Genomic DNA, 56,779 nt, shown 5'->3' with positions numbered 1-56,779 from the left:
CCCTGAAATGGGGAATGCCTCGGCCGTACGAGACTCGCTTGGCCGCCTGCTCGAGCGGCCGAGTGCCTTCTCGGCGCTGCCGGACGGGGCTCAAAAACCGCAGGAAGGGCAAACCCCCGGTTCGATATGATAACGGTGGCTTGTCGACCCGACCCGTCACCGTGTGTGACGTATGCGTACGATCCGCGTGGTCGCGTCGGTTGCAGCCTCGCGACTTGGGCCCGCCGCGGCATCATTCACCGTCCCCGGCACCGTACGCACGAAATGGAGCATCCCAGGATGGCTCGACACCTGGTCACCAGCGCGCTTCCCTACATCAACGGGATCAAGCACCTGGGCAACATGGTCGGGTCGATGCTTCCGGCGGATGTGTACTCCCGGTACCGCCGCCAGCGCGGTCATGACGTCCTCTACATCTGTGCCACCGACGAGCACGGCACGCCGGCCGAGCTGGCCGCGAAGGAGGCCGGACTGTCGGTCGCGGAATTCTGCGCCCAGGCCCATGACGCGCAGAAGGCCGTGTACGACGGGTTCGAGCTGGCCTTCGACTACTTCGGACGCAGCTCGTCGCAGCAGAACGTCGAGATCACCCAGCACTTCGCGCGCAAGCTGAACGAGAACGGCTTCATCGAGGAGCGCGCGATCCGCCAGGTGTACTCGCCCGTCGACGGCCGCTTCCTGCCCGACCGGTACGTCGAGGGCACCTGCCCGCACTGCGGCTACGACAAGGCCCGCGGCGACCAGTGCGAGAACTGCACCCGCGTCCTCGACCCGACCGACCTGATCAACCCGCGCTCGGCGATCAGCGGCTCCACAGAGCTGGAGGTCCGCGAGACCAAGCACCTCTTCCTGCTGCAGTCCAAGCTCCAGCACGAGGTCGAAGCGTGGATCGACGCGGTCGGCGAGGAGTGGCCTCACCTGTCGACGGCGATCGCCCGCAAGTGGCTGACCGAGGGCCTGCACGACCGCGCGATCACCCGCGACCTGGACTGGGGCGTTCCGGTCCCGGCCGACACCTGGCCGGACCTCGCCGCTGAAGGCAAGGTCTTCTACGTCTGGTTCGACGCCCCGATCGAGTACATCGGCGCGACGAAGGAGTGGGCGGACGCCGCCCCGGACGGGGAGGCCCGCGACTGGAAGTCGTGGTGGTACGAGGCCGACGACACCGTCCGCTACACCCAGTTCATGGCCAAGGACAACGTCCCCTTCCACACGGTGATGTTCCCCGCGACCGAACTCGGTGTGCGTGAACCGTGGAAGAAGGTCGACCTCGTCAAGGGCTTCAACTGGCTGACCTACTACGGCGGAAAGTTCTCCACGTCCCAGAAGCGCGGCGTCTTCACGGACGCCGCCCTGGAGATCCTGCCCGCCGACTACTGGCGCTACTTCCTGATCGCCAACGCCCCCGAGTCCGACGACTCGTCCTTCACCTGGGAGCACTTCACCGCCACGGTCAACAAGGACTTGGCCGACACCCTCGGCAACTTCGTCAACCGTGTGCTGTCCTTCTCCCGGAAGCGGTTCGGCGAAGAAGTCCCGGCGGGCCACGCTGCCGGCGCGGCGGAAGCCAAGCTGGGCGAGGAGATCGCGCAGCTGCTCGCCGAGTACGAGGAGCACATGGAGGCCCTCCAGTTCCGCAAGGCCGCCGCCGCGCTGCGCGCCCTGTGGTCCGCCGGCAACTCCTACCTGGAGGAGAAGGCCCCCTGGCTGGAGATCAAGACCGACCCGGACGGCGCCGCGCTGACCCTGCGTACGGCGATGAACCTGATCCACCTGTACGCGGTTGTCTCCGAGCCGTTCATCCCGTCCTCCGCCGCTGCCATGCGCGGAGCCTTCGCGCTGGAGGGCGACACCGCGACCTGGGTCACCGCCGAGCAGGCCAAGGCCCTGGGCACGGTCCCGGCCGGCACTGCGTTCACCGTCCCGCCGGTGCTCTTCGCGAAGATCACGGAGGAGGACCAGGAGTCCTACCGTGCGCGCTTCGGCGGTGCCGAGGACGCCTGACTGCACTGCTCGCCGCCCGTACCGCCGCGTTCTCGTCGGGCGGTACGGGGGGTGCGGCGACTGGGCCGGCCAGACCGGCGCTTGGCACGTTCATCAGCCGGTTTTGACGGGCGTCCCCGCGCCTCGAACCAGCCAGGGGCTGCAACTGACGGGAGCAAGCTGCTGCGAACCTGGTGCCCGCATGTCTTGGGAAAGGACACGGACCTGATGGTCGCCGCGGGGATCGCCCTCGATACCTGGCTGCATCGCGAGCGGTTACGTCGCGAACTCGCCTTGCTCTCTGATCATGACGGCCGTGACTGACTCAACGAGGAAAACCCCGCAACTCGTATACCGGGTAGGGAACGATCACCCCGTCAGCAGCATGGAGGTCCGATGTGCCGATGCGTCGGAACCCAGCCTTGGCCAGGACGTGTCCAGAGGCCGGATTGTCGGGGTGGTGCTTGGCCTCCAGTCGCGCCAAGCCTGCGATGGTGAAGGCGAATACGACGACCCTCCTCGCGGCTTCGGTGGCGTACCCGTTGCCCCATGTGTCCTCGCGCAGGATGTAGCTCAGGGCGCCGAGGCCCGGCTCGCGGACGCGCAGGGACATCACGCCGATGAGCCGGTCGTCCACCACGATGCCGAAGTCCCACCGTAGGCGCGGAATCTCGCGTGCCAGTTCCAGGGACTTGGCGACACGTTCGCGGGCTTCCTCGGACGAATACGGCCGGTCACGGGTGAACCGAACGGAAGCGCCGCTGTAGATCCGCTGGACGGCGGGGGCGTCGTCCATAGTCAGATCCCGCAGGCGGATCACCGGACGTCCTCCGCGAGCATGTCGGCCAAGTCGGCGGCCGAGGGCCGCTCGTCAGGGGACGGCGCCATGCACAGGTTGATCACGTGCTCGAAGTCGGGGAAGGCCCACGGACGGACCTCTTCCAGCGGCACGGTGCGCCCCCGGGCGATCATCCGGAGCTTCACGGTGCGATCCACGGCGTCCTCGTAGAACACGGGCCGCTGCCCGGTCCAGCACCAGAAGAGGGAGGCGCCCAGACCCCACACGTCGGCCGGAGACCGGGCCTGAATGTGGGTGTCATCGCTGGTGGAAAGGATCGCGTCTGCGATCTCGGGAGCGGTGGTGTGGGTGAGGGCGCCCCGGTACGGCAGACGCTCGGCATCATCGGGGCCGCACGCCAAGGCGTAGTCGATCAGGTGCACGGTTCCGGCATCGACAAGCGTGTTGGTGGGTTGGACATCTGCGTGGGCCCATCCAGCGGCGTGCAGGGCGGCGAGACGTTGCGCCCAGGTACGGGCGAGGCCGTGGAGCCATCGCCGTACGGAGGGGCGGTCTCCTGTCGGTCTGCGGGCCGGGGCAAGAGCGCGCCACAGCGGGATGCCGTCGAGCCACTGCACGGCGAGCCACCTCCCGTCCTCCCACGGACCAGCGTCAACCCGGTACGCGCGATCGACAGCGTGTGCCTTCGCCAGGTGGAGAAGGTGGCGGTCCTCCTGCTCCAGCTCCGTTGCCTTGTCCCTGGAGCCTTCGTGGTCCGGCACGTTGGCCTTCAGCGCCAGGGACATATGCGGGATGGTCACTTTCCAAGCCCGGGAGCCGCGCCGGTCGCTGAGGAGAACCACGGTCGCCGGGACCCCGAACCGTTCAGTCAGGACGTCCGTCGCCTCACGTGGAGGCATTGTCATGACAGAAGTCCCTTCGCCCACGTCCGCACCGCCTTCCAGTCCTCCGGTAGGTCCTTGAACACATCACGTCCGTCATCCACCGCAACGGCCACGGCGTCGGCGAGGTCCGGTGTTGCGGTCAGAAACCGGGGATCGCGGGAACGTACGGCCACCCGCACCGGAAGGAACGAGACTGGCGGCCGCGGAACACTGCGACCGCCTCGGCCAGCACGTTGCTCACCCGCCCGGAACTTCCCGAACATCAGCCCTACCGGGCCGTACAGGTTCTTGAGCGCCCAATGCGGCCACGTCATCACCTCCCCGCGAGCGCCAAGGATGACGATGTTCTCGCAGACGAGCGCGCCATGCCGTCGCGTCGCCAGGGGCCGTACCCATTCAGCGGCCTGCACCCCGGCATGGAACAACTCCGCTTCGACGTCCTCGCCGCGCCCGGCCACCTCGTACACCGTCCAGCCCGTCAGCCCGTGCGCCACCGAGGGCGCGAGGTAGGGGCAGTGGGAGGACACCGCTTCCACGTATGGTGCGATGTCCACGGTCATCGGGCTGGGCGTACGAGCTTCAACGAGGCGGAGCGCCCCAGCAGTGGCCCGGAGCGCTCCGTCACCATGCGCCGTGATCACCCGGCTACGGTCTCCCTCGGCTTCGGAACGACATCATCGCCGTCCCCGGTGGTAGGCCCGCAGTCCCATTCGGCGACCACGGTTCCGGTCTCCCGGTAGCGGTTCAGCGCCTCCTGGTTGATCTGGTCGTCCTCGGCGGTGAACCAGATCTCGGGCAGCGGGCCGAACATCTCCTCGTATGCGCGGACCCAGGAGATTTCGCCCACGCCCTTGAGGGGCGCGTGGCGGAGCGGCATGCCGGCGGCCGTCATGCAGAACTTCGCGTACTCCTCCGGAGTCTTGAGCATCTGGTGCCATTCGGCGTCGATCGCCCCGGAGAACATCTCCGGCGGACGCTCGTCACCGCAGCGGAATCTGTCACCGGTGATGGCGAAGAACCGTCCCAGCTCAGTCCGCTGCGGGGTAAGGGTGGTGCTCATGGTGATGCTCCTCTCGATTGTTTCGAGCGCTGCTCCGGGTGGCGCGCTGCGCGGCCTGCGAGTACCGAAGGAGAAACGTCACGGCCTTCGCGAGCAGCCTCAGCATCGCTGCCGGGTCGCCTCCGGTGTTCTGCGCCAGATCGCGGGCGTGCCGGATGGTGGCTTGGGCGATGTCGCGCGCCCGGTCGTCTCCCAAGGTTGCCGCGTATCGCTCTGCCGGTCCTGCCAGTGCGCGGAGGTGGTCCTTCAGCCGCTCGCGCACGGCCTCCGCGGCGGGTCCGGTAGGACGGGCCTCGGACAGGGCCAGGGCCATCTCGGTGTCGCGGTGCATTTCTGCTGGGGGTGCGGTGTCGTGAGTTGCCGTCTGCATGGCGTCGGCTTCCTGTCGGCTATAGGACGCCTCGCCCATGACGGGGGCATGGGCGAGACTCTCCTCCGCTGCCGCTGAGCGGGGGGCATGTGGCAGTCGGGCCCGCCTGGCGACGTCAACGACGGTAAGGACAGCCACAGATCGGCCTCAACGAAGTTGCGGGTTATTGCGCGGATTCACCCGAGGGCGTCGACCGCTGATGTGATGAGTGCACGTGCGCGGTCGCCGTAGACGGACATCTTCGAGAGTTCCTTGAACGCCATGCGATAGTCGGCGACTTCCCGAGGCTGCCTGATGTTGATCTCAGCTGTCAGGGTTTCCACCACAGCGTGCTCGTCGCCGAAGACGTAGAACGCCTCCAATGGCCAGATGACCCGCTGAGCGGTGAAGGGAATGACCCCGAGCGAGACGGAGACGAGCGGCATGACGTCGAGGAGGTGCCGGAGCTGGCCGGCCATCGTCTCGCTGTCGCCGATCCGTGAGCGCAGCACCCACTCCTCCAGCAGCACCACGAAGCGGTGGCCGCCTTCGTACAGGAACCGCGACCGGGCGACCCGGGTGGCCACAGCGTCGGCGACGTCGTTGGGAGTGCCTTGGAAATCAGTGATTGCCTGCATGAGAGCCGAGGCGTAGGCAGGCGTCTGGAAGAACCCGGGAACGGCGTTGGAGCAGTACACGCGGCAGATGGCTGCGCGCTCGTGGAGGGTGTAGAAGTCCTCCTGGACCTTCCGCATGCCGTTCCTGTGGAGCCTGCGCCACTCCAGGTACATCGAATCGACCGCGCGGGCGGTGGCGATGAGATCCTCCGCCTGATCGGCGGCCCCGCACGCCGCGCACCAAACCCGGATGTCCGCGTCTGACGGTGCGGACTCTCCCTTCTGGATGCGCGTTGTCTTCGCCGGATGCCAGCCGCACCGGGTGGAGAGCTCCTTTCCGGTGAGGCCGGCGTCCATACGGAGATGCTGCAAACGCACTGCGAGTGCTTCACGCGCCGCCTGGGCGCTGGATGAGGGGGAGGCGGGCACGGGGGGTGGTGCTCGGATCAGACGGTGTACTGCTCGTGGTCGATGCCGCGCTCCCACACGGCCTCGAAGGCCGAGCTGCACAGCTTCACCACGGCGGGGTCCTCGCTGAACTCGTGTCCGGCCCAGTCACCGTCACCGGTGAAGAAGTGGAAGAGGACCAGACGGTCGTCGATGACCCAGAAGTCGTTGCCAGGCAGCGCGATGTCCGAAGCCACCCGCCGAGGCAGCCAACGGACCCGCTCGCCGACGGCGACGTTGACCGGAGTCAGGGCGTGCTCCCAGCGGATGTAGTCCGTCACCGGCTCCGAGACGATTCGCGCCCGGCGCATCGCCACACCGCGGCCGACCGCCTCACGCACCAGCGGGGTCCATCCCTGCCAGAACACCGAGTCGGGGTCGAGATCCGTCTGGCCGGACTGCAGGAACTCAGCGAAGCTGTCCGCCTCGTCCCCGACGCTGTAGACATCCCGCATCTCCAGGTGCAGGGCCGTGTGGTGGGCTCCGCGCAGCAGCTCAGCGAAGTCCGGCACGCCGCTCTGCGACATCGCACGCCTCCCTCAGAATCGGCACCATGCGGGCCGGAATACGGATCACCGTCTCATGACCGGGGATGCCCCTCTCGTGCCCGGTGACCCACTCCGTACCGCTGATCAGCGCCTCCACTGAATCCTCGGCCTTGATGCCCTGGAGGACCAGGTCGGCCGTCTCTTCCTCCACCCACACCGTCGGCGAGCCGCCCCCGGTGGTGTTCGGGTCGATCCCGATGAACTGAAGGTCCACGATCCCCTCCCGTATCAAGCCGGTTGCATTTTTTTGCGTGTGACGCTTCCCCAGGGTCTGGAGTCCGTCAAGGGCGCGAAACGAACCGGTGCGCCACCGATCGACCACCCATGTCGTGTACGGCGGGAGAATCCGTGCCTGTGGCATCGTGCCGCCCTTCGCCCGGCGCGGTATCGGCTACGAGGAATGCAGCCCGCGTCAGCTGATCCGTCCCGACCGAACGGCACCCTCGAAGTCGAGCCAGACTTGCGCGGTGAACGTGAGCCGTGGCCCCAGCGGATCCTTGCTGTCCCGTACGGCTGTGCCCCCGGCCACGCGCGCTGCCTCCACGCACTCCGTGCCGCTGCCACCGCTGTACGAGGACTTGAACCACTGGATGTCGTCGCGATCCATCACAGCTCCCTACGTGCCAGGTCGAGGGTTACCCCGGATTACTGGTCGATGGGCCAACGTGTAGGGACCCCAGGAAATGACTCCATGACGTCGCCGCGAAGCGGAGTCGTGGTCCGAGAGGCATCTTGGAGTCACGCACGAGTACGGGCCGCGCGTCGACGGCTATTTCGACGCACTCGCCGCCCATGCCATTGCTGTAGCTGCTCTTTCGCCACCTGGTGGTGGGGGCTGTCATGAGAACTGCTCCTCCAAAACTCTCTTGATCAACAGTGTCGATCGTTGAGGGCTGAGGGCAAGCGCCCTGAGGTGGTCGAAGGCCCTCGCGTACAGAGTCACGTCCGTGGGTTGTTCGAGGTATACGGAGTCGGTCAGCCCTTCCCGGTAGACGACGTCGGGGTCCTCCTGCTCCGGGAAGCCGAGAACGGTGAACGGGCCGGTGGTGGGGTAGGCGCCGGCGTCGAAGGGCAAGACCTGTACCGTCACGTTGCTCAACTTCACTATTTCCAGCATACGTTCGAGCTGCCCGGACATGACCGGACGATTTCCGACGACGTGCATCAACGCACTCTGATGCACGACGACCCAGAGGTCCGGAGCGGTGTCACCTGTCAGCAACTCCTGGCGCCTCATCCGCACATCGACCATGAGCGCAATGCTCTCCATGGAGTGATCGACCCAGGCGCGGCTCAGCTCCGTCGCGTACTCCGGGGTCTGCAACAGGCCCGGAATGAACTCGCCCTGGTAGCTACGCAGAGTCGAAGCAGCCTGCTCCAGGCCGACGTACACGGAGAACCAGGCGGGGACCGCATCCCCATGGCCATGCCACCAACCCTTCGTCTTCGACTCCTTGGCCAGGGACTTGAGGAGATTGCGGAGTTCGTCCGAGGTGCCGTAGAAGCGACACAAGGCATCGACGTCGGACGGCTGAACGCGCCCCTGACCGGTCTCCATGCGGTTGACCTTGGAGCTGCTCCAGTCCAGTTCCTTGCCCACCTGGATGCAGGTGAGGTTGTGGTCCTCTCGGAGCTTCTTGAGCTCGATCGCCAGTCGGCGGCGCCGAGCGGTAGGGGAGCCTGCCATGCCAACTCCTTGGTCTGTAACGGGTGTTCCATCTCACCGGAAGTCCCGGGAAAGGCCAATCACCCGATGGAGGGAATCCCCTCGTGCACGTTGCATGAAGGGATAGGCGCTGCAATCCTCTCACTAGGGGTGACGGAAAGTCACGCAATGCATTGGAGAGGGTGCGGGATGTCCATCGAAGTGATCTATGACGAGGCTTGCGTCAAGCGGAAGCCGTGGCATCTGCCGTTCTGCGCCGAGTTCGGCGAAATCGCAGGCCTGCGCCGTGTGTTGAAGCTGCACCTGAGGCTCTGGGGCTTGCCGGATCTGGTCCATGCGGCACAGATCTGCGTGACCGAGCTGGCGTCGAACGTCGTTGAGCACGTGGGCGCCGGTACGCCCGCCACGCTCGCTGTCTCAATGAGCGGCACGTACCTTCGCATCGAGCTCCACGACCCGGACGCGCGGGCGCTGCCCACCCTGCTCGACGCAGAGCGTGAGGCGGAGTCGGGCCGCGGAATGGTGCTCGTCGACGCGGTTGCCGAAAGATGGGGAGTGATCCTCCGAGCCGACTCCAAGGTCGTCTGGTGCGAATTGGCCACCGACCTCACCGACCCGAACGGGCACGCCGGCGGCCCGCGAGTGGCGCGCGTTGAGGAGTACCTGACGCTCTACCGCACGGCTTCCCATCCGCACGCAGCCGGTCCAGGTCGCCTGAGCGCGGCGATCGCAGAGGAGGCGGCGATCGACATGATCACGGACCTCCTTCACTGGCTGCGGGCGCACGGCTGTGACCCGGATGACGCATTGGACCGGGCCCAGGTGCACTTCGAAGCGGAGGCCGGGGCGAAAGGCTAAGGGAACGCGGCAGTACGCGCACGGCTGGCCGACAGACACTCAGCAGGTGGTCCACTCCGGGCAGGCATCCTCATGCATTGTTCCTGTGATCGGATCCCGGTTCATCTCACGGCCTTGACCGGGCTCGGTCGAGGACGTTATGTGATCTGCATGCTGTGATCAACCGTTCGCAGTACGTTGTCGGCAGGCGCTGGCGTCACGAAGTCGGGGATCGGGGTTCTTCTTGTCGGCACTGCGCTACAAGTCCTTGGAGATCTGTGCAGGCGCCGGAGGCCTGGCCATGGGCCTGGAGGCTGCCGGGTTCGATCCCGTTGCGCTGATCGAGCAGAACCGACACGCGTGCGACACCTTGCGCGCCAACAGGCTCGGATGGAAAGTCCTGGAGATGGATTTCCGGGACTTCGTCGCTCAGGAGCATCCGTACGCCCACGACGTGGACCTGATCTCAGCGGGCCTGCCACGGGTGAAGTCACCGGCGGCCGTAAAACGCGCCGAGGATCGCTACGAGCGCGAGCTGCTCGAAGCCACAATGTGGCTGGTCGCGGAGGTCCAGCCGCGAGCACTGCTCATCGAGAACGTGCCTGCCCTCGTCAGCGACGACGCGTTTGCGGACATACGTGAGTTCGTTCGTCTGGAGCTGGAGCACCTGGGCTACACGCTGCAATGGCGCGTCCTGGACGCAAGCGGCTTCGGGCTCGCGCAGGACCGGAAGCTCGGTCTCTTGGTCGCTCTGCGGGGCGACGCGGCGGCGGGCTTCCGGTGGCCCGAACCGTTGTCCACCCCGGCCCCGACCGTGGGAGCCGTGTTGTGGAAGTCGATGGGGGCGCGGGGTTGGCGCGGCGCGTCCGCGTGGGCCGCCCAGGCCGATCGCACGGCTCCAGCCATTGTGGGTGGCTCCGAGCGCCGCGGAGGCGCCGACCTCGGGCCGACCGGTACCAAGCGGGCCTGGGCGCGGATGGAGATCAACGGTAGTTCCATCGGCGACGAGGTGCCCGGTCCGGACTTCCTGTGGGAGCCGGGCGGAGACGTGAAACAGATGCCGAAACTCACCGTCGAACAGGTAGCGCTGCTGCAGGGCTTTCCGCCTCACTGGCGGCTACTCGGCGGGAAGACCGCCCGCTACCGGCAGCTCGGGCATGCCTCGCCCCCGCCCGTGGCACGGGCGCTGGGCGAGCGGCTCGTGGCAGCGCTCGCACCGAAGGGAGGGCACGGCGCATGAGTGATCGGGTCGGTACGCCTCCGCCGGACGTCGCGCTGGGCCGGCGCGATTCCGCCCCTACAGCACCGGTAAAATGCGCCGAGCCAGTGCCTGATCACCTCTTCCCCCTGCAGCCGAGAGAGCACGTGCCCGACATCAACATTGTGGATCTGTTCGCCGGACCTGGTGGACTGGACGTGGCTGCCAAACATCTCGACCTGACGGGTACGGGCATTGAATGGGACGAAGGGGCGTGTGCCACACGCCAAGCGGCGAGTTTGCTCACAGAGCCAGGCGATGTGCGCGACTTCGGACCCGAGAAGTTCTCGGACGCCACTGTTCTTGCCGGTGGACCGCCGTGCCAGACTTACACCGTCGCCGGGTCGGGTTCCGGCCGCCGTGCTTTGGAGGACGTGCTCGGCTTCGCCGAACGGATGGCCAAGGGTGAGGACGTCAGGAGCGACCTGACTCGGTTGGACGACGTGCGCACGGGCCTGGTGCTGGAGCCCCTGAGATGGGCACTCGCGGCGATCGCACAGGGCCAGCCCTACGACGCCATCATCCTCGAACAGGTACCCGCGGTGCTTCCGGTATGGGTGGCCATGGGCAAGATCCTTGAAGACGTCGCCGATTACTCGGTGGACCACGGCGTTCTGCGTGCTGAGCAGTTCGGGGTGCCACAGACCCGCCGTCGTGCCATCTTGATCGCCCGCCGTAAGGGGACGGGGGTGGCCAAGATGCCGAAGCCCACCCATCGTCCGTTCAGGAAGGGTGTCGCCCGTGAGGCAGGCGATCAGCGGCTGAAGCCGTGGGTGCCCATGAAGGAAGTGGTGCAGCGTCCGCAAGCCTATGAAGTGGTCTCCAATTACGGCACCGGGGGCGATCCCAAGGCACGAGGGCGTCGGTCCTGCTTCGAACCGTCCGCGACCGTCACAGGGAAGATCTCGCGGAACCGTGTGGTGGCCTTGGACGGGCGGGAGCTTGACCGATTCAGCCCTGCCGAAGCAGGTCAGCTGCAGACCTTCCCGGAGGACCACCCTTGGCGGGGACGCGACGTGGCGCAGCAGATCGGCAACGCCATTCCGCCTGTCCTGGCCGCCCATGTTCTGGCTGCCGCACTGGGTCTCCAGCACGAACGACTTGCCGCTGCCGTGGATGAGCTGTCCGGGGGCCGTATCACCGTCTGATCACCGTAGGGCCATCGCAGGGATGGCCCTACAAGGGCTGCCCAGGACGTTCGGGTGTCAGTCAGTGGCGTCCGACGGCATGTCCGGAGCCTGCTGTTCCTTCCCTCGTACCGGCGCCTCGGCAAACAGCTTCTCGAACTGCCTGACCATGGTGTCCACCGATCCCCGAGGCACGGCGCCGTCGCCCGGGCCGTCCGGGAGCGAGTCCCCATGCACGGGCGGAGCCATGTCTCCCTCGTTCACCCAGTAGCGGAAGGCATCAGCGTCCGAACCCTCGTCCGGGGCGAGGACGTCGTACATCAAGGTGCCGCCCGCAGTGTTGACGACAGTGGCCAGTGCGTTGACGTCGCGGCCCGTCCGGACGATCCCCTCCTCCAACAACCGGGTGATCGCACGGGCCGTGGGTCGGTGATCTATGACGTCCAGCCGCAGGACGGTGTTGAGGACGTCCTGGTTACGGCAGGCAGTCACTACGGGGCTGTAGTCCTCGCCGTCGCGGAAGAGCTCGGCCGCCCACCACAGGCGAGCGAAGGCGTGCTTGTAGTGAGGGCCGCAGAACCGGTCCGCCGTGACTGCCGGTCGCTTGCCGTCCTTCCCCTTCTTCGGCAAGTGGCGCCAGATCACATAATCAGGACCGACGACCATGGCGAGGAAGTTCCACAGCGCCGGGTCCGCGGCCTCCGACCTCGTGAGCCGGAGTGTGGAGTGGAGCCGGGGGGCGAGCCAGCTGTCAGCCTGGGTTCGACCCGCCTCCTCGTGATGGAGTCGTGCATCCTCGAACAATTCGCGCAGTGGGCGTGTGTTCCATCGTGAGCCGTTGGCTGTGATCGTCTCGGCTGCTTGTATCAGCGCGACCAGCGGAGGATTCTCCTGGCCCGTGAGAACGCTACGCGTCAGATTCTTGGCCGCGATCGCGTCGCGCAATAGACCGAGACGCTCGGGGAGGTAGTTGATGTCGCGGCCCATCAGTTGCCTCCTTCGTCGGAGCGGTCGAGCATCCGGATCGTGGTTCCGAGGTTCTTGGCGACGCGGGCACGTCGGGACGCGGCGTACTGGATGCGCGGCTGCAGCTCGTTCCAGCCGGAGCCCTCGGTTCGGCGTGAGTGGATCTCCGACAGCGCATCCCCAGGCGAGAGGTCGGGCAGAACATCCGGAAGCATGGCGCGCAGGACCCCGTCTCTCCAGCCGCTCGGCCACTGAGGGACGTCGCCGTCCTCGACCTCGACGTCGCTGACAGCCGAGTGGAACATAGCGATCCATGCCTCGGCGGCGATCTGCGCAGCGAGCATCCCGCGCACGGCCTTTTCCAGCGGGTTGCCACCGGAGCCGAGCAGGTCCGTCACACCCTCGAACCCGGTGTTGAGGTGGACGGTCGGCATGTCGCCCGACGTTTCCACGAGCCATGGCGCGTCCTTGAAGGGGCGTAGCCACTCCTGTGGTCCGGTGCGGAAGTCGACCTCGTTGATGCGGAGTTCGCGCTGACGCACCGGCTCGCGTGCCGTCAGGTCGATCACCCAGTCGTCGTCGGAGGTGCCGATGGTGCGGCCGGCCACACCGTCCACGGTCGCGACGACGCTGATCGACAGCGTGGCTCGGTCACGGCAGGCACCGCGGGCCAAGATGAGGCTGCCCGTCCAACCGGCGCCCGATGAGAGACGAAGCGGCGTCACCGCACGGTGGTTGGTGACACCCTCGGTGAGCACGGCGACGCAGACGACGTCGGACCACGACCCGTTGGACAGCTCCGCGTCGGGCAGCTGCGCCCTTATCTCAAGTCGAGCCTCCTCCCACCCCTCGCGTTCGACCTGGTGTACGGCGACAACCCGATCTTGTTGAGAGATCATCTCCAGAGGCAGGTCACGGCCGTCGAGCTTGGCGGCGGCGACCTTGAAGGTCACCTCGCCGGCGAGTGTGGGATAGGGCATCAGGGTCCTCATGCGCTGATGTCCCTCGCCTTCTGCAGATCGATCACGAGCCGAGCCATGTTCCCTGCTACCGGGTGACTGCCGACGGCGGTGACTCCGCTGAACGAGGCCGACCGCGCCCCGGGTTCGAAGCGCAGGCATCCGTTCTCCACCCTGCAGTTGTCGCCGGGGACGAGCTCCGCCCACTGGAGTGTCGGCCTGCTGCCGGACCTCACATCGAACTTCGCCACCGGTACCATCGACCAGGGGTCGTCGCGGGGCGGAAGCTTGACCTCGACGCGCACGTGCCAGGCACCGGACGGATCCAGTTCACCGTCCAGGTTGCGCACGGTGGGATGGCTGTCCAGGCGACGCCCGACAGCGGAGCCGCCGGAGTCGAGCCGGAGCAGCTCTCGAAGAACCGCCGGGCCTCGCTGGGGCTTCTCGTCCTCGTGCCGGGCGACGAGTTGGCGCACGGCGGCGTTCATGTCGCGACGAAAGTCCCTGATGCGGCTCAGTGCTCCTCGCGCATAGCGAGTGGTGAGCTCCTCGGTGCGGTTCCAGTCGTCGTGCTCAGGCGGCTCGGAAGCTCGCAGGAACGCCTCGGCGGCGTCGGCGTCCTCGGCCTCGCTGCCCGTGGCATGGCCGGCAAGGAGGACGGCTTGGAAGGGGTTCGTCCCCAACTGCATGTCGGGCACACGACGGACGCTGACCGTCATGCGATTGCCACGCATGCAGACGAGCTGATTCGGCTTTGTGTCGTCTTCGTCGGCCGGGGTCACCAGCACGACGGCCCGGTGCTCTGCGCCGGTGCCCCGTTCGCCACGCAGTGGCGGCACGACGAGCGGGACATGGGACATGGCGACCTGGTCGAGTCCCGCGAGCTGTTCCACGGTCGTGCCGTCGAGGTACGCCTTGAGGGCACGGCAGCGAGCCGGCTCGTGCAGATGAGGATCGACCTTCTCCTCCTTGATCAACACCTGTCCGTTGCGCAGGGTGGTGACCGAGGCCTCCATGGGCGGGGCCGTCGTCTCTCCGTGGGTCATCGCTGCCCAGAAATTCTCCGCCAAGGAACGGACGATCTTCTCGTGCATCTCCTGCACGGTACCGGCGTCGCCGGCGGCGTCGTGAGCGCCGACCACCAGGAACGAGGTGCCAGAGTCAGAGCCTGCGCGAGTGAGATGCAGCTGCTCCACGGTCCGCTCATCGGCCCACCATGACCGGGAGATGCCCTTGTACTCGGGAAGGGCGTCCTCCTCGCCCAACCAGGCAGGGCCGGCGTAGGCCTGACCCTCGACCTCGCGCCAAGGCAGTTCGAGACGTCCGATCAGGCGTCGCTCGGTCCGGCCCTCGTGGGACACGGACAGCGTGCTGTTGATCAGGACGAGCCCCAGTCGGCTGGTGGCCCACAGGGTGGCCTTGCCCAGGCCGTACGACCCGCCGGCGTGGCCGCTCGCCTTGTGGCTGTCCAGCTGGCGGCGGACCACGGCGGCGAACCGTCCGTCACCGTAGTCAGGGCCGGTGAGGCCGGAGGCGTTGTAGTCGTCGATGCGCAGGAGGAGGAGGGTGTCTGTCTCGCGCAGCTCGCGCAGCCCTTCGGCGATGACCCGGCCGACCTTCTGCTTCTGGGCTGCGGCGATCTCGTAGTGGGGCAGCAGGCTGTCCCACTGGAGTGCGTGGAGGAAGCTCCGCAGGTGCTCCCCGCTGAGTTCGTGGAGGACGTAGCGGACTCGTACGGGACGGGTATCGTCCTTGCGCTCGTCGAGGCTGTTCTGGGTCGCCTCGCGCGCGAGGACCGACAGGTCGGCGTCGAAGGCGAAGGCAGCGGCGTTGCCGAACTCGCGGCCACCGTCGGCGTGTGCCGGGCGGTGGTACCAGGACACGGGACGTGACGAGGGGGCGTCGGTGGTACGGAGCAGCACCGTCGCCTCGTCCGTCCCGAGGATGGCGGCGATGGCGCGCTTTTTGTCCTCGCGGGGCTCGGCACGTCCCGTGATCCAGGCGGAGACGCCGGCTCTGGTGATGCCAAGAGCGTCGGCGAGATCTGACTGCGTCATCTCCTTGCGGTGCAGCTGACGCGCCAGCCACACACCGAATTCCTCCGGCTGATCGTTGTTCGTCCCCACCCCGTACCTCCTTCACGAACGCCGTCATGCTACAGCAGAATTTGACAGACCACGATCACGACAATTTCGTTGTCCTTGCGCCTCGTGAACCGCCCCTATGGGTGATTGACGAATCGCACCAACACCCTTGCGTGGAGCGAAAGATGGTCGATAGCGTCATGGAGCCGCAGTTGGCAGCTGATTTTCTGACGTCTGTCAACTGAAGGGGACAAGTGTGTCCAAATCCCGATGCATCGTGTCCTTGGTGTGGTTTCGACCCCGGTTGCCGTCCTGATGATCCTCAGTACGCGCCGAGCGGTTCCGAGCCACCGCGAGTGACCATGGGTGATCAAGGTCAGGGGAGACCTGCTCGCCGACGGTCCGTGCTTGTCACCGCTCCACAAGCATGCGTTTCTCTCGACCTTGGGGGGTCAACACCGCATGAGCAATGCCCTCACCGGTGCAGCAGACGTCATCGGGACAATCGTCGCCCAGTCCCGTCGCATCCTCGATGTCTATCGAGCCGACCCGGGCCACGTGCAGGAGCACGCGAACAACGAACGCCGCATCACCCAAGGGGGATACGGCGAGCGGCAGATCTACGAGCTCGTGCAGAACGGCGCCGACGAGAATCAGGAACAGCCTGGCGGCGGGCGCATCCATGTCCTACTGACCGGCACCCATTTGTACTGTGCTAACACCGGCAACGCGGTGACCGCCGAGGGGGCCGACACCATCCTGCGCATGGCGGTCTCGCGCAAGCGCGGTGGGCAGATCGGTCGCTTCGGCGTCGGGGTGAAGTCGGTGCTGAGCGTCTCCGACACGCCTCGCTTCTACAGTACGTCGGGCTGCTTCGGTTTCGACAAGTCATGGTCGGCGGAGCGCATTCGCGAGGTGGTGCCGACGCTCTCGGAGTCCGACGAGACCCCCGTGCTCCGGATGGCACAGCTGCTCGACCTGGCCACGGACAGGGGCGCGGACCCCGTACTCGACGAGCTGATGCGCTGGGCCTCCACGACGGTGGTGCTCCCGCTGCACCGGGGTGCCGAGCGTCGACTGGGGCAGGATCTCTTGAACTTCCCTGCCCACTTCATGCTCTTCTCGTCGCACGTGGCGACGGTCGTACTGGAGGACCGCCGGGAGGGGCACCAGCTCAAGCGCGTTCTGCGACAGACGACGAACGACACCGAGCACCGGGTCATCGAGGAGCGAGGCGGTCGGGAGATCCGTAACGAGCGCTGGGACGTGTTCGATGTCGACCACGTGCCCAGCGCCGAGGCACAGAGGACGGCCGGCGAACTCCACGAACGGGCCGTCATCAAGTTGTCTTGGGCGGTGCCCGGGACAAAGGTTGAGGCCCGCAAGAAGCGGGGCAGTTTCTGGGCGTTCTTCCCGACCCACTACGACACGACCCTGACCGGGATCCTCAACGCCCCGTGGAAGACGCCCGAGGACCGGCAGAACCTCACGAAGAGCGACTTCAACGCGGAGCTCGTGCGCGCTGCCGCCCAGTTGATCATCCGCTCGTTGCCCCGTCTGATCGAGGCCGACGACCCGGGTTCCTACCTCACGCTGCTCACGGCCCGAGGCCGAGAAGCGTCCCAGTGGGGCGACGACACCCTAAGCAAGCAGGTGCTCGAGGTCGCGGCCGTCGAGCCCTCCCTGCCAGACCAGCGTGGCGTGTTGCGCAAGCCGAAGGAGCTTCGTCTCCACCCCGAGGGCCTGAACGAGAAGTGGCTCGCTCTGTGGGCCTCGCACCCGGGCCGACCCGTCAACTGGTCTCACCATTCGGTGGAGAACAGAGAACGGCGGTCCCGGGCCAGGGACATCCTGGTGAAGGCCGGCGTGACCGAGACCGTCGACGTCACCGAATGGCTGGAGGCCCTGGTGGGCGACCGGTCGATCGCCGCCTCGGCGCTGGCGCTGCGCATAGCCGCCGACATGGAGGCCGCCGGGGCGAAGGAGCATGCCGTGGCGGCGACCAAGGCCAAGATCCTGCTCACGGAGCGGGGGGAACTGGTTCCCCCCGTGCGCGGCAAGATCTACCGGCGCAGTCCCGTCGGCGGCCACAACCTCCAGGACGACCTCACCTACGTCCACCCCGACATCGCCGCCGACGACGACGCCCGGCGGGCGCTGGAGACGCTCGGCATTCCGGAGGCCGATGCGGAGGGGCGGCTCAAGGCGGTCCTCGACGTCGGCTTCACGCGCTACGGCAATGCGGACTGGAGGGACTTCTGGCAGCTGACCCGCCAGGCCGGCAGCGGCAGGTCCGTCGTGATCATCCGGTCCAAGGTCGAGGACCCGCTGCTCAGCATCAAGATCCGCACGAGCGACGGGGTGTTCCGTCCGATGCGCGACGCCTTTCTCGCGGGACCGGTAGTTCCGGCCGAGCTGCCGGCTGCCCGTGCCGGCGACAATGAGCTGCTGATCGACCCGGACTTCCACCGGGCCGACGTGTCGGTGTTGCGCGACCTGGGTGCCGTGGACCGGCCCGTACCCGACCGGAACCCTCGGGCGGACGCCTGGTTCGGGACCTACACCGACCAGTTCTACAAGGCATACGCCCAGACCCTCGTGAAGGAGGGGCGGCGCCCCCCCACGGCCCAGAGCATGCGCTGGATCGGCGCCGACCCCGCCGGGCCGCTCCATCTGCTGCCGAGGCTGTCCCAGGAGGGACGCGCCGCCTTCGTGAAGCTGCTGCCCGCCCATGGGCTCGTGGAGAACTGGACCATGCAGGGCGGTGGCAACCGGAACAACGAGAAGCAGGTCCGTTCCCCCATCGCCTGGATGCTGAAGCGTCACGGTGCGGTGCCCACGTCGCTCGGTGTCCGTAGGCCCGCGGAATGTGTGGGCGCCGCGGCTGGGGTGGACGAAGATCTTCTGCCCGTCGCGGAGGTGAGCGTGGACGTCGCGCGGCTGATGAGGCTGAACACGGATCTTGAAGAGGTGCCCGAGACGCTCTGGCACGAGCTCGCCGGCAGGGTTCTCGCCGGCGAGAACGCCGATTTCGTCGGGCGCGCGTACGCGCTGCTGACGCGGGTCCCCCTCGGCGAGGAATTCTGGACGCGCTATCCGCTCACCCGCTGCCAGGTGGGTGACGAGTGGACGCAGCGATCGGACGACGAGATCGCGGTCACCTCGGACCGTGAGCAGTACCGGATCCTGCAGAGGGAACACGTACCGGCCTTGCTGGTGCTCGATCCTGACGAGGCGACACGCATGATCGAGGAGAGCGATCTGCATGCCCCCGACGAGCTGCTGCAGGAGGAGCTCGAATTCGTGACCCTCGGCAGCCCCGCCCGGCTCACCGATCTCTATCCGCGGCTGCGCCAGCGGCTGCCTCGGGGCACCGACTGGCAGATGTCCCACTGCTCCCACCTGGCCAGGGTGATCCGTAACCCGGACGGCCGACGGGAAGACCCTCTGTCCGAGACGCGGGACGGCGACACCGTGCTCCTGTGCGGCCCCGACGGCGAGTTGGACGTCCTGTGCGCCGTCGACCGCGTGCTCGGACTTCGTCTGGGTGAGGCCGGTTGTCGTGCCCTGCTGCAGCAGCAGGAGAAGGACCGGGAGGGCGAACGCTTCCTGAAGGTACGCCGTGAGCCCGACCCTGCGCGGAAGCTCCTGCTGGCGATCGGCGCCGACGCGCTCCGGGAGGAGCTGCCGCCCGGACTGTTGCTCGCGGACGAGGAGTTGAACGGTGAGGAGCCGAGCGATCTGCGCATCGCTCAGCTCGTCATCGCGACGCACGGAGAAGAGACGCTGCGGCAACTCGCCCCCGCACTGGTGAAGGAGGGCTTCGATGCCCCGCGCCAGTGGACCGGCAGCCACACCGCGCGCTCCTTCGCGAAGACGTACGGCTTCCCGATGGAATGGGCGGGGGACCAGGAGACCAGCCAGGCGCCGCCGTTGTTCGAGACCGTTCCGGGGCCGCGCAAGCCGCTGCCGCTGCACCCGTATCAGATGCGGCTTGTCGCCAACATGTACCAGCACCTGGTGCAGCGCGAGGAGAAGCGCGCGATGCTGCAGATTCCCACGGGAGCGGGCAAGACGCGGATCGCGGTCGAGTCGCTGGTCCAGGCGATCGCGGACGGCGTCGTCACCGGCCCCGTCCTGTGGATCGCACAGAGCGCCGAGCTGTGTGAACAGGCTGTCGAGACCTGGAAGTTCGTATGGCAGACGGTGGGACCTGACCGAAGCCTGCGGATCAGTCGCATGTGGGGTGGCATGGCCGCGGAACCCGTCCCCACCGGCCAGCAGGTGGTCGTCGCGGTCGACGACACGTTGTCCCGGCACCTCGGGGACGAGCAGTACGCCTGGCTGCGCGAGGCGTACGTCGTCGTGGTCGACGAGGCGCACTTCGCAGTGCCGAAGACCTACACGCGCATCCTCGACTCCCTGGGCATCGACCAATACCGGACTTCGCGGCATCTGATCGGCCTCACCGCTACGGCATTCCGAGGAGGAAGCACAGAGGAGACCCAGCGACTGGCGGCCCGATTCGGGCACAAGCGCCTCGACCGCAACGTGTTCGGCGACGAAACCCCCTTCGCGCACCTGCAGGAGCTCGGAGTGCTGTCCAAGGTGGAACACAGGGAGCTTCCTGGCGGTACGTACACGCTCACGCCGGACCAGATCAAGCAGGTGATCAGCAGCAACAGCATGACGCTGCCCTCCGATGTGGTCTCGAAGCTGGCCCAGGACGTGAACCGCACGAAGCGCATCATCGAGGAGATCGAACGACTGCCGCAGGGCTGGCCCGTGCTGGTCTTCGCGACGTCGGTCGAACACGCGCAGGTCGTCTCCGCCCTGCTCAACGAGAGCGGGATCTCCGCTGCTTCGGTGGACGCGAGGACGCCCACCGGCGTACGTAACCGGCGCATCGATGCGTTCCGCAAGGGACGCATCCAGGTCCTCACCAACTACAACGTCTTGACCCAGGGATTCGACGCCCCCGCAGTGCGCGCCGTTGTGGTGGCACGCCCCACGTACAGCCCGAACACCTACATCCAGATGATCGGGCGTGGCCTGCGCGGCCCACTCAACGGAGGCAAGGAGAGCTGCCTGATCCTCAACGTGAAGGACAACATCCAGAACTTCGGCCGTGAACTCGCATACACCGCGCTCGAGTACCTCTGGGAGGGCAAGGCATGACGACCGGCGCCGATGAGGGCAGACCGGCTCTGACCGCCGAGCAGCAAGCGATCGTGGCCCAGCCTGCCGAAGCCAAGCTCCTCGTCACGGCCGGCGCCGGCGCCGGCAAGACGCACACCCTGGTCCGTCGCGTCGAGACCCTGGTGGAGGACGAGGGGCTGGCGACCGGAGATCTGTTGCTCCTGACGTTCACCAACGCCGCTGTGCGCGAGCTGAGGGAACGCCTGGCGATCAGTGAAGGGCGGGCCCGCCACGTGCGGGTGACGACCTTCGACTCCTGGGCCTTGGAGATCCTGACCGAGGTCGCGGCCGACGTCGACTGGCGGACCCGTTCCTTCGACGAGCGGATCCGCGAGGCCACCAAGAGGGTGGAGGACGAGACGACCGCACCCGAATGGCTGGACGAACTCAGGCACGTCGTGATCGACGAGGTGCAGGACCTGGTCGGGGAACGAAGAGAGCTGGTAGAGGTGCTGCTGGAGGCCTACGACTGCGGATTCACTGTCGTGGGCGACCCGGCGCAGGCCATCTACGGTTTCCAGGTCCGCGACGACGCGGAGCGGGCCATCGAGACCAATCGCTTCTTCGACTGGCTACGACGCTACTTCCACGACGAGCTGATGGAGGTGCAGCTGACGGACAACTTCCGTGCCCGCACCGAAGAGGCGCGGTGCGCGCTGCACCTCGCGCACTCCGCGCGGCAATGCGCGACGGTCGCCGAGGCCGAACGTCTCCACGAGGAGTTGCGTGTCGAACTCGCTCAATGCATGGACTTCGGAGACCTGAGTGTGCAGTACGTCCAGGACGACCTGCGGGACACCACCGTTTCCAGTGCGGTCCTGTGCCGTACGAATGGTGAGGCATTGCTCATCTCCGAGTGGCTGCACGGGGAGGGGGTCGAGCACCAGCTGCGCCGGGCCGCGCAGGACCGTGCCACTCCGGCCTGGCTTGCCGACCTCGTGCACGCCTGTCAGGGGTCGCTCGGCATCACCCGGCAGCAGTTCGACGAGATGCTTCCGGAGCTCGAGGAAGCCTCGGACACGAGGCACGGCGAGCGGCTCTGGCGACTGCTGCGCGCATGCGCGGGGGACCGGGCCGGCCGGTCGATCGACCTGGCCCGACTCCGTACCGCGATCGCCGTCGGCCGGCTGCCGGACGCATTGACCGCCCAGCCGTCGCACCCTCTGGTGATCTCCACCTTCCACCGAGCCAAGGGTCTTGAGTTCGACCGCGTCTTCGTGGTCGATCCGGGCCGGCTGGACGCGGAGGAGGAGGCCCTCGGAGTGGACCTTGCGGACCGGGCCCGCGCGCTGTACGTCGCGATGACCCGGCCGCGCGAATACCTTTACCGCCTCGACGTGCCGCTGCAGGCCCGCCCGCACGACAGCGGCGGCTTCCGACTGGTGCGCAAGGACAAGCGGTCGAAGCGTTGGGCACGCTTCGGCTACCAGCACTGGAAGCGCCAAGGGATCGAGCTCACCGCAGGAGATGTCCACCCGCACCACCCGGCCGGCACCCATCAGTACGTGGACGACGCGACCGAACTGCAGAAGTACTTGCGCACGCTGCGCACAGGGGACGCGGTGGAGATGGTCCGCACGGACGCGATACCCGAGAACCACGACGACCGGACGGGTCCCGGCTACACCCTCGTTCACGAGGAGCGGACCATAGGGGTCGCCTCCGAAGCGTTCCGCCGTGACCTGTACCGGTTCATGCAGCAGTCCCAGCGGTTCCAGCCGCGGAACTGGCCCCGCCGTATCAGCGGCCTACGCGTCGACACCGTCGAGACGGTCGCGGGCGAGCCGGCAGCGGGCCTTCAGGCCGGGATCGGCGACCTCGGCGTCTGGCTCGCTCCCCGTCTCACCGGCCTCGGCCGGTTCCACTACGACACCACGGACAAGGACTGACCATGCCCGATCTCAAGGAGCACTATCGCTTCCGTGGCGAGATGGTGGAACGGCTCAAAGCCGACCTACTCGGGCCCACCGGCGTCCACGTCGACTCCGTGGAGATGCTGCACGACTGGCCCGTCACCACGTACGCCATCGGGGTCCTCTTTCCCCGTACCGACGAGGAACTCGCGTACGAGGAGGCGGACGAGAGCGACTACGACGACGCCGACTCCACCCTCGGCGTCGACGAGGTCCCCGACACCGGCGTGACGTTGGCGAACGTGCAGAAGCCCGCCGCGGTCGGGATCACCTTCACCGTGGACCCCGAGCTGGCGTCCACGATACGCATCAGCGTCATCGCAGCCGTCTACGATCCGGTGGACGAACAGGGACTGCCGACGGTGCCCAAGCGTGCGGAACGACGCGCCACCGACAAGCAGGACCTCCAATGGCGTCGCCGTCCCCTCGACCTGCCGACCACCACGGTCGACATCACGCAACTGGACCAGGACCCCGTACCGCTCGCCGCGGGGCTTGAACTTCGGCTCCGGGTGCGCCGGCGGAGCAAGCGGCGCGGCACTGTGGCCGTCACCGCGACGCTGGTGAACACGCACGTCGTGGATCGGAAGGACATCAAGGACACCCACTGCTTCTTCCAGGTCGGTCTGCGTATCGACGTTCCGGACGGCGCCCCCGCCTTGGTGGAACGCCATTCCGAGGGCGGTATCGACGACGAGGTGAGGCTGAACCGGTTGCTGCACCGACATGCCCCCTCTTTCGCCACCGGTCACGGTTGCGCGGCGGACTGGGACTGGACGGCGCCGGAGATCGGTGACACGACGTCCTGGAACCGTTACGCCGGTGTCGCGTCTGTGTGGACGGAGTTCGTTCCGACGTACAACGTGTTGCTGATGGACTCCCGCCGGGTCCGCAATCCTCAGAGCCTGGCCATGCAGGCGTTGGCGACGGGCACCCCCGAGACTGTGGTCGCCGCACTGCGGTATCTCGTCGAGGGTTACGGAGAGTGGATCGAGGCGCGGGCCGCCGACGCCGACGCATTGCGGGGAGGACCGTACGGCGATACCGAGTATCTACGCCTTGCCGCAGAACAGCTGGACCTCTGCCGCGTCGCGCTGGGCCGGATGGCAGCGGGTATCAGGCTCCTGGAACGCGACGAGCGGGCCATGGAAGCATTTCAGAAGGCCAATGAGGCGATGGCGCTCCAGCGCGGCCGTGGTCTGTGGATCAAGGGCGGTCGCCAGGGGATACCCGAACCGCAGGGTGTCTGGCGCCCGTTCCAGATCGGCTTCGTGCTCCTCTGCCTCAACGGCATCGTGGATCCGGAGCACGAAGAACGCGGCACGGTCGACCTGCTCTGGTTCCCCACGGGCGGTGGCAAGACCGAGGCGTATCTCGGACTGATCGCCTTCACCGTCTTCCACCGCAGACTGCTCAGGGGCGTCGGAGGCGGCGGCGTCTCCGTGATCATGCGTTACACCCTGCGTCTGCTCACGCTTCAGCAGTTCGAGCGCGCAGCCCTTCTGATGTGCGCCATGGACAGGTTGCGTGACGAACGCCCCGACCGGCTCGGTGACCAGCCGATTTCGATCGGCATGTGGGTAGGGCGGGCTGCCACGCCGAACACCCTGGACGAGGCCAGGACGTCACTGCGCCGGCTCGCCAAGGGCGAGACGCTGCAGGAGGAGAATCCCGTACAGCTCCGCGCCTGCCCCTGGTGCGGCACGACGCTGGAGGCGGCGAACTACACGGTCGACCTCGACGCGGGAACGATGGCCATCTCGTGTCCCGACGCCGACTGCGCCTACCATGACGGCCTCCCCGTGCACGTCGTGGACTCCGAGCTCTACCGGGTGCGTCCCACCCTGGTCATCGCGACCGCGGACAAGTTCGCCCGGGTCGCCTGGCGCGAGGACGTGGCCGCGCTGTTCAACCGCGACACCGACGGCTGCGGGACCCCGCCACCGGAATTGATCGTCCAGGACGAGCTCCACCTCATCTCCGGCCCGCTCGGCACCCTCGCCGGACTGTACGAGGCTGCGATCGACATCGCCTGCGACCGACCCAAGATCATCGCCTCCACCGCGACCATCCGCCGGGCCAAGGCCCAGGGCCAAGCCCTGTTCCACCGGGACGTCGCACAGTTCCCACCGGCGGGGCTCGACGCCCGCGACTCATGGTTCGCCGTGCAAGCCCCCGCGGAACAGAAGGCCGCCCGACAGTACGTAGGCCTTCTTGCGCCCGGCATCTCGCAGGCGACCCTGCTGATCCGGGCGTACGCCTCACTGCTGCACCATGCCAAGCAGATCGACGGGGACGAGGCGCGGGACGCGTACTGGACCCTGATCGGGTACTTCAACAGCCTGCGCCTGCTCGCGGCCGCCGAGTTGCAGATCCATGCCGACGTCAACGAACGTCTGAAGAATCACGCCGAGTGGGGCGGGTGCGCCGAGTCCCGACAGGTGGTCCCTGGCGAACTGACGAGCCGGGTGCCGTCGAGCGAGATCCCGGCCCGCCTTGCCGCGCTGGGGCAGACGCTGGGGTCCGGAGCCGCGCAGGACGTCGTCCTCGCCACGAACATGATCTCGGTGGGCGTCGACGTGGACCGGCTCGGCCTCATGGCCGTGATGGGCCAGCCGCAGACCACGGCCGAGTACATCCAGGCCACCAGCCGGGTGGGCCGGCAGTACCCCGGTCTCGTCGTCACCCTGTTCAACGCGGCGCGTTCCCGAGACCTTTCGCACTACGAGGACTTCGTCGCCTACCACTCGGCCCTCTACAAGCAGGTGGAATCGACGAGCGTCACGCCGTTCGCGGCCCGTGCCCGTGACCGCGCTCTGCACGCGGTCTTCGTAGGACTTGCCCGACTGATGTTCCCGATCGCCCGCAGTAACCGCTCGGCAGCGCACGTCGCCGCGTTCGAGGAAGACCTGCACGACATCCGCACCTGCCTCGTGGCGCGGGCCAGGGACATCAAGAAGGACGAGGCCGAGGCGACCGACCGGCAACTCCGGGCATTCATCGACCATTGGAAGCGTCTGGCCGAGGGCAACGACAAACTCGTGTACGAGGCACCCTTCTCCTTCAGCCGCAACCCAGACCGTCACCCCGACACCTCGCTGCTGCGCACCCACGCCGACCAGGATCTGGAAGAGGCGAGCGCCACCTTGTGGAGCCTGCGCGACGTCGATGTCGAGTCCGACCTCTACCTGGAGTACTGACATGGCACGTCGAACCTCTGCCAACGGCAGCACCGCGTCCTCGACGACGTCGGAGGCCACGCGTAAGCCTCTTGGGTCCGTACGTCGCGCCCAGCAGATCACCACCTACGGCGTCGGTTCGATGATCGCGATCGGTGATCAGTCGTACATAGTCAGCGGCTTGGACACCTGGGGCGTGTACGGCGAACCGGATCTGCACGAACCTCGCCTCGAGGAGCGGCTTCGCGTCTCCGGCTTCCGCTTCCCCCCTGCCGCTTCGGCACCCGCCGGAAACGGTGTGAAGGTCCGGCGCTTTCCGCAGACGTACTCCTGCCCGCAGTGCCAGGACCTCAAGGCATTTCGCGACTTCGGGACACGACGCAACGACAGCACCTGCGGTGCGTGCAAGTCCCCGCTCACGCCTTCCCGGTTCGTGGTCGCCTGTGCCCAGGGCCATCTGGACGAGTACCCGTACTGGGGTTGGCTGCACTCCCGCCGCGGGGAGGAGCGTCGAGCTCACCGCAGCTGCGACCCGAGAAAGGCCGAACTGAAGCTGAAGACCGAGGGACGGACTGCGAGTCTCATGGGCATCGTGGTCACATGCGACTGCGGTGAGTCCGCCTCACTGGAAGGCGCATTCGGCCGGGACGCCATGGCTTCCGTGGGCATCGCCTGTCGGGGCGGGCGTCCGTGGCTCGGTCGGGACGCCCGTGAGGCCAACTGCACCAGCCCGTTGCGGGCTTTGCAGCGTGGATCCTCCGCCGCCTGGTTCCCCAACGTACGGTCGGCGTTGTCTATCCCGCCGTGGCACGACGAACTGATGCAACTGGTCATGGGCCAGAAGAAGAATCTGCTCAGTGAGGACGAAGAGTGGATCACCAGGATCGCCACCAAGCAAGGATGGCTGGATCACGGAAGGTACACCGTTGCGGATGTGATCAAGGCCGTGCGGGCTCTGGAGAGCGTCGGCAACGAATCTCCGGAGGAGGAACCCGAGGAGGTCACAGAACTCGAGGCGAGCAGCAAGATCCGGCAGGAGGAGTACCACCAGCTGTGCACGCAGACGGCGGAGCGACCGGAGAACCGTCACTTCGTGTGCGTTCCTCCGACCGACGGCGAAGGGGTCATTGTCCCGGGGATCGACCGGACCATGCTGGTGAAACGGTTGCGCGAAGTGCGTGCCTTGCAGAGTTTTTCCCGCATCGAGCCGCTGATGCGGACCGACGTGGACAAGAAGCGTGCTGTAGGGCTCGCGTCGAGCGACGAAATCGACTGGCTTCCCGCGATCGAAGTCATCGGTGAGGGGGTCTTCCTCACGTTGGATCAAGAGAAGTTGGCCCAGTGGGAAGCCCACACAGGTCCCCACTCGCCGACGGGACGCACGGAACGGATTCGTCGCAACCACGAGCGTGAGCTGCGCCGGCGGGCAGAGGACAAGCGGGCCCCGGTGCACTCGCCGGTGACCACCCGTTTCGTGCTCCTTCACACCCTTGCTCATGCGCTGATCAACGAGTGGTCGCTGGACTGTGGCTATCCCGCTTCGGCCCTCCGTGAGCGCCTTTATGTGAACGACGAAATGGCCGGCGTCCTCCTGTACACCGCTACGAGCGACTCGGCGGGAAGCTTGGGCGGCATCATCGCCCAAGGGGAGCCGAAGCGCCTGGCCGGATCGTTGAAGTCCGCGCTCGAACGGATCGCATGGTGCTCGGCGGACCCGCTGTGCATGGAAGCCGACGCGAGTGGGGTGAACAGCCTCAACCTGGCCGCCTGCCACGCCTGCGTACTGCTTCCCGAGACGAGTTGCGAGATGAACAACATCTTCCTCGATCGTGCGCTGCTGGTCGGAAGTCCCGACGAGGCCACGACCGGTTTCTTCTCCTGAGCGATCCTGCGCCATCCTGGGTGTCGTGACACGCCCACCCATGGTTCCTTCCTCCCCTGGCGTCTCTGCCCGTATGAGTCGCCAGGGCAGGCGGGACACGGAGCCGGAGCTTGCGGTACGGCGGCTGCTTCACGCCGCAGGGATGCGCTACCGGTTGCACCGACGTGTTCCGGGGATGGCACGTCGGACGATCGACATCGCGTTCCCCGGACTGCGTATCGCAGTCTTCCTGGACGGCTGCTTCTGGCACGGCTGTCCCGAGCACGCCACGAGTCCCAGGGCCAACGCTCTGTGGTGGCGCACGAAGCTGGACAAGAACATGTCCCGGGACGCCGAGACGACCGAGCATCTCGAATCCGAGGGATGGGTGGTCCTACGTTTCTGGGAGCACGAGCCACCGGTGAAGATCGCTGGACGGATCACCGAAGAGGTCAGCAGAGCGCGGGAAGGTTCCGGTCACCGCACGAGGACCTCGGGCCGCTGACCGGCCTGTCGTTCTGTGTCGGAGGCCGGTCCGTCGACCCCAGCCCTCAGTCCCGGCCCACCCCGTGACACTCGCGGTACGGCTGCCCCGACCCGCACCAGCACCCCGCCCCCCTCGCCGGAGGCCACGGCACCGCACGCCCCCGCGCCGCAAGCGTCGTCGCGTACTGCGGCAGAAGGTTCGGGTCGGCAGGGGAGGCGGCCTCGGAGGCCGCGAAGGCCTCGTAGGACGGGACCGTGGCCGTGACGATGCCGAGGTTGCCCGTGCCTGTGGTGGAGAGGTCGCGGAGGGCCGACTCGATGGAGGTGAGGTGGGCCTCGTGGGTGGGGTACTCCGCGGCCAGGGAGGGGTACGCGGCGAGGAGTTCGGCGAGTTCGCCGGCCGGCCAGTGGAGCATCGCGACCGGGAAGGGCCGGGAGAGGGCCGCGCGGTAGGTGCCGAGCTCGGTGCGGAGGCGGGCGATTTCGGCGCGGAGCTCGATGGGGTCGGAGGAGCCCAGGGACCAGAGGCGCTTGGGGTCGTGGAGCTCGTCCAGGGGGACGGCCGCGGTGTGGAGGCGGTCCGCCAGGGAGTCCCAGGAGTCGTGGGGGAGGGCCAGCAGACGGCGGACGCGGTGGCGGCCGGTGAGGAGGGACAGGGAGGAGTACGGGATCTCGTCGTCAGGGTCGACGAGACGGGTCACAGCCGTCGTGAAGGTGTCGTGGGCCGCGTCGAGCTCGTCGTGGGCCTCCAGGGTCTCGGCGACGATCTCCCATGGGGCCGCGTCGTCCGGGGCGGCCGCGCGGATGCCTTCGATGATGGCGCGGGCCTCGGCCTCGTGGCCGTACTCCCACAGGTTCGCCGCCTGCAACGCCTTGATCAGATGGGGGCTCTCAGGCCCGGCGGCGACGAGGCCGTCGTACAGGCCGCTCGCGCGGGCGCGCTCGCCCGCGAGCTCGAGATGGGCCGCGGCTTGGAGCATCAGCGGCTCACGATCCTCCGGGTACTGCTCCGCGGTGCGCAGCAGGCGCTCGGCTTCGGCGGTGTGGTCGGCAGGCGTGTCGGGGCGCATGGAGCACACCGTACTGCTGTACGGGCCCGCGCAGGGCCCTGGTGAGTTGGAGGGGCTGCCCTTATCGTGCGGGCCGTGCGGGAGCGGATGCCTGTAGTCGTGCAGCGGGGGCGGACCCGGGGGTGGGTGGCGCTCGCCCGTGGGCTGTGGGCTGCTGCCGAGGTCGCCGTGACCCTCGGCGTGGTCGTCCTGCTCCTCGTCGTACACCAGCTGTGGTGGACCAACCGGGAGGCCAGGGAAGGCGCCGAGCGTCAGGTCCAGGCGCTGGAGCGGGAATGGGAGGGGGAGGAGCCCGCCCCCGAGGGTTCCGACGCTCCCGTGGCCCCCGACGCCTCCGAGGGTGAGGCTCGCGAGGAGGGCGGAGGCGGCACGGGCCGCCGGGCCCCGGCCGCCCGGCAGTCCGCACCGCGCTGGGACCAGGCCTACGCCGTGCTGCGCATCCCGAAGCTCGGGGTCGTCGCCCCCGTCGCGCAGGGGATCGCGAAACGGGGCGTCCTGGACAAGGGCTACGTCGGGCACTATCCGCAGACCGCCCAGCCCGGGCTGGCCGGGAACTTCGCGGTCGCCGGACATCGCAATACGCACGGCGAGCCGTTCCGGTACATCAACAGGCTGCGGAGCGGGGACAAGGTCGTGATCGAGACGCGGGACGCCGTTTTCACCTATCAGGTGGACAAACGGCTCCCGCAGACGTCCGCCCGCGACGGTGGGGTGATCGCGTCCGTGCCGCGGAGTGTGGTGAAGCCGGGATACGGGTACAGCGAGCCCGGCTATTACGTGACGCTGACGACCTGCACGCCCGAGTACACCTCCAAGTACCGGCTCGTGGTGTGGGGGAAGCTCACCTCGATGCGGCCCCGCTAGGCCACGTCAGCCACGAGGGGCCGGCGTGGTCGCTCGTCCCGGCCGGAACGCCAGCACCGACACCGCACCCAGCAGCGACAGCCCCGCCGAGACGATCAGCGCCGCATTCGTACCCGCCGTCGCGACCGCGATCGTGAGGGCCACGCCCGCGGAGGAACCGATGTAGCGGGCCGTGTTGTTGGCGCCCGAGCCCATCGCCGCGCGCTCCGGCGGTACGGACTCGACGGAGAGGCGGGGCAGAGCCGCGTTCAGCAGTCCGCTGCCCACGCCGGCGACGGCGAGGCCCGGCAGCAGACGTGCCCAGCCGCCGCCCGGTGCGGGCACCGCGCCGAGCATCGCGAGGACACCGGCCGCCGACAGGGCGAAGCCCAGGGCCAGTTGGTGGCGTGCGGTGACGCGGCCGGCCAGCCGCTTCACCTGCAGGGCGACCAGGAACGCCGTACCCGACCAGAGCAGGAACAGCCATGCGGCCCCGAGCGGAGAGATCTTCGTCTGCTGCTGCAGCATCGTGGGCAGGTAGCTGAACAGACCGATGACCGCGAGGCCCGTGAACAGCGCGCCCGACGACGCGGACAGGAAGAGCGGACGGCGGAAGAGCCCGAGGTCGATCATCGGGGTCGCGCTCCTGCGCTCGACCAGCACGAACACCGCGAGCAGCACGACGGACGCGACCGCCAGCACGCCGACGGGTGCGCGCAGCCAGCCGTCGCGGCCCAGTGTGAGGGCCGTGAGCAGCGCGGTCAGCGCCAGGCCGAGGGTCAGCGCGCCCGGCAGATCCGGGCGGCCGCCGCGCGGGGCGCGGGACTCGGCGAGCGTACGGAACGCGAACGCACCGGTCGCGAGGCCGGCGAGCGCGAGTACCTCGTAGACGAGCCGCCAGTCGACCGTGCCGAGCGCGCCGGCCAGCAGCGGGCCGAGGGCGATTCCGGCGCTGACGAATGCGCCCCACACGCCTGTGGCCCTGATCCGCGCGGTTCCGGCGGGGAAGGCGTGGACGATGAGGCCGAGGCTGCTCGCGAGTATCGCCGCGCTCGCCGCGCCCTGGGCGACGCGGGCGAGGGTGAAGGTCAGCGTCGAGTCGGCGAATGCTCCGATGCCGGTCGTGACGCCGAGCGCCAGCGTGCCCGCGAGGAAGATGCGACGCCGGCCGTAGTCGTCGGCGAGGCTGCCCGCGACGAGGAGAAGGGCCGCGAGGCCCAGCGGGGTGCCGTTGAGGAGCCAGGCCTGGGCGGCAGGCGCGGTTCCGAATGCCGCCGTCATGTCGGGGAGCGTCAGCATCGGCGCGGTGTAGTTCATGAGCGCGACGGTGGTCGCGGCGCTGGTGACGGCGAGCGTCGCGCCGGGGCGGGCTCCGGGGGCGGATCCCTTGTCGGAGGCCGTCACCGGGTGTGTGTCGGGGCCGGTGCCGGAGTGGGTGGTGGCGTGGGTGTCCTGGGCCGTGTGCGGGGCTGCGTGCGGATCGGCCGGCCGTGCCGGGTGTCCCATTGGGGTTCCCCATCGATTCGGATCTGTCGAGCGGGCCAAGGCGGCGGGCAAGGTTCAGTGAATGAACCCGCTTCTCGATCGATGACCCTAGCACGGTGAGTTCGGTCATTGAACCGTCTGGGGTTACGCTGGTGCCATGGCTCTGGGCAAGGACTACGCGGCGCAGAACTGCTCCATCGCCCGCGCGCTCGAGGTGATCGGTGAGCGGTGGACGCTCCTCATCGTGCGCGACGCTTTCTACGGCGTGCGCCGATACAACGACCTGCTGGTGCACATCGGCGCCCCGCGCGCCGTGCTGGCCGGGCGGTTGCAGGCGCTCACCCGCGCCGGGGTGCTGGAGAAGCGCCGGTACCAGGAGTCCCCGCCGCGCGACGAGTACGTACTCACCGAGCGCGGCCTGGAGCTCTGGCCCGTCCTGCGCTCACTCGGGCTGTGGGGGCGCGGCCTGCCCGGTGCCCAGCAGATGCGGATCTTCCGGCATGCCGCGTGCGGTACGGAGCTGGGCGCGTACGGCGAATGCCCGGCCTGCGGCGTCGGGGTGCCGCCCGAGGACGTCGAGATGCACCCGGGGCCGGGGCTCGACCTGGATCCCGCGGACCCGGTCAGCCGTGCACTGCTGCGGCCGCGGCGGTTGCTGGAACCCCTCGAGACGGAGCGCGTCTGAGCGCTTGGACGCGCTTGGACGCGCTTGGACGTGCTTGGACGTGCTTGGACGCGGTCGGTCGTGGTCGGTCGCGCTCAGAAGCGCTCGGGCGCGCTCGGAGCGGCGGGCGGGCGACCGCGCCGGCGTCTGTCTGTCTGTGTCGCGTCCGCGTCCGCGTCGGCGTCGGCGTCGGTGCGTGCCGCGCGGGTGCGAAAGCGCGGGCCGGGGTTGCCGATGCGGGTTGTCCACAGGGAACCCGGGGGCGATTTCGCTCGTGTATAACGAATGAAGGAACGAATGGAAGTTCGTATCGCCCGTGCCGAGAAGCGAAGGGGGCAGGAATGACCGGAAGTGCGTGGCGGATGCTGCGGCCGTCGGCACTGCTGGCCTTCATCCTCGTCGAGGTGTTCCTTGCCGAGGGGATCGGCTTCTCCACCGCCGTCGCCCTCGCCGCCACCGCCGCGGTCGGTGCCGCGCTCGTCGCCTGCGCGCTGGTCCTTTCGCGCTCGGTGCCGCGCGTACCGCGCACGCGAATACGGACCGCGATACGCGACCGTGAGCAGCGCACGGCCTTCCTGCCGCAGCGTGACCCCGACGCCTCGGGCCGTACCAGGCCCCGAGCTCCAGGCTGCCCCTCCACGACGGCCGCGTAGGGGCACACCCGAGTTCATCCACCCCATCCATGGGCCCCTTTGCGGTGCCGTCATGCCGACATGTCTGTTTGTTTCCGGCACGACGAGCCCGGGAGGGCCTCCATGTCCGCTTCTGCGTCCGCTACATCCGTCACGTCCGCCGCGTCCGTCACTTCCGCCTTCGCCGAGCTGGTCGACCGGCTCGCCGACCTTGTGCAGCCCGTGTTTCACGGCTCCGCGGCCGCTGTGGCGGTCGTCCTGTTCACCGTGCTGGTGCGGGCCGCCATTCATCCGCTCTCGAGGGCGGCGGCGCGCGGCCAGAAGGCCCGGGCGCGGCTCGCGCCGCAGATCACCGAGCTGCGCAAGAAACACGGCAAGAACCCGGAGCGGCTGCAGAAAGCGGTTCTGGAGCTGCACGCGAAGGAGAACGTGTCGCCGCTGTCCGGGATGCTGCCCGGCCTGATGCAACTGCCGGCGTTCTTCCTGCTGTACCACCTGTTCGCGGGCGGCAGCATCACCGGCGATCTGTTCGCGGCGCCCCTCGGTGGCCGGTGGGCGGATGCGCTCGGGGACGGTGGGGTGTTCGGGGCGGCAGGGCTCGTGTACGTCGCGCTGTTCGCGATCGTCGGCGCGGTGGCCACGTTCACGTATGTGCGAACGCGGCGGCAGCTCGCGGTCACCGGCCGGCAGGAGCAGCCGCAGCTGCCGGGCATGGGGGCGATGACGAAGGTGCTGCCGCTGCTGTCCTTCGGCACGCTCGTCACCGTGGCCGTTGTGCCGCTGGCGGCCGCGCTGTACGTCGTCACCAGTACCACGTGGGGGGCGGTGGAGAGGGTGCTCCTGTACCCGGCTACCGCGGGGTAACGGTCCAGTGTGTGAACAGGGTCTTGCGGGGTGGTCGGATGTCTTGGAGGATCAACCAACCTCTGATTCTCCGATGGCCGCACCCCATCGGCCGGGGCCACCTCGATCACAGGGAGAAGGACCATGAAGCTGCTGCGTGTCGGTACGGCGGGCTCGGAGCGTCCGGCGCTGCTCGACCAGGACGGGACGACCCTTCGCGACCTGTCCGGGCTGGTGGCGGACATCGACGGCGACCTGCTGGCCGACGAGGCCGCGCTGGGCCGGATCCGGGCGGCGGCCGATGCCGGCGAGCTGCCCGTGATCGACGGGAGCGGGCTGCGCATCGGCCCGCCGCTGGCGCGCATCGGCAAGGTCGTGTGCATCGGGCTGAACTACCACGATCACGCGGCCGAGACCGGTGCCGCGACCCCGACCGAGCCGGTCGTCTTCTTCAAGGCCGCCGACACGGTCGTCGGCCCGGACGACACCGTGCTCGTACCGCGCAAGAGCGTGAAGACGGACTGGGAGGTCGAGCTCGCGGTGGTCATCGGACGTACCGCGCGTTACCTGGAGTCGGCGGAGGAGGCGCTCGCGCACGTCGCGGGCTACGCGGTGGCGCACGACGTGTCGGAGCGCGAGTTCCAGATCGAGCGCGGCGGTACGTGGGACAAGGGCAAGAACTGCGAGACGTTCAATCCGCTGGGCCCCTGGCTGGTGACGCGGGACGAGGTGCCCGACCCGCAGGCACTGTCGCTGAAGCTCTGGGTCAACGGCGAGCTGAAGCAGAACGGCTCGACCGCCGACCAGATCTTCCCGGTGGCCGAAGTGGTGCGGTACGTCAGCCAGTTCATGACCCTGTACCCGGGCGACGTCATCAACACCGGTACGCCGGCGGGCGTGGCGCTGGGGCAGCCGGAGCCCAAGCCGTTCCTGCGGGCAGGGGATGTCGTCGAGCTGGAGATCGCGGGGCTCGGGCGGCAGCGGCAGGAGCTCAAGGACGCGTAGCGCTCAGGCAGGGCTCGCGCAGCCGGCCCTCGCGCAGAGCTCACGCGGAGCCGGTGCGAAGGCTCCTGGCGAACGCTCCAGGCGAGTTACGTGAGCGAGGCCGCGGAGGGGGTGCGGGGGATTCACCCCCTCCGCGGGGTCAGGCGGACATGAGGCGCGTCAGCGCCTCGACCACCATCGCGTGGTCCTCGGCCTGAGGAAGGCCGGAGACCGTGACCGTGCCGATGACGCCTGCGCCCTTGACGCGGATCGGGAAGGATCCGCCGTGGGCCGCGTACCGGTCGGGATCGAGGCGGGACGACTCCTCGAACGTCGTCCCCTTGGCGCGGAACCGGCTGCCGACGAGGAGCGAGCTCTCGCCGTAGCGCTCGACGACGCGGCGCTTGCGGTCGATCCAGGCGTCGTTGTCGGCCGACGAGCCCGGCAGCGCGGAGTGGAACAGCTGCTGTGCGCCCCGCCGGATGTCGATCGCGACCGGCGCGTGACGCTCGCGCGCCAGCTCGACGAGCATCGAGCCGAGTGCCCAGGCGTCGCTGTACGTGAACTGACGCAGCGTCAGCTGCCGTTCCTGAACTTCGAGTTCCGCGATGTCCGGGGTGATGGGGGTGGCGCTCATGAGCCGAGCTCCACCGTGATGCCCTCGTGCGCGGAGCGGCGCGCCGCCTCCAGGACGTCCAGGGCGGCGGCGGCCTCGTGGGCCGTGACCGGGGGCGGCGTGCCGTCGCGGAGGGCGGCGGCGATCGCCGCGTAGTACGCCGGGTAGTCGCCCGGCAGGGTCCTGACCGGGCGCCCGCCGCCCGTGAGCGGCGACTCTCCCGAGCCGATCCGGCCCCACAGGGACTCCGGCTCCTCGCCCCAGCCGGCGTCGCCAGGGGACGGGCGCTTGCCGTCGCGCAGGGCGGCTTCCTGGGGGTCGAGGCCGTACTTGACGTAGCCGGCGGCCGAGCCGAGGACTCGGAAGCGGGGGCCGAGCTGGGCCGTGGTCGCGCTCACGTACAGGTGCGAGCGGACGCCGTTCGCGTGGGTGAGGGCGATGAAGGTGTCGTCGTCGGTCTCGGCGTCGGGGCGGCGTACGTCGGACTCCGCGTACACCCGGACCGCCGGGCCGAAGAGGAACAGGGCCTGGTCGACGACGTGGCTGCCCAGGTCGTAGAGCAGGCCGCCGATCTCCTCCGGGGCGCCGGACTCGCGCCAGCCGCCCTTGAGCTGGGGGCGCCAGCGCTCGAAGCGCGACTCGAAGCGCTGGACCTCGCCGAGCTCGCCGTCCGCGACGAGGGCCTGGAGGGTGAGGAAGTCGTTGTCCCAGCGGCGGTTCTGGAAGACCGAGAGGAGCAGGCCGCGCTCCTCGGCGAGGGCCGCAAGGGCGCGTGCCTCCGCGGCCGTGCCCGCGATCGGCTTGTCCACGACCACCGGAAGACCGGCCTCCAGGGCGGCGGTCGCGACCGGGACGTGGGTCTTGTTCGGCGACGCGATCACGATCAGGTCGAGCTCGTCCGCGCGCGTCCAGAGCTCGTCGGGCGTGGCGACGAACCGGACGTCGGGGAACTCGGCGCGGGCCTGCTTCTGGCGCTCCTCGTTCGACGTCACGATCGTGTCGAGGACGAGGCCCTCGGTCGAGGAGATCAGCGGGGCGTGGAAGACCGAGCCCGCCAGGCCGTAGCCGACGAGTCCGACACGCAGGGGGGAGGCGGTACCAGTCACACCTCTACTTAAGCAACGCTGTTGCCAAAGGGCAAGCGGGGAGCACAATGGGAAGAGTGAGGGTGAACAGGGCCAGGGCGATCGGTGCACCGGGAGAGGACGCGGGTGCGGGCTCCTCCGTGGGCGGAGGGCCGGGCGTCAATCTCCCCTTGCTGCGCAACCACAACTCCGCGCTGGTGCTCGATCTGCTGCGCACGGCGGGGGAGGACGGCATCAGCCGGCTCGAGCTCGCCGACCGCACGGGCCTCACCCCGCAGGCCGTCAGCAAGATCACGGCCCGGCTCCGGGACGAGGGGCTGGCCGCGGAGGCCGGACGCCGCGCCTCGACCGGAGGCAAACCGCGCACGGTGCTCCGCCTGGTGCGTGCGGCGGCGTACGCGGTGGGGGTGCAGCTGGACCGCGACGAGATGACGGCGGTCCTGCTGGACCTGGCCGGCACGCGCGTCGCCACCCGCGTGGTCCCCTTGGACCTCGGCGCTGGCCCGGACGTCGTGACCGGGCAGGCGACGCAGCAGGTGCAGACCCTGCTGGCCGACTGCCTGGCCGAGCCGTGGGGCGTGGCCAAAAAACCAGCCGAGGAAGCGGTGGACGCCGGCGGTCTGCGGAGCGAAGCAGAAGCAGAAGCGGAACCGGGGGCGCTGGTGCTCGGGGTCGGGGTGGCCATGCCCGGGCCGCTCGACCATGTGGCCGGGGTGCCCTACCGCGTCACCGGGTATCCGGAGTGGGACGGGTACCGGCTGCGGGACAAGCTGGCCGCCCGGCTCGGGCTCCCGGTCGTGCTCGACAAGGACACCAACGCCGCCGCCCTCGGCCTCGTCCTGCGCGGGACGGGCGGTTCCTTCGCGTATCTGCACCTCGGGACGGGGATAGGCGCGGGACTCGTGCTCGACGGGGAGCTGTACCGGGGGTCGCGGACGGGCGCCGGGGAGTTCGGTCACCAGATCGTCCAGCTCGACGGACCTCCCTGCGACTGCGGCAAACGCGGATGCATCGAGGCGCTGTGCCTGGCCGCCGTCGACCGGGGCGACCTCGCCGAGGCCGCGCGGGTGCTCGGGGTCGGTGTGGCGAACCTGGTCGAGCTGCTCGACATCGAGCAGGTGCTGCTCGGTGGACGTGTTGTCGCCGCGGCCGAGTCGGAGTTCATACGAGGGGTGCGATCCGTGCTCGTCTCGCGCACCCGGGCGCGGGTCGGGCCCGCGGCGGGCGGTGCGTACCGGGTCGCGGAGGGTGCGGCCCAGCTGGTGCTCGCGCCGGTGTTCGGGCGGGCGGAGGCGTCGTACGCGTCCCCGCCGCCGCTGGGATCGAGCCGCACAGTGCCCGGTCACGGCGACGTGCCCTGACCGCCGCGCACGGTGGCGCCCGCGAGCCTTGACGGCCGCCCACCGTGGCCGTGGCGGCCACGTGCCCTGAACGGCCGCGCACGGTGGCGCCCGCGAGCCCTGACGGCCGCGCACCGCGGCGCCCCGGCGCCTCAACAGCCGCGTCTCCTCACACCGCGCCCAGTCTCGCAGGCCTGATCGCGACGGGCGCGCCCAATCCCGCGCGGGTGAAAGTGCGCCGACAGGAGGGACGTATTGCGGCTGTTCGGCCGTACGCGCAGGTGCCCGCCCCGGCCGGCGGTTTTGATGGAGGCAGGGTGGGCGTCGGCGTAGACCGGGGCGACCCTCACTGCGGACCGCGAGCAGAAAAGGCCCCTTACGTATGCGCAACGCCCTCGCCCTTTCGTTCGCCGCGGCCGTGATCGCCTCCCTCGTCCTCGCCGGCCCCGCGCCCGCGGCCCACGGCGCTGAACCGCCGCAGCTGCCCGTCTGCGGTGACGTACGCGCCACGGACTTCCCCATCGCCACCAGGATCCAGGGCGGCCCGGCCGCGTACCGGGCGGGTTCCGGGGCCGCGGAGTTCTCCGTCGAGCTGGTCAACACCACGGCAGAGCCCTGCCGGAACATCCATCCGGTCGTCGTGCTCATCGGCCGGGACCATGTCCTCACCCCCACCAGGATCCGGATGGAGTTCTACGACGCGGTGAGCAGGACGTGGCGGCCGGTGGCCTTCGAGCGGACCGACCGGGGCGAGGCGGTCGGTGCCTTCGGCGGGGCGCATTCACGCGACGGTGGATTCGCCGGCTTCACCGTCCCCGGCCGCGCCAGCGTCACCATCCCCGTCCGCCTCGGCTTCCCCGCCGCCGACACGCTCGCCGACTCCGTCGTCGCCAACGCCGCCGTCGTCCAGCGCCGTGGCGCAGACGGCGACTGGGTCGGGCAGTCCGGCGACTACGCCTTCAGCCTGCTCGCCTCCGAGGAGCAGGAGCGGCTGTACGAGTCCGTGCCCGACACCGAGGAGCTCGCCCCGACCGGTACGCAGTACGGCATCGGCGTCGCCGTCGCCTTCGGCGCGCTCTTCGCCGCCGGGCTCCTGCTCCTCGCGGGCGCTCGCGGACTCGGCTCCGGCCGCCGCTGACCTGGCCGTTCACCCGCGTCTGGGACCATCCCCCGGTGGACCACCCGAACTACCCGAGCGATCAGGCTCCCGGCGCGCCTGTCCGTTCCGGCATCCCCGAGCACGGCCGTATTCCCAAGTACTACGCGGTCAAGGCCCAAGTGGCCGCGTTGATAGACGAGTTGGGCGAGGGCGGGCTGCTGCCCACCGAGCGCGATCTCGCCGTACGGTTCGAAGTGTCGCGCGAGACCGTGCGCCAGGCGCTGCGCGAGCTCCTCCTCGAGGGCCGGCTGCGGCGGCAGGGCAGGGGCACCGTCGTCGCGGGCCCCAAGCTGGAACAGCCGCTGTCGCTCGCGAGCTACACCGAGGGCGTGCGGCGTCAGGGCCGTACACCCGGCCGTAACCTCATATCCCTCGATCGTTTCCCGTGCCCGCCTCGGCTCGCGGAGGAGACCGGGCTGGAGCGGGGTGAGCCCGTCTGGCACATGGAGCGGGTGCTGCTCGCGGACGAGGAGCGGGTGGGGCTGGAGAGCACGTACGTGTCCGTGGCGCGCGTTCCGAGGCTCGACAGCGACTTCGACCCCGACTCCTCGTTCTACGCGTACCTGCGGGACCGGCTCGGGATCGAGTTCGGCGACGCGGACGAGCGCATCGAGACGGTGCTGGCGACGCCGCGGGAGGCGCTGCTCGTCGGGACTCCGCCGGCGCTGCCGATGCTGCTGATCCACCGTGTCTCGCGGGACACGGCGAAGCGGCCGCTGGAGCGGGTGCGGACGCTGTACCGGGGGGACCGCTTCAGCTTCTCGACGCATCTGGTGGGCGGGGCCTAGCTTCCCGGGTTCCCGTCCGTGGCGCCCCCGCGTCCAGTAACGCAAGACCGTTCAGTAACGCAAGACCGTTGTCGATATCACGGAACGATAACGGGTCTAGTCCAACCTTGATGGCCCGTTCACCGTCCCGTAGCCGACCGGCCCCCGACGGGTCACCGGTCACGACCACCGTGACGGGCATGCGAGTCATCGTCGTAGGAGCCGGCGTGGTGGGAACCATGCACGCCTGGCAAGCAGTGGAGCGCGGCCACGAGGTCGTACAGATCGAGCGGGAAGCCGAAGCGCGCGGGGCCAGCCTGCGGAACTTCGGGCAGATATGGGTCAGCGGCCGCGCCGGTGGCGAGGAGCTGGAGACGGCGCTGCGGGCGCGGGAGCTGTGGGAGGCCATCGGTGACCGGGTCCCCGAGCTCGGGTTCCGGGCCATCGGTTCGCTGACGCCCGTACGCAACGATCTCGAGCTCGCCGTCGCCGAGGCGGCCGTCGCCCGGCCGGACGCCGCCGCCCGCGGCTACAAGCTGGTCACCGCCGACGAGGCGCGCGCCATCAACCCGGCCCTGCGCGGTGAGTTCGTGTCGGCCCTGTACTGCGAACGGGACGCGGCCGTGGAGCCCCGCACGGCACAGCTCGCGCTGCGCAAGGCCCTGCTGGCGTCAGGCCGTTACACCTTCCTCCCCGGCCGCGAGGTCCGCGAGGTCGTCGGCCCCGGGAAGAACGGACGCAGCGCTGTGCGCGACGACCACGGCGATGTGCACAGCGGCGACGCCGTCGTCCTGTGCACCGGCGCCTGGCTGGGCGGACTCGTCCGCGAGCTCGCCCCCGACCTCCCCGTACGCCGCGTGCGCCTCCAGATGGCGCAGACCGACCCGCTCGGCGAGCCGCTCACCACCTCCGTCGCCGACGCCGACTCCTTCCGCTACTACCCGGCGTACGCCTCGGACGCGCTCGACGCCCTCAACGCCGGGCAGGCGCAGCAGCCCACGGCCGCCGAGCACAAGATGCAGCTGCTGATGGTGCAGCGCCGCGACGGCGGGCTGACCATCGGCGACACCCACGAGTACGAGCACCCCTTCGCCTTCGACACCCTCGAAGACCCCTTCGAGCACCTCACGCAGGTCATCGAGGGCTTCCTGGGCCGGCCGCTGCCGAAGATCCGCCGCCGCTGGGCCGGGGTGTACGCGCAGTGCACCGACACCTCCCGCGTCGTCCACCGCGGGCAGGTGCGCGACGGCGTGTGGCTGGTGACCGGACCCGGCGGACGCGGTATGACCTGCTCTCCCGCCATTGCCGAGACAACCGCGGACGAACTGGGCTGGTGACAACGATGACCCGACTGAACCTTGTCGTCCTGGACATGGCCGGTACCACCGTCGCCGACGGCGGCCTCGTCGAGCAGGCCTTCGCCAGGGCCGCCGAACGCCTCGGCACGGAACCCGAGTCGATGCCGGCCATGCTCGACCACGTACGCGCCACCATGGGCGAGTCCAAGATCTCCGTCTTCCGCCACCTCTTCGGCGACGAGGCCAGGGCCCAGGCGGCCAACAAGGCCTTCGAGGAGGCGTACGGCGAACTCGTCGGCGGCGGCCGCATCGCCGAGATCCCCGGCGCGCGTGCCGCAGTCGAGCAACTCCGGGAGCAGGGCAGGACCGTCGTCCTCACCACCGGCTTCGCCCGCGTCACCCAGGACGCGATCCTCGACGCGCTCGGCTGGCAGGACCTGGTCCCGCTCACCCTCTGCCCGGCCGACGCGGGCGGGCGCGGACGCCCGTACCCGGACATGGTGCTCGCCGCGTTCCTGCGTACGGGCGCGGTCGGCGGCGTGCAGCAGATCGCGGTCGCCGGCGACACCTCGTACGACATGCTGAGCGGCGTGCGCTCCGGCGCGCGCGTGGTCGCGGGCGTGCTCACCGGCGCCCACGACAGGACGCAGCTGACCGCCCATGGCGCGACGCACGTCCTCGGCTCGGTCGCCGAGCTGCCGGAGCTGCTGGCGCGGGAGGACATATGACCAGCGGCATCCGCTTCGACCGTGTCTCCGTCGCCTACGGCGGCACCACCGTCCTCGACGGCCTCGACCTGACCGTCGAACCCGGCGAGGTCATGGCCCTCCTCGGCCCCTCGGGCTCCGGCAAGACCACCGCCCTGCGCGCGGTCGCCGGGTTCGTACGGCCCGTCTCGGGGCGGGTGTTCATCGGCGACCGCGACATCACCGCGCTGCCGCCGCACCGGCGCGGCATCGGCATGGTCGTCCAGCAGTACGCCCTCTTCCCGCACCTGCGCGTCGAGGACAACGTGGCCTTCGGGCTGAAGGCGCAGAAGGCCCCGAAGAGCGAGATCCCCGGCCGGGTCGCCGAGGCGCTGGAGATGACCGGTATGGCGGCCTACGCCAAGCGGTATCCGCGCGAGCTCTCCGGCGGGCAGCAGCAGCGCGTCGCGATCGCCCGCGCCCTCGCGATCCGGCCGAAGGTGCTGCTGCTCGACGAGCCGCTCTCCGCGCTCGACGCGCAGCTGCGGTCGGGGATGCTGGCCGAACTGGCACGGCTGCACCGCGAACTGCCGGACGTGTCCATCCTGTACGTCACCCACGACCAGGTCGAGGCGCTCACCCTCGCCGACCGGATCGCGGTCATGGACAAGGCCCGCCTCCAGGACTGCGGCACACCGCAGGACCTGTACCGGCGCCCGCGCACGGAGTTCACGGCGTCGTTCGTCGGCAACGCGAACCTGCTGCCGGTGACGGTCGGTTCGGACACGGTGTCCTTCGCGGGCACGGAGCTGAAGGTGCCGACGGGGGCCGCCGCGCCCGGCGCGATCGCGACCCTGTGCGTACGGCCGCACCTCGTCGGGCTCGGCGAAGGGCCGAACGCGCTGCGGGGGAGGATCGCGGAGGTGCAGTGGCGGGGGGCGACGCATCGGCTGTACGTGGACGTCGACGGGCACCGGGTCAAGGCGGACCTGCGGGAGCTGCGGGAGACGCCGGCACTGGGGGACGAGGTCACGGTGCACTTCGCGCCGGAGGACGCGGTACTGCTCGGCGCGGGGGTGACCGATGGGTAGCCCCGGTGGACGTCTCGCGGAAGGCCCGCCGGTACCGGGGAGTGTGCCCACCCTCCCCCACAGCCCTTCGGACATGGGAGGTGCCCCCACCGTCCCGGCGGCACGAATGCCCTCGACCCCGCGCTGGGTATGGGCCCTTCCCCCCGTCGCCGTGCTGGGCGTGATGTTCCTCTACCCCCTCGGTCTGGTCGTCCAGGAGTCCCTCGCGCCCGGCGCGTACGCCGGCGTCTTCGGCTCGCAGGCCTTCCGCGAGGCGCTCACCACCACCGTGTGGCTGGCGGTCGGGGCGACCGCCGGGTGTCTCGTGCTCGGGTTCACGCTCGCGCTGATCATCGCGTTCGTGCCGTTCCCCGGCGGCAAGGGGGTCGCCAAGTTCGTCGACGTGTTCCTGTCCTTCCCGTCGTTCCTGATCACGCTGGCGCTGCTGTTCATCTACGGCACCGTCGGCATGGCCAACGGCCTGTGGACGGACGTCACGGGGGCGTCGAGCGGCCCGTTCCACTTCCTGACGACGCCCTGGGGCGTGCTCCTCGCGGAGATCACGTACTTCACGCCCTTCGTGATGCGCCCGCTGCTCGCCGCGTTCTCGCAGCTCGACACGGCACAGCTGGAGGTCGCCTCCTCACTGGGTGCGCGGCCCGCCCGGATCATCCGGCAGGTGATCCTGCCCGAGGCCGTCCCCGCGCTCGCCGCCGGCGGCAGCCTCGTGCTGGTCATGTGCCTCAACGAGTTCGGCATCGTGCTCTTCACCGGCGCCAAGGGCGTCACGACGCTCCCGATGCTCGTCTACAGCAAGGCGATCCTCGAGTCCGACTACGCGGCCGCATGCGTCGTCGCCGTCGTCAACATCGCGATCTCCGTGGGGCTGTACGGGATCTACCGGGTGGTGAGCCGCCGTGTTGGTGCATAGCCGTACGGGCAGGTGGGCCACCTGGGTCCTGTTCCTCGCCCTCTTCCTGCCGCTCTTCGCGGTGCCGCTCCTCGTCATCGTCGCAGCGTCGCTCGCGACCAACTGGTCGGGGGCGTTCCCCTCCGGACCGACCGCCGAGCACTACACGGCCGCCGTCCGCGGGGAGTCGCTCCAGGCCCTGACCACCAGCCTCGTCACGGCGGTGACGGCCAGCGTGCTCGCGCTCGCCATCGGCACCTGGGCCGCCCTCGCCGCCGCATCCCTGGGCAGGCGTGGACGCCGCGTCCTCGACGCACTGTTCATGCTGCCGGTCGCCGTACCGTCCGTGGTCGTCGGCCTCGCCGTACTCGTCGCCTTCTCGCAGCCGCCGATGCTCCTCAACGGCACGCGGTGGATCGTGATCCTCGCGCACACCGTTCTTGTCACGGCGTTTGCCCACCAGTCGGTTTCGGCGGCCATCCTGCGTCTCGACCCGATGTACGAGCAGGCGGCGGCCGGCCTCGGCGCCCGCCCCTCGTACGTCCTGTGGCGAGTGAAGCTGCCTCTGCTGCTGCCGTCGCTCAACGCGGCCGCGGGGCTCTGCTTCGCCCTGTCCATGGGTGAGCTGAGCGCCACGATGATGCTCTACCCGCCGGACTGGATGCCGCTGCCGGTGCTGATCTTCACCGCCACCGACCGTGGCTCCCTCTTCACCGGCTCCGCCGTCGCCGTGGTCCTCATGGCCACGACGCTGCTCGTCCTGCTCGCCGTGTCCCGAATCCGTACCAGGGCCTCCTACCGCTGATCAGGTAGGCCCCGGCCCAGGTTCAGGCCCTGGCCCTGGCCCTGGTTCAGATCCGGACCCAGACCCAGGTAATCCCGCGTGTTCCTCTTCTTCCACAAGGAGTTGTCCGTCGCCATGCGTCGCCACATCAGCACGATCGCCGCCCTCACCGGCAGCCTCGCCCTCGCCGCCACCCTCACCGCCTGCGGAGGCGACTCCGCCGCCTCCGACGAGAAGGTCGTCACCGTCTACAGCGCCGACGGCCTCAAGGGCGAGAACGGCGACGGCTGGTACGACCAGGTCTTCAAGGACTTCGAGAAGGAGACCGGTATCAAGGTCAAGTACGTCGAGGGCGGCTCCGGCGAGATGGTGCAGCGCGCCGCCCGCGAGAAGAGCAACACGCAGGCCGACGTGCTCGTCACCCTTCCGCCGTTCATCCAGCAGGCCGACTCCAAGGGGCTGCTCCAGGCGTACGAGCCGGCCGGCTCCGACAAGGTCAACGGCGCCGACAAGTCCGGCGACGGCAAGTGGACCTCGGTCGTCAACAACTACTTCGGATTCATCTACAACAAGAAGGAGATGAAGGAGGCCCCGCAGACCTGGGAGGAGCTCCTCGACGGCAGGTTCAAGGACAAGCTCCAGTACTCCACCCCGGGTGTCGCGGGCGACGGGACCGCCGTCGTCATCAAGGCGATGCACGACTTCGGCGGCGAGGAGCCGGCGATGGCGTACCTCAAGAAGCTCCAGGACAACAACGTCGGCCCGTCCTCCTCCACCTCCAAGCTCGCCCCCAAGGTCGACAAGGGCGAGATCCTCGTCGCCAACGGCGACGTCCAGATGAACTTCGCCCAGTCCAGGTCCATGCCGAACCTCGGCATCTGGTTCCCGGCGAAGCAGGGTGGCAGGCCCACCACGTTCGCCCTCCCCTACGCCGCGGGCCTCGTCAACGGCGCCCCCCACACCGAGAACGGCCAGAAGCTCCTCGACCACCTGCTGAGCGAGAAGGCCCAGAAGCAGGTCAGCGAGATCGGCGGCGGCTTCTCCGCGCGCAGCGACGTGAAGGCCACCGACGCCAACGCGATCGAGCTGTCGAAGATCCTGGACGGCGTCCAGGTCTTCGAGCCGGACTGGAAGGACATCGACACGAACCTCCAGAAGTACGTCGACTCCTGGAAGACCGCGACCGGCAGCTGAAGGCAACGGGGCCAGCCCGCAGGCCCCGGCCTGCAACCCCACGCCCGCGGGGGGTCAAGATCACAGCTTCCTGATTAGGCTGGGGGGCGTCGGCACATCGTCGTGGCGGCGCCCCACCAGCACCTCCGCACACCGCAGGAGTCCGCTTCATGGCAGAGCGCAAGCCGATCGAATCCTGGCTCACCGACATGGACGGTGTTCTCATCCATGAAGGCGTCCCGATCCCGGGCGCCGACTCCTTCATCAAGAAGCTCCGCGAGACCGGGAAGCCCTTCCTGGTTCTCACGAACAACTCCATCTACACCCCCCGTGACCTGCACGCCCGCCTCGCCCGCATGGGCCTGGACGTGCCGGTCGAGAACATCTGGACGTCCGCGCTGGCCACCGCCAAGTTCCTGGACGACCAGCGCCCCGGCGGCACGGCGTACGTCATCGGTGAGGCCGGGCTGACCACCGCCCTGCACGACATCGGGTACGTCCTCACCGACCACGATCCCGACTACGTGGTGCTCGGCGAGACCCGTACGTACAGCTTCGAGGCGCTGACGAAGGCGATCCGGCTGATCAACGCGGGGGCGCGCTTCATCGGCACCAACCCGGACGAGACCGGCCCGTCCGCCGAGGGTCCGCTGCCCGCCACGGGCTCGGTCGCCGCCCTGATCACCAAGGCCACCGGCAAGGACCCCTACTTCGTGGGCAAGCCGAACCCGCTGATGATGAGGGCCGGGCTGAACGCGATCGGGGCGCATTCGGAGACCAGCGCGATGATCGGCGACCGGATGGACACCGATGTCCTGGCCGGGCTTGAGGCGGGCATGGAGACGTTCCTGGTGCTGACGGGCCTGACGGCACCGAAGGACGTGGACCGGTTCCCGTTCCGCCCGTCGTGGATCGTCGACTCGATCGCGGACCTGGTCGACCGGATCTGACCTGGCCGGGTCCGACCGTCTCCACCTGTCTCCGAGCCCTCTCCGGGCCGCTCTGAGCTCTCCGAACTGTCTCTGAGCCGTCCGTGGTGACCCATCCGGGTCTCCTGGAGATGCGGAAACGGGCAAACCGCGTGAATCTTCTGATACCAGGAGGTTCACAATGCGTTCTGTTCCGATTGCTCTCCGTGTGGTGGGGGCGGCCGCCGGTGTCCTGATGCTGGCACCGTCTGCAGGGCTTGCGTACGCCGAGGAAGGCGGCCAGGCCAAGGCCACGGTCACCCCCACCTCCGCCAGACCGGGGGGTGAGGTGGAACTGCACGTCACCGGCTGCGTGGGCGCGACGGGCACCGCCAGATCCCTGGCGTTCGTCACCGACGCCCAGCTGTCCGGCGGCGTCGGCCCGCAGAGTTCGCTCTTCGGGGAGACGACGGTCAGATCCGGCGCCGACGCCGGTACGTACGACGTCAGTGTCACGTGCAACGGCAGCCCACTCACCCGGGTGGGCACGCTCACGGTCGCCCAGCAGGGCGCCGAGAGCAAGGCGGACGAGGGTGACAAGGACGAAAGCGGTAAGAAGGACGACGGTCACAAGGACGACGGTGGCAAGAGGGACGACGGTCACAAGGATGACGGTGGCAAGAGGGACGAGGGCGGTAAGAAGGACGACGGTCACAAGGACGACGGTGGCAAGAGGGACGACGGTGGCCACAAGGACGACGGTGGCCACAAGGACGACGGCGGCAAGAAGGACGACGGCGGCCACAAGCCGGACCAGGGCGACGAGGGCGACGACGGGGACGAGGACGAGGACGAGGACCAGCTGCAGACGCTGGACCCCGCCCCCGATCCTGAGGACACCCCCTTCGCCCCGGTGCGCGCCGGTGGCGGCGGTACCGCCACGTCCCTCGCCTCCGAGGAGGCCGAGCGGGCCGACCACCAGGGCCCCGGCACCCCCCACACCGTGATCGGGCTGGTCCTCGCGGGCGTGGCGGCGGTGGCCGTGGCGTTCCGGAGCGCACGGCGCCGCGTGGGCCCGGCGGACACGGACTGACCGCCGTGGATACCGGTGACGCAGGGCCCGGGAGCCGCACATCGGGCACCGGGAGGCTGCTCACGGGTGTGGCCTGGGCCGTGCTGTTGCTCGGCCTGTGGCTGTGGGGGCGCGAGGCGACCGAGGGCCCCGGCGGCAGCTCGGCACCCACGACCGGCGACGTTGCCGCGGTCGGCCGGCCTCTCGGCGTACCGCTGCCGCCGGCCCGTGACCCGCTGAAGCCCTCCCAGCCGAGCAAGGTGGAGATCCCCTCGATAGGGATCACGGCCCCCGTCGTCGCCCGCGGCCTGGACGCGACGGGCGCGGTCGACCCGCCGCCGTACGCCATGCCGCAGACCGTGGGCTGGTTCGGCACCGGCACCCTGCCCGGGACCGCGGGCGCGGCGCTCTTCGTCGGTCATGTCGACACCGAGACCGAGCCGGCTGTCTTCTACGGGCTCAGCGCGGCCCGTCCCGGCCAGAAGGTCCGGGTGACCCGCACCGACGGCTCGGTCGCCGAGTTCACGATCGACGATGTGCAGGTCTTCAGCAGGGACCGGTTCGACGCGCAGAAGGTGTACGGGGTCAGGCAGCCGGGCAGGGCGGAACTGAGGCTGATCACCTGCGGTGGGGACTACGACAGCGACTCGCGGTCGTACACGGCGAATGTGGTGGTCTCGGCGTATCTCACGGGCGCCCGCGGGATCTGAGAACATGGATTCGCCCGGTCTTGTCCGGGCGCGAGGCGCCTGGGGGGTGGCCTCGGCATCGTGCGACAGTGCACCAAGGGGGAGTGGATGTACGGCAGTTACGTCGGACGTGCCCGCCGGGGAGCGGCCGCCGCGGGGGCCGCTCTGCTGCTGGCGGGGTGTTCGTCCTCCGACGGCGACGGCGACGGCAGCGGCGGGGGCGGCGACAACCGGGCGTCGATCGCCCAGCAGCCGAAGGGGACGGACCCGTTCTGGGTCAACCCCGACGGGAAGGCCGCCCGGCAGGTCGCCTCGTATCTCGACGAAGGCGACGACAAGAAAGCCGAGCTGATCAGGAAGATCGCGGAGCAGCCGGTCGGCGAATGGATCGGCCCGGACAATCCGGAGGCTGAGGCGAAGGGATTCACGGAGGCCGCGCAGAAGGCCGACCGGGACGCCCTGCTCGTGCTGTACAACATCCCGCACCGCGACTGCGGGCAGTTCTCCAAGGGCGGCGCCGCCGACGGGAACGCGTACCGGGAATGGGTCGACAAGGTCGCCAAGGGAATCGGCGACCGGCGCGCCACGGTCGTCCTCGAGCCGGACGCCGTGCTCCACCTCGTGGACGGCTGCACACCGGACGAGTTCCACGAGGAGCGGTACGACCTGCTGAAGGGCGCCATCGAGCGGCTCAAGCAGCAGCCGGCCACCAAGGTCTACGTGGACGCCGGCAACGCGGGCTGGTCGCAGCCCGATTCCCTCTTCGAGCCGCTCCAGTGGGCGGGCATCGCGAAGGCCGACGGCTTCGCGGTCAACGTCTCCAACTTCCAGACGACCGAGGCCAGCGAGGACTTCGGCAAGCGGCTCTCCGCGAAGGTCGGGAACAAGCACTTCGTGATCGACACCAGCCGCAACGGCAACGGGCCGTACACGGAGGGCGATCCGAAGGAGAACTGGTGCAACCCGCCCGGGCGCGCGCTGGGTGAGCCGCCGACGACGAAGACGGGGGATCCGATCGTCGACGCGTATCTGTGGGTCAAGCGCCCGGGGGAGTCGGACGGCGACTGCAAGGGCGGGCCGAAGGCGGGGGACTGGTACCCGGAGTACGCGCTGGAGCTGGCGCGCAATACGAAGTAGGCGGGCGGGGGTTTCCTTCCCCCGCCCCACCCCGCCCCTTCCCGGTCCGGGGCAAGGCCCCGGACCCCGGAATGTGCCCGGTACCGCCCCAGGGGCTCGCGCGTGCGTCCTCGATCACCGGACGGGCTGGGACCGAGCCCCCTGCCACCCCCTACGGCACCTCCACCCACACACCCTCGGACGGCGTGCCCTTGTCGTCCGTGACGAAGAGCATGTACCAGCCGGACGGCACCAGGGACCGGTTCCTGGGGACCGTCACCTCGAAACCGTCCGCCGTCTTCGTCATCTTCAGCGCGATCGACCGCTGGTCGACATCGGTGACGTGCGTCACCGCACTCGGCCGCATCAGCTTCGCCGTCGCGAGCTTCGCCGCCTGCGGGCTCAGATACGTGCCCGACTCACCGCGCTCGATGCGCTTGGGGCCGCCGCTGATCCCGGGCCGGGCGTCCCGGTACAGGTATGGCGGCGTGTAGATCTCGATGCGCTGCTCGAAGACGCCCGGCTTGGTGTTGGCGTCGTCGGCGAAGAGCGAGTCGGAGCCGAAGATCATCACCCGTCCGTCGGGCAGCAGCACCGACCCCGAGTGGTAGTTGCGCCCCACCCGCGGGTCGGCCACCCGCTTGTACGCGCCCTTCTTCGGGTCGTACGTCCGCGCCTCCAGCACGTTGGAGCCGCTGCGCCCGCGGTAGTCCTCCGAGCCGCCGGTGACCAGCACGCCGTCGTCCGGCAGCAGCGAGGCGCTCGGATAGCGGGTGCCCTTGTCCAGCGAAGCGCCGTTCGTGAAACGGGGGTTGGGGTCCTTCAGGTCGACGAGCCGGGACTTCTCGCTGGACTTCTCGGACTCGCCGACCCCACCACCGCCGATGACCATGAACTTCTGGTCCTGCGCGGGCGGCAGCATGACCGTCGCCGAGGTCTCCAACTTGTCGGGGTCGCTCAGCCCCGGGATCTTCTGGAACTCGTCCGTCTCCAGATCCCAGATGCCGGGGTCACGGCCTACGTCGGCAGGTCCGTACCCGGCGTTGGAACCGGAGTAGAAGAGCTTTCCGTTGTCCATCAGGAAGATCGCCGGGTAGGTCGGGAAGCGCCGCTCGATGCCCGTGTACTCCCACGTCCTGGTCTCCGGATCGTAGATCTCGTCCTTGCCGGGCACGATCTGCCCGATCTCGTCGAGGCCGGAGAGGGAGAGGACCTTGCCGTCCTTGAGCGTCGTCAGGGTCGGGTACCAGCGGGCCTCGTTCATCGGGTCGACCTTGATGTACTTCTCGGCGACCGGGTCGAACTCGTAGGCTTCCTTGATGCCCTGGAAGTCCTTCTTGTCGAGGGCGAGCTTCTGCGCGATGCCGTAGACATTGCGGGTGTCGGAGCCCTTGAGGCCGTGCACCCGGTAGTTGTCCTCGGTGCCGGTCTCGTGCGCCTTGCCGGACTCCTCGGCCTCGACGTAGATCCGGCCGAGACCCGCCTCGGTGCGCAGGAACCTGCCGGTCGCCGGGTCGAAGACCTTCTTCGCGCGCTGGACCAGAACCGGGTCCTTGGAGACGAAGGTCTTGCCGTTCTTCTTGCCGGTGAACTTGGTGCCGGCGGGCAGCGTGATCGGCTTGTCCGGGTCCTCGTTGTGGACGATCATCAGGCCGCCGGCCTTGGTGACATCGCCCTTGAGCTTCTCGTACCGCTTGGTGCCGCCGGCGACCAGCAGCTTTCCGTCCGGCAACTGGGTGTGCCCGGCGCAGAACATGTCCTTGGGCGTGGGTATCAGCTTGAAGTCGTTCGTCTTCGGGTCCCACAGCACCGACTCGAACTTCTTCGCGTCGAAGTTCTTCTGGTTGTTGCCGGATCCGGCGATCAGCAGGACCTTGCCGGTGTGCAGCAGGGCGGCGTGGATCGTGTTGATCCGGTACTCGGACGGGACGTCGAGGAAGTCCCAGTGGCCGTTCGCCGCCTTGTACTCAGGCCGGTTGATCTTGTACTCGTGGTACTCGGCCGAGCCGTAGCGGTAGAGGGCGGGGCCGTTGAACCCGGCCACCACTGCCACCACCGCCACGCCGATCAGGATCCGCCGGGCCCGGTTCTTGCGGTAGTTCGGCCGGACGGGAAGTGCGCTCATTTCTTACGTCCCCCAAGGGCGATCTGCATGGTCTGGTCCGTGGGGGCCCACTGCGGCTTCTGCTGGGGCTCGTGCGCGCCGGCCGGCGGCTGCGGGCCCTGCGGACCGTGCGTACCGTCTCCGGCGGGCGGCTGCGTCGTGCGCTTCTTCTTCTCCACGCGGACGGCGTGGCGCCAGGCGAAGATGGGCGCCGCCGTGATCAGCAGGGCGAGTCCGGCCCAGGTGATCATTGCGGGGTGGTCGTGCCCGAACCAGAACGAGGACGCGAGCGAGCCGCCGAAGACCAGGATGAAGAACAGGTGGATCCGGAACGTGCCGAAGAGGGTGTCGGGGCTGGACGAGTCGCCCTTGGGGGTCACGACGAACTTGCTCTTGCGGCGCAGTACGGCGTCCATGAGGGAGCGCGCGTAGATGGGCGCGGAGAGCGCGGACATCACCATGCCGGCGAGGCCGCCGGAGCCCTCCGGCTCGTGCGGCGAGACGTTGTGGCGGCGGTTCCAGATGTAGAGGCCGATCTGGAGTGCCGAGGCGTTGCCGTACAGCATCATCCAGATCGCCGGGTCGATCTGCACACCCGAGGCGCCCATGCCCAGGAACAGGGCGCAGCTCAGCGCGGCCAGGATCCAGTTGAGGGCGGACATCGGGTAGAAGATGATCATCATCGTGTAGTTGAAGAGCTTGCCGGGCGGCAGCGTCCCGAAGCCCCTCCAGTACTGCTTGAGGATCGTCTCGTACGTCCCCCGCGACCAACGCAGCTGCTGGGTGAAGAAGTCGGTCCAGGCGCTCGGACCCTCGCCGACGGCCAGCACGTCCGGGGTGTACACGGAGCGCCACTTGTTGCCGGTCCCGGGATTGCGGGCGCGGTGCATCTCGAAGCCCGTCGCCATGTCCTCGGTGATCGAGTCGTACAGCCCGCCGATCTGTTTGATCGCCTTGATCCGGACGGCGTTGGAGGTGCCGACGAACATGGGGGCGCCGTAGCGGTTGCCCGCGCGCTGGATCAGGGCGTGGAAGAGGAACTGCTGGGACTCGGCGGCCTTGGTGACGAAGGTGTCGTAGTTGCCGTAGACCTGCGGGCCGATGACGAAGCCGACGTCGGGGTCGCGGAAGTAACCGAGCATCCGCTCCAGGTAGTTGGGCAGCGGCACGTGGTCGGTGTCGACGGACGCGAAGAAGTCGTAGTTCCCGCCGTGGGCTTCCAGCCAGGCGTTGTAGTTGCCGTGCTTGGTCTTGGCCCGGTGGGCTCCCTTCGCCTGGTTCCACTTGGCTATGCCCTTGCGGGAGAAGTGGTGGACACCGAGGCGTGCGCAGACCTCCTTCACGGCCGGGTCGTCGCCCTCGTCGAGCAGCCACACGTGCATCAGCCCGCGGTGACGGATCTTGACCGCGGCCTCGAGGGTCTTCGTCACCATCTCCAGGGGCTCCTTGCCCGGCACGAAGGAGGTGAGGAAGGCGACCCGGGTGCCGTGCTCCGGCACGACGGGGACGGGGTCACGGGCGACGAGGGTCGCGTGCGCGTTGGACAGCACGTTCATCGTCCGGAAGAGCTCGATCAGGCCGATCGAGACGAGCATGACGATGTCGAGCCACAGGAGCAGGTCGTTGTTGAGGTTCGGGTCCCGCTCGGTCCAGTGCTGAGGCTGCATGAGCCAGGCGAACAGGCCCAGTGAGACCAGCGGCGCGGCGCCCAGGAGCAGCGCGGCCCGGACGCGGTGCGGCTCCTGCGAGAGCAGTGAGCGGTACTGCACCTTGTACGGCTTCGACGGGTCGGGCTGGGTGAGGGGGCCGGCGAGCCGGCTGTAGTGCTCGTAGTCGTACCGCGGTAGCGCCGTCTTCTTCGGGCGCAACCGGGACCCGCCCGCTCGGAGCTGCGGGGGAACCCGAAGCTGAGTGGTCCGGGACGGGTCGTCGTCCTGCTGCCGGGCGCCGGTCGGCGTCGCCGTCATGAGTCATCCCCCCGCACGCCTGCTGGCTGCGTGATCGTTCGGTCTTCGCCCGGACCGCGGTCCCCCTCGACCAGCCGTTCCGGACGTGTCAATGGCAGGCCACCGTCCCTGTAGACATGAGGTGGCGACCTTCCGGTTGCATGATGCCCGTCAGGGACATCGGTTCGCGAACAGGGTCCCCACCCTGCGGTCGAAGCAACCGGACATCCTCCTCGAAGTGCCCCCAAGTGGTAACTTTTTGAGTCCGCCGCCCTCGTGGGGGCTGCGGACTCCAGGACAGGTTCTCGGAGCGGGGCCGTGATCGCAAGAGCGACCGAGGGTCACGGTCCGGCGGTGCCCGGAATGCGCACACCTCGGCCGAGATGCCGGATTCCCTTGGGGGAGGGGTCGGATGGGCCCGTCGAAACGACCGGCGCCGACCGTGACCCGCCGTGGCGCAAAGCGTTGAACCTACGGGTCGTGGTGCAGCGGCAGGTGCGGCTGGAGGACTCAACGTCCAACGCTCTCGGACGAACCGTCCGAACGCATTGGACGCTAGCCTGCCTGGCGCCTCACTGCAAGTCATTGACGAGAGTTTTGGCCGACCGACGTGTCAGAAGGAAGAATCCACCGCGTGGCCAACGCACTGCAGGATTTGGTGAAGAGCCGGCTGGAGCAGCAGGGCTGGTCCTACGGTGACGTGGCCCGGCGCGGCGGTATCCCGCGTTCCACCGTGCATCATCTGGCCACCGTCGAGCGAGTGACCCGCATGCCGCAACAGGCCACCCTCGAAGGCCTTGCCAGAGGGCTGGAGCTGCCCCTGGACGCGGTGCGCAGGGCCGCCGCCGAAGCCTGCGGGATCCACCTGTACTTCGAGGAGCCGGCCGACACCGCCGCCGACCCCGAGGTCGCCACCCTCATCGCCAGCGTCCAGCGACTGTCCGTGGCCGACCGCCGACACGTCGCCGCGCTGGTCGAATCCCTTCTGCGCGGCACCCCCGACGCCGGTCCCCATGACCACTCCTGATCGGTGGACGTCCGTCACGGACGGACACCGTCGCCTGATGTGCCGTGCCCGGAGCTCGGCCGGCGGCGTCATATACCCATGAAGATGGGGGATTTCAGGGCGGCGGTGCCCATGCCACATCCAGTGATGCATGTCCTGGCGAAGTAGCAGATCAGACAAGAAATAGGCCTGATTGGGGCTATCCTCTCCCCCGCGGGTGGGTGAACCGCTCGAAACCTCCGTGAGAGGGGGGTACGTGCTTGTCGTCCCAGGTGCGCTCGCGACCGCCGTCGTCCGCGACAGGACGGGAGAGCAGGTGGTGCTGCTCTCCGGCGAACTCCCCTCGGCCCTCACTCCGTCCGGTGTGAACGAGCTGCTGAATCTGGCCGCCGCCGTGCTCGACACGGAGGAGTTGGAGCTCTTTCGCAGCTGCCTGGCGGCACTGCGGTGCGGCGAAAAACTCCAGGAGAGCCGTATCGAGGTGAGCGGAGCCGTGCTGACCATCTACCGCAGTTGACCGCGGGACGGCAGAGGGCTCCCGGGAGGGAGCTGCTCCCGGGAGCCCTTACAAGGAGCAATACCGGATCAGGCCGGATCAGGCCGGATCACTGGATCAGAAGCGGTGGCTGCACCCCCACCAGTACCCGGCGTGGCTGCGGTGGCTTCCGTTGTACCAGTGCGCCCTGTGCGTGCCGCGGCGGTCCCAGCGGTCCCAGCGGTCCCGGCGGTCGCGGCAGTCATCGGCCCGCCGATTCCACTGGCGTTCCCAGGAGTTGTGCCGGTGGCGCCGTTGGCCGTAATCGCTGCACCGGTCGTCGTAGTCGCGGATGCTGTGCGCAGTCACGGATGAATGGGCCGGGGCGGCCATGGCCGTGCCCGCCATGGGAATGACGGCCGCTGTTACGGCCAGCGCCGCCGTCGCAACGGCGCGTGCGAATGTTCTCACCACGTTTCTCCTCAGTTCGATGGATTTCTTGTGGCCCTCCGGACATTACTCGGAACCCGTACTCGATTCATTCGCCAAATCGGCCCTGGAGGGCTTATCGGCGCACGGCCAGATCTTGTTCCGGCGACCTCTGAAACCTGCCCTGAGCTTTGCGTCGTGAGGATTTCAGGCCTTGTGGGACGGCGCCGGGGAAACACTCGCCAGGGTGACTCAACTGTGGTGTGTTGGGGGCCGGTTGCGGCCTTCGGTGAATTTGCGCAAAAGACTTCCGATGTGCACCGTGTTATGCGTTGATGAATTCACTTTCGGTGCCATTTACATGGGGCCGGCCTGCTGAAAGTCCCGGCATCGAACGATATTCCGCCCCGTGTTCTGCGCAGTCGGTTCCTGTCGTCAGCTGCGGTAGATGGTCAGCACGGCTCCGCTCACCTCGATACGGCTCTCCTGGAGTTTTTCGCCGCACCGCAGTGCCGCCAGGCAGCTGCGAAAGAGCTCCAACTCCTCCGTGTCGAGCACGGCGGATGCCAGATTCAGCAGCTCGTTCACACCGGACGGAGTGAGGGCCGAGGGGAGTTCGCCGGAGAGCAGCACCACCGGCTCTCCCGTCCTGTCGCGGACGACGGCGGTCGCAGAGGCTCCTGGGACGACAAGCACGTGCACCCCTCTCGCGGAGGCTTCGGGCGGTCCACCCGCCTCGAGCCACGAGAGAATAGCCATCGGGGGCCCCGGCGTTGCTGGTGGGAATGCGCCGGATTGGGCCGATCGGGTGAGGTTGCACGCGAGTCGGCGTCTGCCGCGACCCCGCCCGCCACCTCTCTCACCTGCCGCTTCCGTGGATGTGTGGCGTATCCGGTGATGAGCGAGATGTCCGAGTCGCTTGTCCGGAGTGGTCCGGCGCCCTACTGTCCAATCTCGTCAGACAGATCGTCCGGCGTGGATGGACGCATTCGGGATCGGATGCCGCCCGTCCATGCCCTTCGTGCAAAGGACCCCACCATGCTTGGCATGCGAGAGCTGGACGCCGAGGCCGCCGCGGAGCTGCTGCCCGGTCGCGAGGCCCTGGGCCGGCTCCGGTTCAGCTTCACCAGGACCACGAACGTGAGCGAGCGCGTCGCCTACGTCAGCGCCCACAACGAGTCGCTCGCGGCCAACGTCTGCTCCCCGGACGCCATCGCGGCCTCCGAGGCCGGCCAGTCCATCAGCGTCAGCCAGTAAGCGGCGCTTCGTTCCGAGAAGGGTTTCACCGTGAACAACGATCAACTCGATGCCGAGGCCGCCGCGGAGCTGCTGCCCGGTCGCGAGGCCCTGGGCCGGCTCCGGTTCAGCTTCACCAGGACCACGAACGTGAGCGAGCGCGTCGC

Annotated in this window: 52 protein-coding genes; 30 read left to right on the top strand and 22 right to left on the bottom strand. The window is 68.8% G+C overall.

The genetic code is table 11. The features are described 5' to 3' along the window. The first annotated feature begins 279 nt into the window (after positions 1-279). The gene (gene metG, locus ACWCP0_RS30560; protein WP_451081999.1) at positions 280-2,004 is read left to right on the top strand and encodes a methionine--tRNA ligase; all 1,725 of its coding nucleotides are present in this window, start codon (positions 280-282) and stop codon (positions 2,002-2,004) included. 304 nt (positions 2,005-2,308) lie between these two features. Here metG and ACWCP0_RS30555 read toward each other — a convergent pair whose 3' ends face one another. The 11 genes from ACWCP0_RS30555 to ACWCP0_RS30505 all read right to left on the bottom strand — a co-directional run bounded on the left by ACWCP0_RS30555 (position 2,309) and on the right by ACWCP0_RS30505 (position 8,374). Beyond that, entirely contained in the window at positions 2,309-2,803 is a 495-nt protein-coding gene (locus tag ACWCP0_RS30555; protein ID WP_451081998.1) for a GNAT family N-acetyltransferase, read from the bottom strand. Next, complete coding sequence (locus tag ACWCP0_RS30550; protein ID WP_451081997.1) at positions 2,800-3,567, bottom strand: protein kinase domain-containing protein; 768 nt, start codon at positions 3,565-3,567, stop codon at positions 2,800-2,802. The genes ACWCP0_RS30555 and ACWCP0_RS30550 overlap by 4 nt, the downstream gene beginning before the upstream one ends. 116 nt (positions 3,568-3,683) lie before the next feature. Further along, positions 3,684-4,304, bottom strand: coding sequence for a hypothetical protein (locus tag ACWCP0_RS30545; protein WP_451082058.1), 621 nt, complete (start codon positions 4,302-4,304; stop codon positions 3,684-3,686). Further along, positions 4,304-4,726 carry a hypothetical protein gene (locus ACWCP0_RS30540; RefSeq protein ID WP_451081996.1) on the bottom strand — a complete coding sequence of 141 codons (423 nt, stop codon included), beginning with the start codon at positions 4,724-4,726 and terminating at the stop codon, positions 4,304-4,306. The genes ACWCP0_RS30545 and ACWCP0_RS30540 overlap by 1 nt, the downstream gene beginning before the upstream one ends. After that, positions 4,695-5,096, bottom strand: coding sequence for a DUF6415 family natural product biosynthesis protein (locus ACWCP0_RS30535; protein ID WP_451081995.1), 402 nt, complete (start codon positions 5,094-5,096; stop codon positions 4,695-4,697). The genes ACWCP0_RS30540 and ACWCP0_RS30535 overlap by 32 nt, the downstream gene beginning before the upstream one ends. Positions 5,097-5,272: 176 nt before the next feature. After that, the gene (locus tag ACWCP0_RS30530) at positions 5,273-6,121 is read right to left on the bottom strand and encodes a helix-turn-helix domain-containing protein (RefSeq protein ID WP_451081994.1); all 849 of its coding nucleotides are present in this window, start codon (positions 6,119-6,121) and stop codon (positions 5,273-5,275) included. Between the two features lie 17 nt (positions 6,122-6,138). Continuing rightward, the gene (locus ACWCP0_RS30525) at positions 6,139-6,666 is read right to left on the bottom strand and encodes a DUF6879 family protein (RefSeq protein ID WP_451081993.1); all 528 of its coding nucleotides are present in this window, start codon (positions 6,664-6,666) and stop codon (positions 6,139-6,141) included. Then, the gene (locus ACWCP0_RS30520; protein WP_451081992.1) at positions 6,635-6,901 is read right to left on the bottom strand and encodes a hypothetical protein; all 267 of its coding nucleotides are present in this window, start codon (positions 6,899-6,901) and stop codon (positions 6,635-6,637) included. The genes ACWCP0_RS30525 and ACWCP0_RS30520 overlap by 32 nt, the downstream gene beginning before the upstream one ends. A gap of 198 nt (positions 6,902-7,099) precedes the next feature. Further along, positions 7,100-7,294, bottom strand: a complete 195-nt coding sequence (locus tag ACWCP0_RS30515; RefSeq protein WP_451081991.1) for a DUF397 domain-containing protein — start codon at positions 7,292-7,294, stop codon at positions 7,100-7,102. A 28-nt stretch (positions 7,295-7,322) separates the two neighbouring features. Continuing rightward, positions 7,323-7,529 (bottom strand): DUF397 domain-containing protein, encoded by a 207-nt coding sequence (locus tag ACWCP0_RS30510; protein WP_451081990.1) that lies wholly within the window; start codon positions 7,527-7,529, stop codon positions 7,323-7,325. Next, the gene (locus ACWCP0_RS30505; protein ID WP_451081989.1) at positions 7,526-8,374 is read right to left on the bottom strand and encodes a helix-turn-helix domain-containing protein; all 849 of its coding nucleotides are present in this window, start codon (positions 8,372-8,374) and stop codon (positions 7,526-7,528) included. Before ACWCP0_RS30505 ends, ACWCP0_RS30510 begins: the two co-directional genes overlap by 4 nt. Positions 8,375-8,542: 168 nt before the next feature. Between ACWCP0_RS30505 and ACWCP0_RS30500 the strand changes: the two genes are divergently transcribed. The 3 genes from ACWCP0_RS30500 (at position 8,543) to ACWCP0_RS30490 (ending at position 11,596) form a co-directional block, all read left to right on the top strand. After that, the gene (locus tag ACWCP0_RS30500; RefSeq protein WP_451081988.1) at positions 8,543-9,211 is read left to right on the top strand and encodes an ATP-binding protein; all 669 of its coding nucleotides are present in this window, start codon (positions 8,543-8,545) and stop codon (positions 9,209-9,211) included. 223 nt (positions 9,212-9,434) lie between these two features. Further along, on the top strand, positions 9,435-10,430 hold the full coding sequence (locus tag ACWCP0_RS30495) for a DNA cytosine methyltransferase (protein ID WP_451081987.1): 996 nt from the start codon (positions 9,435-9,437) through the stop codon (positions 10,428-10,430). A 125-nt stretch (positions 10,431-10,555) separates the two neighbouring features. Further along, positions 10,556-11,596 carry a DNA cytosine methyltransferase gene (locus tag ACWCP0_RS30490; RefSeq protein WP_451081986.1) on the top strand — a complete coding sequence of 347 codons (1,041 nt, stop codon included), beginning with the start codon at positions 10,556-10,558 and terminating at the stop codon, positions 11,594-11,596. 57 nt (positions 11,597-11,653) lie between these two features. Here ACWCP0_RS30490 and ACWCP0_RS30485 read toward each other — a convergent pair whose 3' ends face one another. Genes ACWCP0_RS30485 through ACWCP0_RS30475 form a run of 3 tightly spaced genes read right to left on the bottom strand, consistent with a single transcriptional unit; the run spans position 11,654 to position 15,626 of the window. After that, positions 11,654-12,562: a DUF6339 family protein gene (locus ACWCP0_RS30485; RefSeq protein ID WP_451081985.1), complete on the bottom strand. Its 909-nt coding sequence runs from the start codon at positions 12,560-12,562 to the stop codon at positions 11,654-11,656. Then, the gene (locus tag ACWCP0_RS30480) at positions 12,562-13,533 is read right to left on the bottom strand and encodes a hypothetical protein (RefSeq protein WP_451081984.1); all 972 of its coding nucleotides are present in this window, start codon (positions 13,531-13,533) and stop codon (positions 12,562-12,564) included. Before ACWCP0_RS30480 ends, ACWCP0_RS30485 begins: the two co-directional genes overlap by 1 nt. Then, positions 13,530-15,626, bottom strand: a complete 2,097-nt coding sequence (locus ACWCP0_RS30475) for a helix-turn-helix domain-containing protein (RefSeq protein WP_451081983.1) — start codon at positions 15,624-15,626, stop codon at positions 13,530-13,532. Before ACWCP0_RS30475 ends, ACWCP0_RS30480 begins: the two co-directional genes overlap by 4 nt. A gap of 420 nt (positions 15,627-16,046) precedes the next feature. Between ACWCP0_RS30475 and ACWCP0_RS30470 the strand changes: the two genes are divergently transcribed. The 5 genes from ACWCP0_RS30470 (at position 16,047) to ACWCP0_RS30450 (ending at position 28,241) form a co-directional block, all read left to right on the top strand. Next, positions 16,047-20,762 (top strand): DEAD/DEAH box helicase, encoded by a 4,716-nt coding sequence (locus tag ACWCP0_RS30470; protein ID WP_451081982.1) that lies wholly within the window; start codon positions 16,047-16,049, stop codon positions 20,760-20,762. Then, on the top strand, positions 20,759-22,672 hold the full coding sequence (locus ACWCP0_RS30465) for a UvrD-helicase domain-containing protein (protein ID WP_451081981.1): 1,914 nt from the start codon (positions 20,759-20,761) through the stop codon (positions 22,670-22,672). The genes ACWCP0_RS30470 and ACWCP0_RS30465 overlap by 4 nt, the downstream gene beginning before the upstream one ends. A 2-nt stretch (positions 22,673-22,674) precedes the next feature. Then, positions 22,675-25,896, top strand: coding sequence for a helicase-related protein (locus ACWCP0_RS30460; protein ID WP_451081980.1), 3,222 nt, complete (start codon positions 22,675-22,677; stop codon positions 25,894-25,896). 1 nt (position 25,897) lies between these two features. Continuing rightward, the gene (drmB, locus tag ACWCP0_RS30455; RefSeq protein ID WP_451081979.1) at positions 25,898-27,757 is read left to right on the top strand and encodes a DrmB family protein; all 1,860 of its coding nucleotides are present in this window, start codon (positions 25,898-25,900) and stop codon (positions 27,755-27,757) included. A 73-nt stretch (positions 27,758-27,830) separates the two neighbouring features. Continuing rightward, complete coding sequence (locus ACWCP0_RS30450; RefSeq protein WP_451081978.1) at positions 27,831-28,241, top strand: very short patch repair endonuclease; 411 nt, start codon at positions 27,831-27,833, stop codon at positions 28,239-28,241. Positions 28,242-28,287: 46 nt separating this feature from the next. On the opposite strand, the gene ACWCP0_RS30445 is transcribed toward ACWCP0_RS30450, so the two are convergent. After that, positions 28,288-29,292 carry an SEC-C metal-binding domain-containing protein gene (locus ACWCP0_RS30445; protein WP_451081977.1) on the bottom strand — a complete coding sequence of 335 codons (1,005 nt, stop codon included), beginning with the start codon at positions 29,290-29,292 and terminating at the stop codon, positions 28,288-28,290. Positions 29,293-29,379: 87 nt separating this feature from the next. On the opposite strand from ACWCP0_RS30445, the gene ACWCP0_RS30440 reads away from it, so the two are divergent. Continuing rightward, positions 29,380-30,156 (top strand): class E sortase, encoded by a 777-nt coding sequence (locus tag ACWCP0_RS30440; RefSeq protein WP_451082057.1) that lies wholly within the window; start codon positions 29,380-29,382, stop codon positions 30,154-30,156. Positions 30,157-30,162: 6 nt separating this feature from the next. On the opposite strand, the gene ACWCP0_RS30435 is transcribed toward ACWCP0_RS30440, so the two are convergent. Next, positions 30,163-31,641, bottom strand: a complete 1,479-nt coding sequence (locus ACWCP0_RS30435; RefSeq protein ID WP_451081976.1) for an MFS transporter — start codon at positions 31,639-31,641, stop codon at positions 30,163-30,165. 136 nt (positions 31,642-31,777) lie between these two features. Between ACWCP0_RS30435 and ACWCP0_RS30430 the strand changes: the two genes are divergently transcribed. The 4 genes from ACWCP0_RS30430 to ACWCP0_RS30415 all read left to right on the top strand — a co-directional run bounded on the left by ACWCP0_RS30430 (position 31,778) and on the right by ACWCP0_RS30415 (position 34,764). Next, positions 31,778-32,305 carry a winged helix-turn-helix transcriptional regulator gene (locus ACWCP0_RS30430; RefSeq protein ID WP_451081975.1) on the top strand — a complete coding sequence of 176 codons (528 nt, stop codon included), beginning with the start codon at positions 31,778-31,780 and terminating at the stop codon, positions 32,303-32,305. A 320-nt stretch (positions 32,306-32,625) separates the two neighbouring features. After that, on the top strand, positions 32,626-32,937 hold the full coding sequence (locus ACWCP0_RS30425) for a DUF6412 domain-containing protein (RefSeq protein ID WP_451081974.1): 312 nt from the start codon (positions 32,626-32,628) through the stop codon (positions 32,935-32,937). A gap of 102 nt (positions 32,938-33,039) precedes the next feature. Beyond that, on the top strand, positions 33,040-33,780 hold the full coding sequence (locus tag ACWCP0_RS30420; protein ID WP_451081973.1) for a YidC/Oxa1 family membrane protein insertase: 741 nt from the start codon (positions 33,040-33,042) through the stop codon (positions 33,778-33,780). Between the two features lie 123 nt (positions 33,781-33,903). Then, the gene (locus ACWCP0_RS30415; protein WP_451081972.1) at positions 33,904-34,764 is read left to right on the top strand and encodes a fumarylacetoacetate hydrolase family protein; all 861 of its coding nucleotides are present in this window, start codon (positions 33,904-33,906) and stop codon (positions 34,762-34,764) included. A 139-nt stretch (positions 34,765-34,903) separates the two neighbouring features. Here ACWCP0_RS30415 and ACWCP0_RS30410 read toward each other — a convergent pair whose 3' ends face one another. After that, positions 34,904-35,380, bottom strand: a complete 477-nt coding sequence (locus ACWCP0_RS30410) for a heme-degrading domain-containing protein (RefSeq protein ID WP_451081971.1) — start codon at positions 35,378-35,380, stop codon at positions 34,904-34,906. Then, the gene (locus tag ACWCP0_RS30405) at positions 35,377-36,465 is read right to left on the bottom strand and encodes a Gfo/Idh/MocA family protein (RefSeq protein ID WP_451081970.1); all 1,089 of its coding nucleotides are present in this window, start codon (positions 36,463-36,465) and stop codon (positions 35,377-35,379) included. Before ACWCP0_RS30405 ends, ACWCP0_RS30410 begins: the two co-directional genes overlap by 4 nt. A 47-nt stretch (positions 36,466-36,512) precedes the next feature. Here ACWCP0_RS30405 and ACWCP0_RS30400 point away from each other — a divergent pair, with 47 nt between their 5' ends. The 13 genes from ACWCP0_RS30400 (at position 36,513) to ACWCP0_RS30340 (ending at position 49,437) form a co-directional block, all read left to right on the top strand. After that, positions 36,513-37,805 carry an ROK family transcriptional regulator gene (locus ACWCP0_RS30400; protein ID WP_451081969.1) on the top strand — a complete coding sequence of 431 codons (1,293 nt, stop codon included), beginning with the start codon at positions 36,513-36,515 and terminating at the stop codon, positions 37,803-37,805. A gap of 361 nt (positions 37,806-38,166) precedes the next feature. Beyond that, positions 38,167-38,922 (top strand): hypothetical protein, encoded by a 756-nt coding sequence (locus ACWCP0_RS30395; protein WP_451081968.1) that lies wholly within the window; start codon positions 38,167-38,169, stop codon positions 38,920-38,922. Between the two features lie 35 nt (positions 38,923-38,957). Continuing rightward, complete coding sequence (locus tag ACWCP0_RS30390) at positions 38,958-39,731, top strand: GntR family transcriptional regulator (protein WP_451081967.1); 774 nt, start codon at positions 38,958-38,960, stop codon at positions 39,729-39,731. A 179-nt stretch (positions 39,732-39,910) separates the two neighbouring features. Next, on the top strand, positions 39,911-41,047 hold the full coding sequence (locus ACWCP0_RS30385; RefSeq protein ID WP_451081966.1) for a TIGR03364 family FAD-dependent oxidoreductase: 1,137 nt from the start codon (positions 39,911-39,913) through the stop codon (positions 41,045-41,047). Positions 41,048-41,052: 5 nt separating this feature from the next. After that, complete coding sequence (locus ACWCP0_RS30380; protein ID WP_451081965.1) at positions 41,053-41,736, top strand: phosphonatase-like hydrolase; 684 nt, start codon at positions 41,053-41,055, stop codon at positions 41,734-41,736. Next, positions 41,733-42,785, top strand: a complete 1,053-nt coding sequence (locus ACWCP0_RS30375) for an ABC transporter ATP-binding protein (protein WP_451081964.1) — start codon at positions 41,733-41,735, stop codon at positions 42,783-42,785. Before ACWCP0_RS30380 ends, ACWCP0_RS30375 begins: the two co-directional genes overlap by 4 nt. Positions 42,786-42,858: 73 nt before the next feature. Continuing rightward, on the top strand, positions 42,859-43,695 hold the full coding sequence (locus ACWCP0_RS30370) for a 2-aminoethylphosphonate ABC transporter permease subunit (protein ID WP_451081963.1): 837 nt from the start codon (positions 42,859-42,861) through the stop codon (positions 43,693-43,695). Beyond that, positions 43,682-44,479 carry an ABC transporter permease gene (locus tag ACWCP0_RS30365; protein WP_451081962.1) on the top strand — a complete coding sequence of 266 codons (798 nt, stop codon included), beginning with the start codon at positions 43,682-43,684 and terminating at the stop codon, positions 44,477-44,479. Before ACWCP0_RS30370 ends, ACWCP0_RS30365 begins: the two co-directional genes overlap by 14 nt. Before the next feature lie 114 nt (positions 44,480-44,593). After that, positions 44,594-45,652 carry a 2-aminoethylphosphonate ABC transporter substrate-binding protein gene (locus ACWCP0_RS30360; RefSeq protein ID WP_451082056.1) on the top strand — a complete coding sequence of 353 codons (1,059 nt, stop codon included), beginning with the start codon at positions 44,594-44,596 and terminating at the stop codon, positions 45,650-45,652. 149 nt (positions 45,653-45,801) lie between these two features. Next, positions 45,802-46,581, top strand: a complete 780-nt coding sequence (locus tag ACWCP0_RS30355; protein WP_451081961.1) for an HAD-IIA family hydrolase — start codon at positions 45,802-45,804, stop codon at positions 46,579-46,581. Between the two features lie 160 nt (positions 46,582-46,741). Next, a complete protein-coding gene (locus tag ACWCP0_RS30350) occupies positions 46,742-47,632 on the top strand; it encodes a hypothetical protein (RefSeq protein ID WP_451081960.1) in 891 nt (296 codons plus the stop codon). A gap of 5 nt (positions 47,633-47,637) precedes the next feature. Beyond that, a complete protein-coding gene (locus tag ACWCP0_RS30345; RefSeq protein WP_451081959.1) occupies positions 47,638-48,321 on the top strand; it encodes a class F sortase in 684 nt (227 codons plus the stop codon). A gap of 87 nt (positions 48,322-48,408) precedes the next feature. Continuing rightward, complete coding sequence (locus tag ACWCP0_RS30340) at positions 48,409-49,437, top strand: glycoside hydrolase family 6 protein (RefSeq protein WP_451082055.1); 1,029 nt, start codon at positions 48,409-48,411, stop codon at positions 49,435-49,437. A gap of 151 nt (positions 49,438-49,588) precedes the next feature. Here the strand turns inward: ACWCP0_RS30340 and ACWCP0_RS30335 are convergent, their stop codons facing one another. Continuing rightward, complete coding sequence (locus ACWCP0_RS30335; RefSeq protein ID WP_451081958.1) at positions 49,589-51,541, bottom strand: galactose oxidase-like domain-containing protein; 1,953 nt, start codon at positions 51,539-51,541, stop codon at positions 49,589-49,591. Next, a complete protein-coding gene (locus ACWCP0_RS30330) occupies positions 51,538-53,487 on the bottom strand; it encodes a glycosyltransferase family 2 protein (RefSeq protein ID WP_451081957.1) in 1,950 nt (649 codons plus the stop codon). The genes ACWCP0_RS30335 and ACWCP0_RS30330 overlap by 4 nt, the downstream gene beginning before the upstream one ends. A gap of 613 nt (positions 53,488-54,100) precedes the next feature. On the opposite strand from ACWCP0_RS30330, the gene ACWCP0_RS30325 reads away from it, so the two are divergent. Both ACWCP0_RS30325 and ACWCP0_RS30320 read left to right on the top strand, forming a co-directional pair. Continuing rightward, on the top strand, positions 54,101-54,493 hold the full coding sequence (locus ACWCP0_RS30325; protein ID WP_451081956.1) for a helix-turn-helix domain-containing protein: 393 nt from the start codon (positions 54,101-54,103) through the stop codon (positions 54,491-54,493). A 235-nt stretch (positions 54,494-54,728) separates the two neighbouring features. Next, positions 54,729-54,989, top strand: coding sequence for a hypothetical protein (locus ACWCP0_RS30320; protein ID WP_451081955.1), 261 nt, complete (start codon positions 54,729-54,731; stop codon positions 54,987-54,989). A gap of 96 nt (positions 54,990-55,085) precedes the next feature. Here the strand turns inward: ACWCP0_RS30320 and ACWCP0_RS30315 are convergent, their stop codons facing one another. Together ACWCP0_RS30315 and ACWCP0_RS30310 are read right to left on the bottom strand one after the other, a co-directional pair. After that, a complete protein-coding gene (locus tag ACWCP0_RS30315) occupies positions 55,086-55,418 on the bottom strand; it encodes a hypothetical protein (RefSeq protein WP_451081954.1) in 333 nt (110 codons plus the stop codon). A 393-nt stretch (positions 55,419-55,811) separates the two neighbouring features. After that, on the bottom strand, positions 55,812-56,072 hold the full coding sequence (locus ACWCP0_RS30310; protein WP_451081953.1) for a hypothetical protein: 261 nt from the start codon (positions 56,070-56,072) through the stop codon (positions 55,812-55,814). A 351-nt stretch (positions 56,073-56,423) separates the two neighbouring features. On the opposite strand from ACWCP0_RS30310, the gene ACWCP0_RS30305 reads away from it, so the two are divergent. After that, positions 56,424-56,633 carry a hypothetical protein gene (locus ACWCP0_RS30305; RefSeq protein WP_451082054.1) on the top strand — a complete coding sequence of 70 codons (210 nt, stop codon included), beginning with the start codon at positions 56,424-56,426 and terminating at the stop codon, positions 56,631-56,633. Positions 56,634-56,779: the final 146 nt, after the last annotated feature.

It is taken from the genome of Streptomyces sp. NPDC001970, assembly GCF_053594115.1.
Note: the sequence above shows the minus strand (reverse complement) of the source record. Positions and strands in the feature narration are given on the sequence as shown.

Coding starts and splice junctions, on each gene's coding strand:
- ACWCP0_RS30410 (WP_451081971.1), bottom strand. CDS start 35,380: ATGAGCGCCACCCCCATCACCCCGGACATCGCGGAACTCGAAGTTCAG.
- ACWCP0_RS30535 (WP_451081995.1), bottom strand. CDS start 5,096: ATGCAGACGGCAACTCACGACACCGCACCCCCAGCAGAAATGCACCGC.
- ACWCP0_RS30500 (WP_451081988.1), top strand. CDS start 8,543: ATGTCCATCGAAGTGATCTATGACGAGGCTTGCGTCAAGCGGAAGCCG.
- ACWCP0_RS30335 (WP_451081958.1), bottom strand. CDS start 51,541: ATGAGCGCACTTCCCGTCCGGCCGAACTACCGCAAGAACCGGGCCCGG.
- ACWCP0_RS30350 (WP_451081960.1), top strand. CDS start 46,742: ATGCGTTCTGTTCCGATTGCTCTCCGTGTGGTGGGGGCGGCCGCCGGT.
- ACWCP0_RS30360 (WP_451082056.1), top strand. CDS start 44,594: ATGCGTCGCCACATCAGCACGATCGCCGCCCTCACCGGCAGCCTCGCC.
- ACWCP0_RS30550 (WP_451081997.1), bottom strand. CDS start 3,567: ATGTCCCTGGCGCTGAAGGCCAACGTGCCGGACCACGAAGGCTCCAGG.
- ACWCP0_RS30395 (WP_451081968.1), top strand. CDS start 38,167: ATGCGCAACGCCCTCGCCCTTTCGTTCGCCGCGGCCGTGATCGCCTCC.
- ACWCP0_RS30460 (WP_451081980.1), top strand. CDS start 22,675: ATGCCCGATCTCAAGGAGCACTATCGCTTCCGTGGCGAGATGGTGGAA.
- ACWCP0_RS30435 (WP_451081976.1), bottom strand. CDS start 31,641: ATGGGACACCCGGCACGGCCGGCCGATCCGCACGCAGCCCCGCACACG.
- ACWCP0_RS30515 (WP_451081991.1), bottom strand. CDS start 7,294: ATGGATCGCGACGACATCCAGTGGTTCAAGTCCTCGTACAGCGGTGGC.
- ACWCP0_RS30375 (WP_451081964.1), top strand. CDS start 41,733: ATGACCAGCGGCATCCGCTTCGACCGTGTCTCCGTCGCCTACGGCGGC.
- ACWCP0_RS30540 (WP_451081996.1), bottom strand. CDS start 4,726: ATGAGCACCACCCTTACCCCGCAGCGGACTGAGCTGGGACGGTTCTTC.
- ACWCP0_RS30380 (WP_451081965.1), top strand. CDS start 41,053: ATGACCCGACTGAACCTTGTCGTCCTGGACATGGCCGGTACCACCGTC.
- ACWCP0_RS30465 (WP_451081981.1), top strand. CDS start 20,759: ATGACGACCGGCGCCGATGAGGGCAGACCGGCTCTGACCGCCGAGCAG.
- ACWCP0_RS30385 (WP_451081966.1), top strand. CDS start 39,911: ATGCGAGTCATCGTCGTAGGAGCCGGCGTGGTGGGAACCATGCACGCC.
- ACWCP0_RS30450 (WP_451081978.1), top strand. CDS start 27,831: ATGAGTCGCCAGGGCAGGCGGGACACGGAGCCGGAGCTTGCGGTACGG.
- ACWCP0_RS30445 (WP_451081977.1), bottom strand. CDS start 29,292: ATGCGCCCCGACACGCCTGCCGACCACACCGCCGAAGCCGAGCGCCTG.
- ACWCP0_RS30485 (WP_451081985.1), bottom strand. CDS start 12,562: ATGGGCCGCGACATCAACTACCTCCCCGAGCGTCTCGGTCTATTGCGC.
- ACWCP0_RS30420 (WP_451081973.1), top strand. CDS start 33,040: ATGTCCGCTTCTGCGTCCGCTACATCCGTCACGTCCGCCGCGTCCGTC.
- drmB (WP_451081979.1), top strand. CDS start 25,898: ATGGCACGTCGAACCTCTGCCAACGGCAGCACCGCGTCCTCGACGACG.
- ACWCP0_RS30355 (WP_451081961.1), top strand. CDS start 45,802: ATGGCAGAGCGCAAGCCGATCGAATCCTGGCTCACCGACATGGACGGT.
- ACWCP0_RS30510 (WP_451081990.1), bottom strand. CDS start 7,529: ATGACAGCCCCCACCACCAGGTGGCGAAAGAGCAGCTACAGCAATGGC.
- ACWCP0_RS30370 (WP_451081963.1), top strand. CDS start 42,859: ATGGGAGGTGCCCCCACCGTCCCGGCGGCACGAATGCCCTCGACCCCG.
- ACWCP0_RS30505 (WP_451081989.1), bottom strand. CDS start 8,374: ATGGCAGGCTCCCCTACCGCTCGGCGCCGCCGACTGGCGATCGAGCTC.
- ACWCP0_RS30525 (WP_451081993.1), bottom strand. CDS start 6,666: ATGTCGCAGAGCGGCGTGCCGGACTTCGCTGAGCTGCTGCGCGGAGCC.
- ACWCP0_RS30480 (WP_451081984.1), bottom strand. CDS start 13,533: ATGAGGACCCTGATGCCCTATCCCACACTCGCCGGCGAGGTGACCTTC.
- metG (WP_451081999.1), top strand. CDS start 280: ATGGCTCGACACCTGGTCACCAGCGCGCTTCCCTACATCAACGGGATC.
- ACWCP0_RS30440 (WP_451082057.1), top strand. CDS start 29,380: ATGCCTGTAGTCGTGCAGCGGGGGCGGACCCGGGGGTGGGTGGCGCTC.
- ACWCP0_RS30340 (WP_451082055.1), top strand. CDS start 48,409: ATGTACGGCAGTTACGTCGGACGTGCCCGCCGGGGAGCGGCCGCCGCG.
- ACWCP0_RS30400 (WP_451081969.1), top strand. CDS start 36,513: ATGGGAAGAGTGAGGGTGAACAGGGCCAGGGCGATCGGTGCACCGGGA.
- ACWCP0_RS30430 (WP_451081975.1), top strand. CDS start 31,778: ATGGCTCTGGGCAAGGACTACGCGGCGCAGAACTGCTCCATCGCCCGC.
- ACWCP0_RS30305 (WP_451082054.1), top strand. CDS start 56,424: ATGCGAGAGCTGGACGCCGAGGCCGCCGCGGAGCTGCTGCCCGGTCGC.
- ACWCP0_RS30330 (WP_451081957.1), bottom strand. CDS start 53,487: ATGACGGCGACGCCGACCGGCGCCCGGCAGCAGGACGACGACCCGTCC.
- ACWCP0_RS30425 (WP_451081974.1), top strand. CDS start 32,626: ATGACCGGAAGTGCGTGGCGGATGCTGCGGCCGTCGGCACTGCTGGCC.
- ACWCP0_RS30415 (WP_451081972.1), top strand. CDS start 33,904: ATGAAGCTGCTGCGTGTCGGTACGGCGGGCTCGGAGCGTCCGGCGCTG.
- ACWCP0_RS30470 (WP_451081982.1), top strand. CDS start 16,047: ATGAGCAATGCCCTCACCGGTGCAGCAGACGTCATCGGGACAATCGTC.